The sequence below is a fragment of the Paramagnetospirillum sp. genome (genome assembly GCF_058402745.1).
In genome coordinates this window covers 167,356-223,204 of sequence record NZ_JBZVFI010000015.1, presented here as the reverse complement: position 1 = coordinate 223,204, position 55,849 = coordinate 167,356, and the positions used below count along the sequence as shown (strand labels likewise).

Below are 55,849 nucleotides of genomic sequence, written 5' to 3'. Positions count from 1 at the left end.
ATAGACCTCACCGGCATCGGTGGGGATGTCGTTCCACAGCGGATTGCCGTGGACGAAATCGCGGTACAGGCGGCGATAGATCTCCGGATCGGTGGCCTCCAACAAGGCATCGGCCACTTCGGCGCTGCTGGGCCAGATATCGCTCAACATCACCTGCCGGCCGTCTTTGTCCGTTCCCAGTGGCTCGCGGGTCAGGTCGATGGTGACACGGCCGGCCAGGGCAAAGGCCACCACCAGCGGCGGGCTCATCAGGAAATTGGCCTTCAAGGCGAGATGGATGCGGGCCTCGAAATTGCGGTTGCCGGACAGCACGGCGGCACAGACCAGGTCGTCCGCGACGATGGCTCGCTCCAGTTCCGGCATCAGTGGCCCTGAATTGCCGATACAGGTGGTGCAGCCATACGCGACGACCCGGAAGCCCAATGTCTCCAGGTCCCCCAGCAGTCCGGCCTTGTCCAGGTATTCGGTGACCACCCGCGACCCCGGGGCCAGCGAGGTCTTGACCCGCGGCCCCACCCTCAGCCCCCGCGCCACCGCCTTGCGGGCCAGCAGGCCTGCCGCCAGCATGACGCCGGGATTGGAGGTGTTGGTGCATGAGGTGATGGCGGCGATCAGCACATCGCCATGGCCGATATCGGCGGCGGCGGTGCTCTCGACCAAATGGCGCCGCTCCAATGTCTCGGCCGGTCGGCCGTAGCCGTCCTCTTGCGCGGGGGCCGAGAACAGTCTGGCAAAGACCCGCCCCATATCCGGCAGGTTCAGGCGATCCTGCGGTCGCTTGGGGCCGGCGATGGAGGGTTGTACCGAGCCCAGGTCGAAATCGATGATCTCGCTGTAGTCGATGTCGCCGGCCATGGGCATCCCGAACAGCCCCTGCGCGGTGAAGTAGGCGCGGAACGCCTCGATCTCCGCTTCGGTACGGCCGGTGGCGGCCATATATTTGACGGTTTCCCCGTCCACCGGGAAGAAGCCCATGGTGGCGCCGTATTCCGGCGCCATGTTGGCGATGGTGGCGCGGTCGGGAACCGCCAGAGAGCGGGTCCCTTCGCCGAAGAACTCGACGAACTTGCCCACCACCTTGGCGCGGCGCAGACGTTCGGTAAGGAACAGCACCAGATCGGTGGCGGTGGCGCCTTCGGGCAGGAGTCCGCGCAGATGCACACCGACCACGTCGGGGGTGAGGAACACCAGGGGCTGGCCCAGCATTCCGGCTTCCGCCTCGATGCCGCCGACGCCCCAGCCGACCACGCCCAGGGCGTTGATCATGGTCGTGTGGGAATCGGTGCCGACCAATGTGTCGGGATAGGTGATGCCGTTCCGTTCGAGTACACCGCGCGCCAGGAATTCCAGATTGACCTGATGGACGATGCCGATGCCCGGCGGCACCACCCGGAAGGTGTCGAAGGCCTGCATCCCCCATTTGATGAAGCGATAGCGCTCGGCATTGCGCTGGAACTCCCGGCGCATGTTGAGGCCCAGTGAATCCGCCTCGCCGTAATGGTCCACCTGGACGGAATGGTCGACCACCAGATCGACCGGAACAAGCGGCTCGATCATCTTCGGGTTCTTGCCGAAGGCCTGGGCCACGCCGCGCATGGCCGCCAGATCGCACAGCAGCGGCACGCCGGTGAAGTCCTGCAGCACGATGCGGGCGACAACGAAGGGGATTTCCTGCGTGCGCGGCGCATTGGGGCGCCAATTGGCCAATTGGCGGACATGCTCTTCGCTGATTCTGTTGCCGTCGCAGTTGCGCAGCAGGGATTCCAAAATGATCCGGATGGACACGGGCAGGCGCTTCACCGGACCATCGGTCACGGCATCCAGGGCGGCCAGGGCGTAATAGCGGGATGACGTTTCTTGGCCGGGCGAAAGTTCGCGTAACGCGCAGAATGGATCTGGGAGCATGATGGTCTCCGTCGAGGTCACACTGGAGAGGAGCAGCGCATGAGCGCCACTCGGCCGGAAAAGGATTCCTTCGGCGTCATCCAGGTGCCCGAGTCTCACATATGGGGTGCCCAGACCCAGCGTTCGTTGGAATATTTCGCCATATCCGTCGAGCGCATGCCGCCCGAGCTGATATCGGCGCTGGCGCGGGTCAAGGGCGCCTGCGCCAAGGTCAACGCCGATCTCGGCCTGCTGCCCGCCCGCAAGGCGGACGCCGTCATCGCCGCGGTGCAGGAAGTCCTGAGCGGCCGGCATGGGCGGGAATTCCCCCTGTCGGTCTGGCAGACCGGCTCGGGGACCCAGACCAACATGAACATGAACGAGGTGCTGGCCAATCGCGCATCGGAAATCCTGGGGGGTGAACGCGGTCTGAACCGCTGCGTCCACCCCAACGACGACGTCAATCTGGGGCAGTCGTCAAACGACGTCTTTCCCACCGCCATGCACATTGCAGCAGCCTGCGCCGTGGCCGGCGGGCTTCTGCCCTCGCTCGCCGCGCTTCGTGCCATGCTGGCCGGGCTGGCGGACGAATTCGCCGCCATCGTCAAGATCGGCCGCACCCACCTTCAGGATGCCACTCCCCTGACCCTGGGGCAGGAGTTTTCCGGCTACGCGGCCCAGTTGGACCATGCCGAGGCCGTCCTGCTCGCCACCCTGCCGTCGCTCTATCCGCTGGCCATAGGCGGCACCGCCGTGGGGACCGGGCTCAACACCCATCCCGAATTCGGCGCCCGCGTCGCGGCGGAATTGGCCGCCGACCTTGGCCTGCCCTTCGTCTCCGCCGCCAATAAATTCGCCGCCCTGGCCGCCCATGACGGCTTGGTGGCGATGCACGGCGCCGTCAAGACCCTGGCGACGGCGCTGATGAAGATCGCCAACGACATCCGCTGGCTGTCCTCGGGGCCGCGCTGCGGGTTGGGCGAGATCAGCCTGCCGGAAAACGAGCCCGGCAGCTCGATCATGCCGGGCAAGGTCAACCCCACCCAGTGCGAGGCCCTGACCATGGCCTGCTGCCAGGTGATGGGCAACGATGTGGCCATCACCCTGGGCGGTGCTTTGGGCAACTTCGAGCTGAACGTCTTCAAGCCGCTGATCGCCCATAATGTTCTTCAGAGTGTCCGCCTGATGGCCGACGGCATGGCCGGCTTCGAACGCCATTGCGTGCGCGGCATTACCGCCAATCGGGACCGCATCAGGCAATTGCTGGAGCAATCGCTGATGCTGGTGACGGCGCTGGCGCCCCAGATCGGTTATGACCGGGCCGCCGAGATCGCCAAGCGTGCCCATGCCGAGGGATCGACCCTGCGGCAGACTGCCCTGGCGAGCGGTTACGTGACGGCGGAGCAGTTCGACACAGTGATGGAACGCGTCATGACGGTCTGAGGCCGTCCGTCAGTCCTCGGTCAGGGTCATCAGGATGTCCGCGTACCAGACGCAGTTCAGGCCCAGGGCTTCGTCGAGGACCATGTCGCGCGTTCCCACGTCGAGCCGGGCGGAATGCACGCCCAGCAGCATCCAGGGCAATTCGGCCTGTCGGGGATTGGGATGGGGAATGCGCATGACCACCGGTGCCCCGCTGGTGCCGCGATGGGTCCTGGCATCGGTCAGGAAATACCCCATGCCCTGAAAGCGCAGCCCGAATGACGAGGCGATGATTGCTTGGCGCACCACCGGCATATGGTGCAGCACGTCGTGAAAGCCCAAGGGGAAACCCACCACCAGTAATGCTTCGCCGACCTCCACCTGATCGAAGCGGTCGAGAAGGTGGTCGGGGGTAAACGCTTTGAAAACCATGCCGGGCGGAAGGGCTTCGCGGTTCAGTTCGATTACGGCGACGTCGATAGTCCCTGCCCAATCGCCCCTTTGACGCCAAACTCCGCGACCATCCCGATAGAGCGGAATGGAAAAACCGGTCGATTCGGCAAGGTTGTCGGGATCGATGTGGAGCTCGATCTCGATCCGGTCGGGAGCGTGGCGGTTGGCCTCGTCATAAAGCACATGTCGGCTGGTCACCAGGAACAGCCGGCCGGCCCGCTCGAAAAAGAAGCCGCTGGCGTTGGTCAGGCGGTATTGCCCGTCGAAGGTGATGATCTGGGCGGCGGTGAGGAGAATGGGCTCGATCATGCTCGGTCTCCGACGCCGGGAAGCAGCCGGTCATATTCATCCCTGACCACTCCATAGCACTCGCAGCAGCGCCGTTCGAGTCCGGGGCGGTCGAGAACCGTGATGTGACCCCGGCGGTAGCTGATCAGCCCGGCCTGCTGCAGCCTGCCGGCGGCCTCGGTGACGCCTTCGCGGCGGACGCCCAGCATGTTGGCGATCAATTCCTGGGTCATGACCAACTCGTTGGATTGCAGGCGGTCCAGGCTGAGGAGCAGCCAGCGGCACAATTGCTGATCCAGGGAATGGTGACGATTGCACACGGCGGTCTGGGCCATCTGGGTGATCAGCGCCTGGGTGTAGCGCAGCAGCAGATGTTGGACGGTCCCCGCTCGCTCGAACTCGCGCATCATCAACTCGGCCCTGAGACGCAAGCCAAGGCCGGCGCTCTGGACCACCGCCCAACTGGGGGTGGTCTTGCCGCCCATGAACAGCGAAATGCCGACAATGCCTTCGGACCCGACGACGGCGATCTCCGCCGAGGAGCCGTCCGCCGTCACGTATAGCAGCGAGACGATGGACGTCAGGGGAAAATGGACATGGGACATTTGGCCGCCGGGCTCGTACAGCACCGTTCCCAAGGGCATTTCTACCGGTTCCAGATGGGGGCGCCAGCGCGCCAGTTCCGCTTCCGGCAAGGTCGCCAATAGCCGATTCCGAGCAAGATCCAAAGGAGGGGCGGTCATGACGGCAGGACCTCGCATGGGTGCGCCGGCGTACAGACAGGCGATCCGGCCAGGGTGCACAATTCTACTTAAAGGTATCGCCGCCGTTTCTGCGGCAGGAGCAGTTCCATGAACCCTATCACCTTTTTTGTCGCGGCGACCACCGCAGCGGCCGGAGCGGCCTTCGCCGCCCTAGGCAGTCTCAACCCCGCCATCGCCCTGTGGATCACGGCCGCGATCATCTCGCAATCCCTGAAGATGGCCAACACCTGGGAGAAATTCGTGGTGCTGCGCGCCGGAAGGTTGCAGGGTGTGAAGGGCGCCGGCCTGTTCATGATCATTCCAATCCTGGACAGCGTGGTGGCCATCATCGACGAACGCATCCAGACCACCGCCTTCAATGCCGAACAGGCCCTGACCAAGGACACGGTTCCGGTCAACGTCGATGCCATCATCTTCTGGCACGTCCATGACGCCGAGAAGGCCGCTTTGGCGATCACCAACTTTCAGCAGGCCATCGATCGGGTGGCGCAAACCTCGCTGCGCGAGATGATCGGGTCATCCATGCTGTCGACATTGCTGTCCGACCGCAAGGCCGCCGACCAGCACTTGTGCGAGGAAATTGGACAGAAGACCGCCGAATGGGGCGTCACCGTCACCTCGGTGGAGATTCGCGACGTCGCCATTCCCGAGGCGCTGCAAGATGCCATGTCCCGTCAGGCCCAGGCCGAACGGGAGAAACAGGCCCGCATCATTCTGGGCGCGGCCGAAGCGGAGATCGCCGGCAAGTTCGTCGAGGCCGCCAAGATCTACGCCGATCATCCCGCCGCCCTGCAACTGCGCGCCATGAACATCATCTACGAGACCACCAAGGAGCGCGGCACGACCATTCTGATCCCCAGTTCCATGGTGGACAGTATGAATCCTGCGACGACCCTGCCTCTCGCCATGTCCCTCAAGGCCGAGGAGAAGGCGCGGCCGATGCAGTTCCACGCCTGATCCGCGCGCCTTTCGCGCCGCGGAGCTCACAGGAGACAAAAATGACCGACCTACAGCCGCACGCACCGTTCAATCTGAAGGACTGGATGGTTCCCCCGGTGATCGTTCCGATCGCCCTCTTCCTTCTCATCGCGATCTGGGTCGCCGTCCGACCCTATGTGGGATAAGGAGCAATCATAATGTCCGCCAACACAATGATCTTCCCCGTGAACGGGGGAATCTCCGGAATGAACTGTCTGGCCATATTCCTCAATGGCTCGGGCCTCTCGGGAGATTGGCATTTCGCTCGCGGAAGCCGCTTCGACCAGACATCCGTCGCCATCGACTTCGACCATCCAGAGGACATGGCCCTGGCGAGAAGGCGCTATCAACACCCGCCGCCCCAGGCCATCGCCCTGATCAACGGGCTGTAGAGATCACGAAGGATCGATATCGTGGGACACGGCATTGAGACAGGGGAAGAACTGAAAAAGGGAGTGGTCGGCGTGTTCCGCATTCTGGACAGTTGGAAACTGAGCGCGTCGGAAGTACGGGGGATTCTTGGCTTCCCCTTTGGAACCCAGCTTGCTGAATGGCGGGCGGGTGATCTCTCCAGCATGCCGCTGGATGTGGTGAGCCGCCTTCGTCATATCGGTTCGATCTATAGGCTTCTACTGGGGGCTCCGCTCGAGGGCGGTGCTTGGCTGCGCCGGCCTGTCACCCAGTTCGGCAACCAGACGTCGCTGGAGCGCATGGCCTCTGGCGATATAGTCGACCTGATTGCCGTTCACGATTATCTGAAGGCCCATTATGGCACGGGTAGGTTGAAGGCCTATCGGGTGGCCCGTGGCCGCCAGTGAATGCCATCACCCGATGGAGATATCGCTGTGGAGGAAATCACCCCATTTCAACTCAGCCGCGCTTATGCCGCCGGATGGAGTGCGGGAAGGGCCTATCGGGCGGATGACGAAACCGAACTGAACGTCGTCGCCGACCGGGAGAATCCTTTCGACGGACCGGCTATCCGAGCGCGCTGGACTGAAGGCTTCATGGCGGGAGCCTCGCACGACGTAACGCGCTCCCGTGGACTTGGCCGCAAATATTTCGGCTGAAGCGGGAGAGGAAACATAAAAGTTCTGAGGTATCCGTCAAGAAGTGGAAATGCCATGCAATACGAAATTACCCTAAGTGGCCGTAGTGGGGCGGAAAATGAAGAGAGCGCAAGGGAGCTCGTGCGCCTCCTGGCAGCCTCGCTCAAGCAAGAGAATGTCAGCTATAACCTCGATATCTGGGATACTCAAAAGAACGTCGCGGTGATGTCTATCCACGGGCGGGGAAACCAAACTCCCCAGATTGTGACGCGCTCCACCGACGGCTAAGGCATCGGTTCCCAATAGCCGGCAGATTCCCAGTTCATTGGCAAGAGTGTCCCCGGACTGAAAAATGACCCAGCCGGACGGAGAGTCTCGGCGATTCTTCTGCCGGTGTCCGGTTCCCCAAGAGGAGTATGATGTCAGTTTTCATTGTAGCGCTGTCTTCAAGTCTTCACCTAAGCTCTGTTGACAAAGGGGATTCTCAAGCTCGCCCGGACGTGATTCAACACTGGTCTTTGCGGAGACCGTGGCATGCGTGGCGATCTGATGGACGGGGAATGGGGGCTCATCGGGGAGTTGTTGCCCGCCGAACGGGGGCGCGGTTGCCGCCCTTCCCATGACAATCGGCGCTTCATCAACGGCATGCTTTACGTGCTGCGGGTCTGGTGCCCGTGGCGCGACATGCACGAGCGTTACGGCAAATGGAATTCGGTCTATGTCCGGTTCCGCCGCTGGGCCGAGCAAGGCGTGTGGGACGCCCTGTTGGAAACTCTGGTCGATCTCGGCCTGACCGACGATTGGCAGCACATGATCGACAGCACCATTGTCCGAGGGCACAGCCAAGCCGCTGGCGCAAAAGGGGGACTCATAAGGAAGGTTTTGGTCGAAGCCGCGGCGGCTTTACGAGCAAAATCCACGCCCGCGCGGACGGTCAGGGACGCCCTCTTGGCTTCAAGCTGACCGGCGGCGAAGTCTCGGATTATCAGGCGGTCGAAGACCTGATGGCATTGCCGCCCGCCACCCCGCGCATGCTGCTGGCCGACAAGGGCTATGACGGCGATGCAGTGCGCGAGAACCTGCTTTTCCACGGCATCCTGCCGGTGATCCCGCCAAGGGCCAATCGTTCTCAGCCAATTGCATGCGATTTCCTGCGATACAAAGACCGTAACCGCATCGAACGCATGTTCAACCGCCTCAAGCAGTTCCGCCGCATCGCCACTCGCTACGACAAAACCGCCAAATCCTTCCTCGGCTTCCTGCATCTTGCCGCTGCCAAGCTCTGGCTACCGGCCTTTGTCAACAGGGCCTAGAGCGGCGTGCGTTTAATCTGAAACATACCCGGCTTCCCTGAGGTAGTTCCAGCATTCGTCTGGGGTGTAGAGATCGCAGATATTGCCGACGGCCTTCCAGAGGTCGTCGATGGTGCGCGCGCCGATCCGTCGGAGATGAGCCTTGAGTTTGGCAAAGGCCATCTCGATTGGGTTTAGGTCTGGGCTGTATGGGGGTAGGAACAGGAACCAGGCGCCTCTCTCCTTGAGGATGGCCTTGGCCTTCTCGCTTTTATGGCTGGAGAGGTTGTCGAGGATGACGACGTCGCCCGGCTGGAGCGTCGGGGCCAGTTGGGTCTCGACGTAGACCTCGAAGGTTTGTCGGTTCATGGGGCCGTTTATGATCCAGGGTGCCGTCAGACCGTCACAGCGCAAGGCGGCGATGAAGGTTTGGGTTCCCCAGTGGCCGAATGGCGCGCGGGCCTTGAACCGTTGCCCTCGCGGTGCCCGTCCCCGCAACCGGGTCATCTTGGTGGTGGTGGCGGTCTCGTCGATGAACGCCAGCCGGTGAGGCTCCTGGCACATCCGGGGCTGGCGGTGGCTCAGCCAGGTCCGGCGCTCCGCCACCACATCATCGCGACCGGCTTCGGTGGCCAGCAGCGTTTTTTTTGACGCTGAAGCCTTGCCCGATCAGAAACCGCGAGAGTGACGCCGGGTGGGCCGTGACGCCGCATTCGGCCTTCAGCTTGGCCGCCAGTTCCGGCATCGTGATGTCGCCTTGCGCCTCCACCCAGCCGGTCAGAAGAGCGGCAAAGGCCGCCAGCTTACCACCGCCCGGCGGACGGCCTTGCCGCAAGGGCTCCAACGAACCCGTCGCCGCCATCCGTTGTGCAAGACGGACGCTGGTCGCGGCGCTCACTCCAAAATGCCGAGCCGCCGCTCGCCGCGATTCGCCGTGTTCGATCTTACCGTAAACACGGACCCGAAGATCTGATGATAGCCATTTGCCCATGATCCACCTCCAATGAGGTTGAATCACTTTTTCGCCTACAAGGGAATCCCCTGCGATTCAGATTTCAGGTCCGATGCTCTAAGCTCTGACCATCGTCGATGGGATTTCGGGCCGAAGCCGCACAGATGCCGCACACGCGTCACAACCCGTTGAATGTCCTCATCCTCTCAGCGAATCATAATCCTGGGGTCGGGGGTTCAAGTCCCTCTCCCGCTACCATCGAGACAGTCCTTGCGACTGACATAGGCCTCCCCAGGGCGCAAGCCCTTGGGGAGGCTTAGTGTTTCCAGGATGGCCCACTGGAAGCGCAAGCTGGGCCGATCTCATCGCCGCGGGCGTCACCATTTTTGGTTCTTCGCCGAATTCCGGGATAAGTGCCGCATAGGGGCGGACAACGGCCCCTTCTGACAAACTGGTAGTCGCCAAACCAAACAGACTGCCAGGGGGTACCGTTGTCCGAGGGGGATGCTACGGCATGGCTCGGTGGCTGGGAAGGCTACCGGTTGGAAAAGACCGAGCGCGTCGCGGGCAACAAGCCCGCGGTTTGGGTCACGCTGGCGAGCCTGCCGGGCCTGCCGATGATCTGCGAGGGCTGCGGCGAAGCGGTCGCGCAGGTCCACGAGAGCACCATGCGCACGGTGCGCGACCTGCCCCATCCTGGATGCCGAGACATGGCTGTTGGTGCCGCGCCGTCGGCTTGCCTGTCCGCGCTGCGGCCCCAGGCTGGAGCGGTTGGCCTGGCTGGGCCGGTATTCCCGGTTGACCGCGCGGCTGGCCGAGAGCGTGGCGAAGCTGTGCCAGGTCCTGCCGGTGAAGCGGGGGGCGGTGTTCTTCGGCTTGGCTTGGACGACCGTCACGGCCATCGACAAGAAATATCTGGCGCAGACCCTGGGGCCGGTCGATCTGGCCGGCTTCCGCGAGATCGCCAAGGACGAGGACTGGGTGCGGCTTGATGAATTGCTGGCAGCCAATGAACCCCTGATGACGGCCTACGTGCTGAAGGACGAGCTTAAGGAGCTACTATGGCGCCACACCGACCCCGAAGCCGCCAAACGAGCTTGGCAAGCCTGGAAGGATCGCGCCTTGGCTGCCGCCATCAAGCCCCTCGTCACCTTCGTAAGGCCGTCGCCTTGCTGCGGTCAACCCTCGCGGCTGGTCCTGTGGGCACGATGGAGAAGAGATGGTGGGCGATGTAGGGATTGAACCTACGACCCCACCCGTGTGAAGGGTGTGCTCTCCCGCTGAGCTAATCGCCCATCTCTTCGGCCGGAGGTTTCCCTCCGAAATCCCCGGACGGAGCGGACCGTCGGGGAGGGCCGCTTTATATGGCGCCCTGCCGGACCTGTCAAGCGGGCATTCACGCCGTTTCGCGGTCGATGACGCGAATGGTCTCGGGTGGCTGGTAGCTTTCCAGCAGGGCGAGCAGGGTGTCGGGGTCGTGGTGAACCGCGGTCATCCGGCGGTGGCGGGGCTTGACGAAGCCTTCGTCGGCCATGTGGTCGAGAAAGGCGTGCAGGCGATCGAAATAGCCCGCCACGTCCAGGAAGCCCAGCGGCTTGGCGTGCAGGCCCAACTGGCCCCAGGTCCAGATCTCGAACAGCTCCTCCAGCGTGCCGATGCCGCCGGGCAGGGCGATGAAGGCGTCGGACAGCTCGGCCATGGTGGCCTTGCGCTCGTGCATGCTGGCCACCACCCTGAGTTCCGTCAGCTCGGGGTGGCCCACCTCCCATTTCAGCATGGATTCGGGGATGACGCCGATCACCTTTCCGCCCGCCTCCAGGGCGGCATCGGCCAGGATGCCCATCAGGCCCACGTTGCCGCCGCCATAGACCAGGGTCAGGCCGCGCCCGGCCAGCAGGCGGCCCAGCCGGGCCGCCGCCTCGGCATAGGCCGGGTTGGCGCCGGAATTGGAACCGCAGAAGACGCAGACCCGCTTCATGTCAGCCTCCTTCGGCCAGAATCTTGGCGAAGGCGCGCACCGCCGCCTCGGGGCCTTCCGCGTGGTTCCACACGCCCCCCGACACCGCCAGGAAATCGGCGCCCGCCGCCACCAGGGGGCGGCAGTTCTCCACCGTGATGCCGCCGATGGCGACGCAGGGCACGGTGAACAGGCCGTGCCACCATTCCAGGATCTCGATACCGGCGCGGGTGGGGGCGTCCTTGGTTTCGGTGGGGAAGAAGGCGCCGAACGCCACGTAATCGGCCCCGGCTTCGCCGGCCTCCATGGCCAGATGGCGGGAATCGTGGCAGGTGACGCCGACGATGCCCTCGGGGCCCACCGCCTGGCGGGCCGCCTTGTACGAGGCGTCGCTCTGGCCCACATGGACGCCATCGCACCCCGTTTCGAAGGCCAGGTCGGGACGGTCGTTCAACAGCACCGCCACGCCGCGCCGCTGGGCGGGGGGGCGCAGCACGTCCACCACGCGGGCGATGGCATCGTCGTCCAGGCCCTTCAGGCGGATCTGCAGGCAGGCGACGTCGCCGGCATCCAGGGCGGCCTCCAGGGTCCTGACCCATTCGAAGGGCTTTTCGATGACGGGCGGGGTGATCAGGTAGAGACGGCAGGAATCGGCGGAAATGGCGGGCCTCGCTTGAGCGGCTGGGTTGCGGATGGTCTGGATGCACCATGGCACCGCGCCGATTATGGCGCAACTGCCCTGATCTGCCCCGAAAGAATCACAATTCGTCCCTTATTCCGCCATGGGCGGGAGCGACCTTATTCCTACCGAACGCGCCATGACGGCCGTCGGAAACGAGATAGAGAAAAGGAAGCCTCCCATGCGTGCCACCCGTTTCCTCGCCACCGCCCTCGTCGCCGCCTCGCTGTTCCCCGTGGCGGCCCTGGCCCAGGGCAGCACGTCGACCACCACCACGCCGCCCGCCGCCGCCGCCGCCAAGGTGGAAAAGGGCAAGAGCGACGCCGCCCACGCCAAGAAGGACGCCAAGGACCACGGCAACAAGGCCGCCACCGCCGCCACTCCCGCGACGCCGGCGACTCCCGCCACTCCCGCCACTCCCGCCACTCCGGCGACCGCCAAGTAGTCGTCTTCAAATGACGACGGCCCCCTTCCCGGCGCGAGGAAGGGGGCCGTCGGTGTTTGTGGTTCAGCCCAGCGCGGAGAGCAGGCTGCCGGCATTGCCGGCCAGGCCGCCGCTGGCCGTCGAGCCGCCGCCCAGATAGTCGAGCAGGCTGGAGCCCCGGCCCAGCAGCGAGCCCAGTACCGTCACCTGCGAGGAAATGGCGCCCCTGGTGCCCAGATAGGGCCGGATGGCGTCGTCCATGCCCTTGGCGGCCTGGGCCACCAGCGACTGCACCGCCGCCGGGTCCTTGCCCAGCGCCTGGGCCAGCACGGACTGGTCGATGGACAGCGTGCCGTCCTTTTCCACCGAGATGCCGATATCGGCCAGGGTCGAGACGTCGCCGCCGGTGGAATAGCCGGCCATGGCGGCGTCGCCGATGCGCTTGAACATGCCGGCGGCGAGATTGGCGTTGGCCGCCAGTTCGCCCTTGTCGCCGGTCATCTCGACGATGGCCTGCTGCAGCCCGTTGAAGGATTTCATCATCTTCTGGACGGTGTCGGTCAGCGAGGATTTCGGCACGCTCTGCGATCCGGTTTCGGAGAAGGTGGCCGTGGTGCCGAAGGCCACCGGGACGTCGGTATTGGCCGGCCAGCTGAAATCGGTGCCGTCGATGGTGTAGATGGCGTCCATGGCCTCGGCGGTCATGGTGAGCGGCGAGGTGTCGGGCCGCGACGGATCGAACTCCAGCTCGCTCAGGCCCGACAGGGCGAAGGCCCTGGTCGCGCCGGTGTCCTTGCCGCTGATCTCCAGCTCGAAGCCGCCGCCCGATTCCACCACCCGGGCGGAAAGGCCGATGGCGGCGTCGTTGATGGATTGGGCGATGTCGTTGAGGGAGCCTCCGGCAATGGCGATCTCCACCGGCTCGCCCGTGGCGTTGAAGGCCCCGGTCTCGCTGTCCAGCTCGCCCAGCAGCACCTGGAGGGTGCCGGTGCCCAGCGACACCGAATCGGGATCGCCGAACAGCGAGGATACCAGGGTCTGGGACTGGGCCAGTTGGCTCACCTCCACCTGGACGGAACCGGCGCTTCCCCCTTCGGCGGCATGGGCGGCCACCGACTGCAATTCGCCGTCCACCTGGGCGCCCAGGGTGGCGAGGCGGGTATAGCCCAGCATGGCCTGGCCGCTCTGGGCCGAACCCAGCGACAGGGAATAGGCCTCGTCGCGGCCCAGGCTGAGGGGGCTGGCCGCCGGATTGGCGGAGGTCGCGCTGCCGTCCGCCTTCTGGGTCGGGTTGGCGTACTGCTTCAACAGGCCGGCAAGGGCGGTCGGCAGGGCGGAAACGGCGTTGGTGCTCATGGCCTTGTGCTCCGGGGCGCGGGCGGCGCCCACTGCGAGGTGAATCCTTGCACAATGCTCAAGCAATGGCCGTGCCATTCTATATTATATTGATATTGCTGTGCTTATGTTGCACGGCGAGGTTCTGAAGGCGGCAAAGTTTGCCGATGTGGCTCTGATTGGGTTCAACTCCACCGTCATGGCCGGGACGATGCCCGGCCATGACGGTGAGGCTGGGCGGGGCGATCCGCTCTGTCCTCTTGGTGTCCTTGGTGTCCTTGGTGTCTTGGTGGTTGAAGAGGCTTTTCCGTATCCCCATTCCGGTGGAGCCATCTCAAACCAAGCCTGGGCAAGGCAAGAGACCAGTGCTGGCCGAATTGAACCGGACACCCGTGGCACAAGGCCGTGCATGACGTCTCAGGGAGATGATGTGAGGTGCCGCCAGTGGCGCAGCAGCATGTCCAGCTTGGCCAGCACCAGCTTGGCCTCGGCGATTTCCAGGTCGAGGAAGGCCTCCACCGAGCGTCCCGCCAGCATGGCCCGGCGGGCGCCGGAGACCAGCCGGGCGCCGGCTGCGAGGCGCAGGCCGCTCAAGGAGGCGCCCACCATCACCGGCTGGCCGATATGGCAGGCCAGGGCGGCGAGGCGGCGGTCCCGCTCCCGCGCCTTCGCCGGCAGCAGGGCGGAGACGTCGCGGTTGAGCCAGACGTGGAGCCGGCGCAGATCCTCCATGCCCAGCGGGGCCTTGGCCTTGGGCGGCGTGGCGGTGAAGGTGAGGATGGTGGCCAGCCCGTCCCAGCTTTCCGGCGCGTCCCGTTCGGGGGCGGGGCAGGGCAGCAGCCGCAAGCGGGGCGCGGCCCCGATGGCGGCGCGGATGGAGGCCAGGAAGCGTTCCAGGATGCGGCGCGCCTCGGGCGGCGGCACGGCGTGGAAGGCGGCCATCTCCCACAGCGCCGCCCACCAGCGCATCAACAGGCCGATATTGGCGTCGCCCCCCATGGGCCGGCACCAGGTCTCCCAGGCATCGGGCCAGCAATGGCGCTCGGTATAGGCGTTGTAGCCCTCGGGCAGGGCGGCCTGGCCCAGCAGCACCCGTCCGCCGATGGCGGGCGGCACCAGCAGCGCGCCGGCGAAGGGCGGGCCGGTGAAGAATTTCGAACCGGTGACGATGACCATGAAGCCTTGGCCCAGGTAATGGGCGACGCTTTCCCGGGACAGACGCAGCTGCGAGGCGTCCACCACCACGTCCAGGGAACCGGCGAAGCGCCGCGCCAGATCGATGGTGAAATCGGCACCCGGGGCCACCAGTCCGGTCTTGGAGGTGTCGAGCAGGTGGAGCAGCACCCGGCGGCCCCGCGCCACCTCGCGCTCCACCAGGGCTTGGGCCGCCCGGTTGATCTCGGCCACGGCCAGGGGCGAGCCGGCATCGTCGCGCACCTGCAGGATGGCCAGCTCCACCCGGGCGGCGGTGGCCGCGTCCACGGGAGCGTCCACGGCGACGTGGTGGCCCATGGCGGTGGTGGCGTTGTAATGGCGGCCCGAGGCCGCCTGCAGCACGTTGCTGGCCGTCTCCCTGGGGGCGATCACGATGCTGGTCAGCGGCCTCGGGTCGGCGGCCAGGGCCAGATGCAGGGCGTAGAACTCGGCGTCGGTGCCCGATGGGGTCAGGATGGCCTCGGTGCCCGCCACGGCGCCGCACTGACGGGGAACCTCGCTCCGCACCTCCTCCATGGCGGCGGCGTATTCCTGGTCCAGGCGTCCGACCCGGGCGGCATCGGCCAGACGGCGGCGCAGGCCCTCCACATGGGCGAAGGCGCCGTCCGACACCGAGGTGGCGGTGGTGGACGCGAAGGTGATGGCCCACGGCCGGGGCTTGGGCGAGCAGCCGTAGCGGTTCAGCCCGCTGTCGGGATCGACCCGCAGCCGCTCGTCGCCGCCGGTGGTGAGCAACAGGTCGGTGGGGCCGTCCAGGTCCATGATCAGGACGTCTTGGACTGCTTGATCCGCCGCAGCATGTCCTGGAAGGCCTTGAAGATGCGGCGCATCTGCGGGGCCTTGTAGGGGAAGATGTCGGGCGGGTCCATGGCGTGGACGATCATGGCGGTGTCGGCCTCGAACACCAGCAGGTCGCCGTCCGGCGTTTCGGCGCAGTCCATGGCGAAGTAGTCCAGCCCGATGCGCTCGGCCATGGCGGCGAAGGCGTCGGCGTGGCGGGCGGCGAAGTCCTCGTCGAAGGTGGCGAAGGCGCGGGCCTCCTCGGCGCGCTTTTCGGCGCTTTCACGCATGTCGGCGTTGAGGTAGTGGATCATCCAGTGGCTGGACACCGCCATGTGGCAGACGAAGGGCTTCCCGTCGATCAGGGCGATGCGGTACTTGCGGAACAGGCCGTCCGCTCCCCGGTAATCCACGAAGCTGGACAGGTAATAGGCCTCGGCGGGATGGGCCGCCAGATACAGCGCGATGGTCGAGGGATCGTCCAGCTTGGCCAGCCCCTTGCCCGCATGGGAATCCACCGGCCGGGCGATCACCGGGAAGCTGCCATCGGGCAGCAGGTTGGACAGGGCGACCTCGCCCCGGCCGAGACGCGCCAGCTCTTCCGGATCGGCGCGGGTGGTGGCGGGGATGCGGATGCCGGGCGCTCCGGCCAGCAGGGTGCTGACCCCGTCGCGGGACAGCTGCAGCACCTTGCGCGGATCGTTGAGCACCGGCGGGCAGGGCCACAGGTCGGCGAAGGCGGCGATGCGCTCGAGAATTTCGCGGTTGGCCTCGGACTCGCCGACGATGACCATGGCCATGTCGTGGCCGGGCACCCGTTCCGGCAGGTCGACGCCCGGCACCACGAACAGCAGGTCGAGGCGGATGTCCGAGTCTTCCAGCAGGAACTGGATGGGCACGTTGGACATCAGGTTGCCCGGCGCCGCGAAGGCCAGCAGCCTGATCCCGTCCTCGCCCTCGGCGCCGGTCCGTTCGCGGTAGACCTGATCCTGGACCAGGGCTCGGCCCTGGTAGGTCATGCCCGCCTCTTCATGCCCCAGCAGGAAATGAATGGTGGCGAGATCGAGCAGGGCGGCGGAATCGGTCGGGTCGGCCTCGCTCTGCTTCAGCAGCTGGATGGCCGACGGCACCATGTTCTCGCCATGGAAGGCCATGGTGGTCAGCCGGGCCATGCCCATGGAGCGGGGGGGCCAAGGTCTGTCCTGTCCTGCGGTCACGGGGATTCCTTGGGCTATGGGACGTACCAGACTAGCCTGAAATGGTTAATCATTGCTTCGCTGACACGGCCAGGACCGCATCGACCATGCGGTCGACGTCGTCTTCCCGGGTGCGGTGGTTGACGATGGCGGCGCGGATGGCCAGCGTCCCGTCGATGGTGGTGGTGGAGGGCGCCGCGATGCCGGCCTCCTGCAACGCGGCGACGATGGCCGCCGAATCGGCGCCGGGTCGGTGGAAGCAGACGATGTCGAGCGCCACCGGGGCCAGCAGTTCCAGGGCGGGCTCGGCCTCGACGCGGGCGGCGAGGTGGCGGGCCACCCGGCAGCAGCGGGCCATGGCGGCCCCCAGCGCGTCCATGCCGTGGGCCTTGAGCGTCACCCAGGTCTTCAGCGCCCGGAAGCCCCGCGACAAATCGGGGCCGAAATCGCAGGGCCAGGGCGAGCCGGCGGCCAGCCCCCGCGTCTCGCGCCGCAAATAGGCGGCCGACGAGGCGAAGGCCGCATGGTGCGCCTCGCCGTCCCTGACCAGCAGGTAGCCGGAATCGTAGGGCACCTGCCCCCATTTGTGGAAGTCGAAGGCCAGGGAATCCGAGCGCCCGATGCCGGCCAGCAGCGGGGCCAGCTCGGGCGACATCATGCCCAGCGCCCCGAAGGCGCCGTCCACGTGGAACCACAAGTCCTCCCCGGCGGCGAAATCGGCCAGGGCGTCCAGGTCGTCGACGGCGCCCACATCCACCGTTCCGGCGCTGCCGACCACCATGAACGGCCGCCGCCCGGCGGCCCGGTCGGCCGCCACCGCCTGGCGCAGCGCGACCAGGTCGAGGCGGTGGGCGGCATCGGTGGGCAGCAGGCGCAGGGATTGGGCCCCCATTCCGCTCATCTCGAAGGTCTGGGGAATGGAGCCGTGGGCCGCCCGCGAGGCGTAGGCGGTGAGCCCTTCGGCGCCCGACAGCCCGGTCCGGCGGATGCCGATGCCCAGCGCCTTGGTCCGCGCCACCAGCAGGGCGAGGAAATTGGCCATGGAGGTTCCGGTGACGAACAGGCCGCTGGCGCCTTCGGGATAGCCGAAAAGATGACGCATCCAGCGCAGGATCTGGCGTTCCACCTCCATGGGGGCATGGTCGCGGCCACCCAGATTGGCGTTCAGCCCGCCGGCCAGCATCTCGGCCAGCATGCCTTCCACCGTGCCGGCGCCGTGGACCCAGCCCATGAAGCCGGGATGGACGTTGCCGGGGCCGAAGGGCTCGACCAGGGCGCGGAACTCGGAATCGATGGCGGCGAGGTCCTGGCCGGCCTTGGGCGGCGGGGCGTCGAAGGCGGCCCGCACCTCGACGGGCATGGGGCGCCACACCGGACGCCGGCGCACGTCCCGGATGAAGTCCAGGCTCTCGTCCAGCATGCGGTGGGCCTGGGCGCGCAAGTTCTCCCAATCGGCGGGGTCGAGGCCGGGATCGAGGGCGTCTTCCATGGCCGCCAGGGTGGAATCGGGATGCCCGGCCATCATCAGATGTCCGGCCCGCCCCAGCACCACCGACCGGCCCCGGGGCAGGCGCGCCGCCAGGGCGTGCCCCATATCCGGCGGGGCCATGCGGTCCTGGCCGCCGATGATCACCACGGCGGGGCAGTCGACTTTCGCGGCGGCCTCGTCTCCCCCCTCATAGGCGTCGCAGGCGGCGAGGTCGGCATGCAGCACGCCGGGCGCGGCTTCGGCCAGCAGGGCGGCGGTCTCGGTGATCAGCACCGGCGAGGCGGGGGGCTCCTTGGGGTAGCCCCATTTGGCGATCAGGGCGCCGGCCGCCGGCGGATCGTCGCGGGCCATGTCCAGCAGGGCCGGGTTGACCGGCATGGATGCTGCGGCACCCAGCAGCAACAGGGAACGCACCCGGCCGGGATGGCGGGCGGCGAGATCCAGCGTGGCCAGCGCCCCCATGGAATGGCCGGCCAGGACGGCTCTCTCCACCCCGGCGGCGCTCAGGAACGCCGCCAGCCAGTCGGCCAGGGCGGCGATGGTGGCGAGGGCCGGTCCCTCCGAATTCCCATGCCCGGGCAGGTCGGGCGCCAGCACGCGCCTGCCCCGGGCGGCCAGTCCCTCGGCGATGCCGTTCCAGGCGAGATGGCTGCCGCCGGCGCCATGCACCAGCACCACCACCGGGTCGGAATCCATGCCCGAGGCGACGGCAAAGACGCGCCTGCCCTGCACCGTGATGTCCATCCGCCTCTCCCTCCTGCCAGGGAGCCACTTTAGGAAGGCTGGCGAAAGGCGGCAAGGCCGCTATAGTTTCCGGCCGGAACCAGCGGGAGAAGCGACGTGCGTGCCAGCGACAGCCTGATCGACCATATCTTCAAGACGGTGCGGACCATCGCCGTGGTGGGGTTCAGCAACAATCCGTCGCGGCCCAGCCATTACGTCGCCGCCTGTCTCCAGCAGCATGGCTACCGCGTCGTGCCGGTCAATCCCGGCCTGGACGGGCAGGAATTCCTGGGCGAGACGGTCTATGCGGATCTGAAATCCATCCCCTTTCCGGTGGACATGGTGGACATCTTCCGCAATTCCGAGGCCGCCGGCCCCATCACCGACGAGGCCATCGCCATCGGCGCCAAGGTGGTCTGGATGCAGTTGGACGTGATCAACGAGGACGCGGCCAGGCGCGCCGAGGCTGCGGGACTGGCGGTGGTGATGGACCGCTGCCCCAAGATGGAACTGGGCCGGCGGGGCTAGATATCCGCGGCCGCCATGTTGTCGGTGACGATGCGCGACGGCGGGAAGATGACGGTCACCGTGGTGCCCCGTCCCGGCTCGCTGTCCAGGTCGAGCGTTCCGCCATGGGCGCCGACCAGGGCCTTGGTGAGCGGCAGGCCGAGGCCGCTGCCCTCGTACTTGCGCGACAGCCTTGTGTCGGCCTGGACGAAGGGCTCCATCACCCGCTGCATCTCGTCCGGCGTCATGCCGATACCGGAATCGGTCACGGTGATGGTGAAGCCGGCCGGGGTGACGCGGGCGCCGATGGTGACCTTGCCGCCCTCGTCGGTGAATTTCACCGCGTTGGACCCCAGGTTGAGGATGATCTGGCGCAGCCGCCGTTCGTCGGCCAGCAGCAGCGGCAGCGAGGGGGGAAGGTCCTCGGCGAGGTTGATGCCGGCATTGTCGGCGCGGCGGCCCAGCAGCCGGATGGCGGCGCGGATCATGTCCGGCACGTGCACCGCCGTCTCCAGCAGGTCGGTCATGCCGGCCTCGGCCTTGGACATGTCCAGGATGTCGTTGATCAGTTCCAGCAGATGCTGGCCGCTTTCGTGGATGTCGTCCACGTAGGTGCGGTAGCTGGCCGGCTCCAGGGGGCCGAAGATCTCGTGCTTCATCATCTCGGAAAAGCCGATGATGGCATTGAGCGGCGTACGCAGCTCGTGGCTGATATTGGCCAGGAAGGTGTTCTTGGCCCGGTTCCCGCGTTCTGCCTCCTCCTTGGCGTCGCGCAGCGTCTGCTCGGTGCGCTTCCTGAAGGTGACGTCGGTGAAGCTGAGGATCAGCCCGCCGCCGGGCATGGAGGAGGAGCGCACCTCCATGATGATGCCGTTGGAAGCGAAATGCTCGAACACCATCTCCGGCCGTTCGCGGATGCTTTCCGCCAGATCGGCGGTCAGCTGGGCGCTCTGCTTGCCGGGGGGCGTGTCGTTGGCGGCCAGCAGCGCCATGAACAGCGAGATGTCGATGGTGCCGGGCGTGATCTCGGCCTTGGGCAGGCCCAGCATGCGGATGGCCGATTCGTTCAGGGCGACCAGGGCGTCGTCGGCGGCGAACACCGCCACGCCCTGGGGCATGTTGTCGATGATGGCCTGCAGCCGGTCGGCCTGCTGGCGCAGGCGGCGCTGGCTGTCGATCAGGGCGCGTTCGTTCTTTCTGCGCTCGCTGATGTCGCGGATCACGCCGATGAAGGTCAGCATGTCGCCCTGGTGCATCTCGGCGATGGCCAGTTCCATGGGAAAGCGGGTGCCGTCGCGGCGCAGCCCTTCCACCTCGCGGCCCGCCGAGCCGATCTTGCGGATGCCGGTCTTCAGATAGGCGCGGATATAGCCGTCATGGGCGGCATGGTGGGGATCGGGCATCAGCATGTTGACGTTGCGCCCCACCACCTGCTCGGCCGGCCAGCCGAACAGGCGCTCGGCCGCCGGATTGAAGCTCAAGACCGTGCCGGTCTCGTCGATGGTGACGATGCCGTCCACCACGGTGTCCATCACGCCCTTCAGCCAGGACACGGTGCCTTCCAGGGAAATCTGCGCCTGCTTGCGGGGCGTGATGTCGCGCAGGATGCGCAACTGGCCGCCTTCCTGGGTCGCGTATGCCGTAACGCTGATCCACTGCCCGTCGCGGAACTTGTCCTCGCTGGCGGTGGCGTCGGTCAGGCCGCCACCCGACATCTTGCGGCCCAGCCAGCCCTCGTCCTTGTTCTCCCGCCGGGCCAGCTCGGCCATCAGCTCGCCGAAGCCGGCGCCGGGGACGATCAGATCCCTGATGGGGGCCAGCAGCTGGCGATACCGCTCGTTGCAGGTGATCAGGCGGTTGGCCGAATCAAAAAGGGCGACGCCGTCCCGGCTGTTGCCCAGCGCCTCGACCAGCAGGCGCTGGGCATCCAGCGCCGCCTGCCCATCCGCCGGGGGGCGGGCACGGCGACGGCCGAGGACGAACAGCGTCGCCGCCGCTCCCACGGCCATGCCGGCCAAGGCCGCCTCGACCCCCGCGAACGGCATGCTCCCCTCCTATTCGTCGTAGGAGGCGAGGCAGGTGAAGGGGACGTCCAGTTCCTTGAGCCGCTGCTTGCCGGGCAGGAAGGCCAGGTCGATGATCGAGGCCGCGCCGGTGACGTGGGCGCCGATCTTGCGCAGCAGCTCGACGCCGGCCGCCATGGTGCCGCCGGTGGCCAGCAGATCGTCCAGGATCACCACCCGCTGCCCCTCGGCGATGGCGTCTTCCTGAATCTCGATGGTGTCGGTGCCGTATTCCAGCGCGTAGTCGTGACGGATGGTCTTGCCCGGCAGCTTGCCCTTCTTGCGCAGCATGACGAAGCCGCAGCCCAGCTTCAGCGCCAGCGGGGCCGCCACCAGGAAGCCGCGCGACTCGATGCCGGCCAGCACGTCGGGCTGGAACTTGATGATGTCGCGGGCCAGGCGGCCCATGGCCACCTGCCAGGCGTCGGGATGGGCCAGCAGGGTGGAGATGTCGTAGAACAGGATGCCCGGCTTGGGGAAGTCGGGAACGCCCCTGATATGATCCTTGATGTTCATGACGGCACTCGGTGTTGCGGTTGCGGGATTATGGTAGACCCAGCCTTGATCCGGGTCAAAGTAACAACGGCAGAAGGGTCTTTTCCACCGCTTCCAGCGGAATGGCCTCCATGGCCTCGCCGCCGAAATCCTGGGCGCGCAGGACGGCCGCCCGGCGGGTGTGGGGTGCGAACTTGTCGGCGGCCGTGGGGCCGAACAGCGAGACCAGCGGAATGTCGGCGGCACCCAGCATGTGGCCGGTGCCGCTGTCGTTGGCCACCGCCGCCGCCAGCCGGCGGCCCAGCGCGATGGTGAGCATGGGGGTGAGCTTCGGCGTGTCCTGCAGCGGCAGCAAGGCCTGGGGCAGGGCGGCCCGGATGGTGGCGGCCCAATCCTCGGCCTCGGCGGGGCCCAGCAGGAACACCGGGACCGCGTCCCGCAATCGGCCGGCAAGGGCGATGTAGCGCTCCAGCGGCCAGCACTTCCAGCGTCCGCCCGCACCGGGGGCCAGCCCCACGTAGCGCGGGCCGGGGGGCAGCAGGCGATCGGCCTCGGCCTCGATGGCGGGGTCGCGGGGCAGGGGGAAATCGGCCTGGACCGGATGGCCCGCCGCCGCCTCGACCAGCTGCATCAACTGACGGATCATGGAGGCGGGCCGGGCGGTGTCGGCCGGCTTGCCGTCCGAGACCAGGAAGCCGGCACTGGCCGAGATGAAGCGGCCATGGCGGATGCGCCTGAGGATCAGGGTGGTCAGGCCGCGCCGCTGGGTATCGATGATCAGGTCGAACGACCGGTCGGGCAGGGGGCGGCGGCCCACCAGCTCCATGGGGCGCTCGCCGATGCGGGTGAAGGGCAGGATCTCGTCGATCAGGCCGGTGACCAGGGGGGCCAGGAGGTCCTCGAACACCGTCGGCCCCTTGCCCGACATCCAGGTGACGCGGGCATGGGGGAAGGCGGCGCGCAGGGCGCGGAGGAACGGCAGCTTGATCAGCCCGTCGCCGACGGCGTCCAGGCCGACATAGACCAAGATGGTGTTACACGGAGAGGCTGGCATGTTCCCCTCCCATGTCATCCCGAGCGCAAGCGAGGGATCTCCGCCTGGACTGCCCTTGCCGGGTTGGACCCGCCGGAGCAGGCGGAGATTCCTCCTCCCGATGGTTGTCGGAATGACAAAAAAGGTCAGGCATCGCGGATGAGGGCACGGTTGCCTTCGACGGTGACGCGGCCCTCGGCCAGCAGGCGGAGCGCCTCGGGATAGGCCTTGTGCTCCTGCTCCAGCACGCGGGCGGCCAGCGTATCCTCGTCGTCTTGGGCCAGAACGGGAACCGCCTTCTGCACCAGGATGGGGCCGTCGTCCAGTTCCGGCGTCACCAGATGGACGGTGCAGCCGTGCAGCTTGACCCCCGCCTCGATGGCGCGGCGGTGGGTGTGCAGGCCCTTGAACGAGGGCAGCAAGGCGGGGTGGATGTTGATCATCCTGCCGCGCCAGCCTTCGGCGAAGGGCGTCGACAGCAGGCGCATGAAGCCGGCCAGGCAGACGATCTCGATGCCGGCGGCCCTAAGTGCCTTGTCCATCTCGGCATCGAAGGCCTCGCGGCTCGGGAATCCCTTGTGCGGGATGGTCAGCGTCGGCACTCCGGCCTTTTCGGCGCGCTCCAGGGCGTAGACGCCGGGCACGTTGGAGATCACCAGACCGATCTCGGCCGGGAAGGAGGGATCGGCGCAGGCGTCGAGCAGGGCCTGGAGATTGCTGCCCCGGCCCGAGACCAGGACGCCGACCTTCTTCTTCTTGATGCTCATCATCCTCGATCCTTGACCGTCATCCTGAGCGTCGCGAAGGATCTTTCAGGCTATGGCGCGTGAAAGATCCCTCGGCTTCGCCTCGGGATGACAAGCGGGCGCTAGATCCAATCGCCCTGGTTCAGCACCTGGGACTGGGCCTCGTCACCCTTGCGGGCACGGATGCGACCGATGCGCACCACGGTCTCACCGTGCTCGCCCAGAATACGGGCGGCCTCATCGGCCTTGGCGGCGGAGACCACCACCACCATGCCGATGCCGCAATTGAAGGTGCGGGCCATTTCATGGGCGACCACGCCCCCTTCCTTGGCCAGCCACTTGAACACGGGCGGCAGGGCCCAGGCGGAGCCGTCGATCTCGGCGACCACGGTTTCGGGCAGGACGCGCGGCACGTTCTCGATCAGGCCGCCGCCGGTGATGTGGGCCATGGCCTTGACGGTGCCGGCCCTGATGGCGGCCAGGGTGCTCTTGACGTAGATGCGGGTGGGTTCCAGCAGGGCCTCGCCCAGCTTGCGGCCCGGGGCGAAGGGGGCGTCGCCGTCATAGGACAGGCCGCCCCGCTCGACGATGCGGCGCACCAGGGAATAGCCGTTGGAATGCACGCCCGACGAGGCGAGGCCCAGCAGCACGTCGCCCTCGGCCACGTCTTCCCTGGGCAGCAGGGCGTCGCGCTCGGCGGCGCCAACCGAGAAGCCGGCCAGATCGTAATCGCCGTCGGAATACATGCCGGGCATCTCGGCCGTCTCGCCGCCCACCAGGGCGCAGCCGGCCTGACGGCAGCCCTCGGCGATGCCCGACACGATGGCGGTGCCCGCCTTGACGTCCAGCTTGCCGGTGGCGAAATAGTCGAGGAAGAACAGCGGCTCGGCGCCCTGGACCACCAGGTCGTTGACGCACATGGCCACCAGGTCGATGCCCACGGTGTCGTGCTTGCCCGCCTCGATGGCGACGCGCAGCTTGGTGCCGACGCCGTCGGTGGACGACACCAGGATCGGGTCCTTGAACCCGGCGGCCTTGAGGTCGAACAGCGCGCCGAAGCCGCCGAGGCCGGCGGCGCCCCCCGAGCGGGCGGTGGACTTGGCGAGCGGCTTGATGGCCTCGACCAGGGCTTCACCGGCGTCGATGTCGACGCCCGCGTCGCGGTAGGTCAGACCGGTGCTTTTGTCTTGCGCGGGAATGGGCTTCCTCGTGGGCATGGGTGTGGTATGGTCTCGGCGAAAATCGAGTGGGCCAAAATACTTCATCCCGGACGGTTTGCAATGTCTTCTCGCGGTCTCCGGCTCGTCTGGCTGGTCCTTGCTGTTCTGATGACGGTTCCCGGCGCGGCCCGGGCCGCGGACGCCTTCGCCGTGCGCGGCATCGAGGTGGACGTCACCGCTCAGGCCGTGGCGGCGGCCAAGGAACAGGCCATCGCCGAGGCCGAGAAGGTGGGCTTCAGGCGCCTGCTCGAACGCCTGACCATGCCCGCCGACCACGGCCGCCTGCCCCATGCCGACGCGCTGCAATACGTGCGCGACGTGGCCATCGAGCACGAGCGGTCCTCGGCGGTGCGCTACATCGCCTCGCTCACGGTCCGCTACAATCCGCAGGCGGTGAAGAAGCTGCTGCGCGAGTCCGGCATCAAGTACGCCGAGCCGCGCCCCCGTCCGGTGGTGATCGTGCCGGTGTTCCGCCCCATCGGCGCCGGCCGCGCCCTGCTGTGGGACGATCCCAATCCGTGGCGGGCGGCATGGCTGGCCCAAGGCAGCGGCGGGCTGGTGCCGCTGGCGGTGCCCACCGGCGACATCACCGACGTCCAGTCGGTTCCGGTGGAGAAGGCGCTGGCCGGCGATTCCGAGGCGTTGGGCGGTCTCGGCGCCCGTTTCCGCACGCCCGACGTGCTGGTGATGACCGCCATGGTCAACGGCGCCACCAATGCCGTCGAGGTGACCGCCACCGGCATGCCCGGGGTGGCCAAGCCCTTCGACACCCGATCCTACCCCATCGGCGAGTCCGGTCTGGAGGCGGCGCTGCGCCATGCCGCCGCCGAAGCCGCCCAGATTCTGGACAGCGCCTACAAGCAATCGAATCTGCTGTCCTTCGACCGGGCGGCGTCCATGGCGGTGATGGCGCCGCTCAGGGGGCTGGAGGACTGGCTGGCGGTGCGCGAAAGGCTGGGCCGGGTCACCCTGGTGCGCCGCTGGGAAGTCGTCTCGCTGTCGCGGGAGGAGGCGGCCCTGACGCTGCACACGGTGGGCGAGCCCGAACAGGTGAAGTCCACCCTGGCCGCCGCCGGGCTGCTTCTCGATTGGAACGACGGCTTCTGGGTGATGCGGCTCAGGGGGGTGCCATGAGCATGAGTTCGGGTCAGCGGCTGCGTTTCTGGCTGGTGGGCGGCGCCGCCTTCCTGGTGCTGCTCTACATGCTGCGGGGCGTGATGCTGCCCTTCGTGGCCGGCATGGCGGTGGCCTATTTCCTCGATCCCCTGGCCGACCGCATGGAGCGGGCCGGGCTGTCGCGCACCCTGGCCACGGCGATCATCTGCCTGGTGTTCTTCGGGCTGATGGGAATGGGCCTCACCCTGCTGGCCCCGGTGATCCAGAGCCAGGTGGTCACCTTCGTCCAGAAGGTTCCCACCTATGCCCAGGCCCTGCATCATCGCGCCATGCCGCTGCTGGAGGAGGTCTATCTCCACCTGTCGCCCGAGGATCTGGACAAGCTGCGCGCCTCGGCCGGGGCCTATGCCGGCACGGCGGTGGAATGGGGCCTGGGCGTGGTGAAGGGCGTGCTGTCGGGCGGCATCGCCGCCATGAGCATCCTGTCGCTGCTGTTCATCACCCCGGTGGTGACCTTCTACCTGCTGCGCGACTGGGATCACATGATCGCCAAGGTCGATCATTGGCTGCCCCGTCACCACGCCGAGACCATCCGCCACGAACTGCGCGAGATCGACCGCACCATCGCCGGCTTCGTGCGCGGCCAGGCCATGGTGTGCATGATTTTGGCGGTATTCTACGGCGTCGGGCTGACGCTCACCGGCCTCGACCTCGGGCTGATGATCGGGCTGGGCACCGGGCTGGGAGCCTTCGTTCCCTATGTGGGCATGCTGATCGGCCTGATCGCCAGCGTCGGCCTCGCCCTGGCCCAGGGGGGCGAGTGGCACCTGCTGGCCGGGGTCGGCGTGGTGTTCCTGATCGGCAACGTCCTGGAAGGCAACTTCCTGACCCCCAAGCTGGTGGGCGACCGGGTGGGGCTGCATCCGGTGTGGATCATCTTCTCGCTGCTGGCCGGCGGCGCCCTGTTCGGCTTCGTCGGCATCCTGCTGGCGGTGCCCGCCGCCTCGGTGATCGGCGTGCTGGTCCGCTTCGCCCTGCAGAACTACATGCGTAGTTCGCTCTATGACGGCGTCGAGGACGATTACAGCAAGTCATGAGCGACGCCCAGCTTCCCCTGGCGTTCGGGCATGTGCCCTCGCTGGCCGCCGAGGACTTCCTGGTGGCCTCCTGCAACGCCGAGGCCCATGCCTGGGTGACCTCCCCCGGGTGCTGGCCCGGCCCCGCCGGCATTCTGGCCGGGCCGCCCGGCAGCGGCAAGACCCATCTGGCCCATCTCTTCGCCCATGACGGTGGCGGCAGGCTGGTTTCGGCCGCCGATCTGACGGCCGAGGCGACGCGTCCCCTGCTGGACTCGGTGCCGGTGCTGGCGGTGGAGGATTGCGACCGGTGTCTCCGGGACGAGGTGGCGCTGTTCCACCTGATCAACCAGGGCCGCGAGCTGGGCCGCCGTCTGCTGCTCACCGCCCGCACTCCCCCCGCCGCCTGGGGGGTGGGGCTGCCCGACCTGCGCTCGCGTCTGCTGGCCATGCCGGTGGCGGCCATCGGGGCGCCCGACGATTCCCTGCTCGCCGCCCTGCTGGTCAAGCTGTTCGATGATCGCCAGTTGCGCATCGGCGAGGATGTGGTTCACTTCCTGGTGGGCCGCATGGAGCGCAGCTTCGCCGCCTGCGCCCGCGTGGTGGAGCGCCTGGACCGCGCCGCCCTGGCCGGACGGCGCGCCGTCACCGTGCCGCTGGCCCGGCGCATTCTGGAGGGTGAGGATCATGGATCTGGGACTGAAGGGCCGTAGCGCCATCGTCTGCGGCGCATCGCGTGGCCTGGGCCGCGCCTGCGCCGAATCCCTGGCCCGCGAGGGCGCGAACGTGGTGATGGCGGCGCGCCGCCCCGACGTGCTGGAGCAGGCCGCCAAGGAGATCCGCGCCCGGACCGGGGCGGCCGTCAAGACGGTGCCGGTGGACGTCACCACGCCCGAGGGGCGGGCCGTGCTGCTGTCCATCCTGCCCGATCCCGACATCCTGGTGACCAATGCCGGCGGTCCGCCGCCGGGCGATTTCCGCGACTGGGACCGCGCCCAGTGGATCAAGGCGCTGGACGCCAACATGCTGACCCCCATCGAGCTGATCAAGGCGACGGTGGATGCCATGATCGCGCGGAAGTTCGGCCGCATCGTCAACATCACCTCGGCGGCGGTGAAGGCGCCCATCGACATCCTGGGCCTGTCCAACGGGGCGAGGGCGGGGCTGACCGGCTTCGTCGCCGGTCTGGCGCGCCAGACCGTGCGCCACAACGTCACCATCAACAACCTGCTGCCCGGCCCCTTCGACACCGACCGCCTGCGGGTCACCATGGAGGGGCAGGCGGCCAAGCGCGGCCTTTCCGTGGACCAACTGCTGGACGAGCGGCGCCAGGCCAATCCCTCCGGGCGCTTCGGCGATCCGGCCGAGTTCGGCGACGCCTGCGCCTTCCTGTGCTCGGCCCGGGCCGGCTACATCACCGGCCAGAACCTGCTGATCGACGGCGGCGCCTTTCCGGGGACGCTTTAGGAACGGCGCACCGCCGATTTCAGGAATTCGGCCAGGCCTTGAATCGGGCCGGGGGCGTTGAAAACCAGATGGTGGCTGGCGATCATCCTTTCGGAGATTTCCTTCCGATAGGCGGGGTCGGTCGCCAGACGGGCCGCGAGGTTCACATAGGTGTCGTCGTCCCCGGCGACGAGTTCATCCAGGCCGCCGCTGCGCAGGATGCCGGCCGAGACATTGCCGCGCAGGAGTTTCCCCACCCCGGCCACCACCGGTGTGCCGCAGGCCACGGCTTCGAAGGTCGTATAGCCGCCCGACCAGTCCATGCTGTCCAGCGACAGATCGGCGCTCTTCATCAGGCCAAGGAACTGCGCCGAATTGACCGATGGCAGGATGCGGATGTGCTGGCTGGAATCCAGGCCGTATTCGGCGAAAGACCGCTCCATCCGCTTGCGGAAAACGTCCGTGAAGATGCCGAACTTGTCGATGAAGTCGATGGTGCAAGGCCCCACCGCCTTGACGATCCGTGGGAAGAGATGGTCTCGGCGGGGCAGCATCTTGTAGAGGCTTTGGGCGCAGAACAGGCGCGGTCCCTTGCGATCCGGCTCGGGCTCCGGGGGAATGGCCTCGTCGGTCTTGGGGGCGTCCATGCTGAAGCCGGTCAGGGGCAGGCGAACAAGCTTTTCCGTGTAATGATCCTCCGCACCATCGGGTTCCGTCAGTTCGCCGCTCAGGAAGTAGTCCATGCTCGGCATGCCGGTGGTGACCGGATGCGCGGTGGAAGCGCACTGGACCGGCGCCAGCCGAAGCATGGCCAGCCGGTCGATGACGGGATTCAGCCCGATATCGGGATAGATCAGCACGTCCAGTTCCGCTTCGGTAATCATTCGGATGATTTCGGGGGAAGGAGCGTGGGCATCCACGAAATGCTCGACCTGGGTTGAAAGCATCGTCGTCGCCTGGTCCCAGGTCGCGCCGGTATGGAAGGCGAAGACTTCGAACTCGTCCCGGTTGAGGCCGGTGATCCAAGAGGCCGTCAGTCGCCACACCACATGGAAGGAATAGCTGTGCGAGACGAAACCGACACGGATTCTCGGCCGGGCCGGGCGGGGCGGGACCGGGGTGGAGAAGCCGTGGAAGGCCTGGGCCACCTTGGTCTGGGCGCCGCGCAGCAAGGCCATGAGATCGCGGTCGTTCTCGGCCTGGTAGGCCAGATAGAAAGTGTCCAGCTCCAGGATTCCCGCGTGGGCCGGCAACTCGGCGGCCGGCAGGGCGTGGATTTCATCGGCGACCGCCTGCAACTTCTCGGTGAAGCGCTGGCGCCATCGGATGACCTGCTCTTCACTCTCGTACTGATTCGGCAGGATCAGGGCATTCCACCAGCGCGCCTCGATGCTGTCTCCCTTTTCCAGGAAGGTGGTGGCTTCGAGCGTGCGCCCCTGACGGGCCAGGAGCTTGCCGAGGTTGAGATTGACTTCGGCGGCGCCGGGGAAGCGCTTGAGGAGGTCGCGGTATTGCCGTTCCGCTTCGTCGAGCCGGTCGAGGACGCGCAGGGCGATGGCCCGGTTGTTGGCGGCGACGGGGTCGGCGGGGTTGAGGGCGAGCAGGCGCTCGAAGCAGTCCAGCGCCTCCTGGCCCTGGCCGCAGGCGTAATGCAGCAGGCCGAGATCGTTGATGGCGGCGGCGAAATTGGGTTGGGCCACCAACACCGCCTTGAACGCGTTCATGGCGCCTTCCGCGTCGCCGGTGTCCCGGAGCGCCCGGCCGAGCAGGTGGCGGCTCGGCACCCGCCCGGGTTCGCGCGCCAGAAGGTCCTGGAGGAGGGGGAGCGCCTCGGCGGCGCGGCCGGTCTCGAGCAGCAGCCGTGCCAGGTTGTCGGTGGCGTCGCCGAGGCCGGGGGCCAGGGCCAGGGCGCGCCGGAACGCCTTTTCCGCATGGCCCTTGTGGCCGCTGGCCGCCTGGGCCGAGCCCAGGGCGTTCAGCGCCATGGGATTGTCGCCGTGCTTGCGGACCAGACGGTTCAGCACCTCGGCGGCCTCCGCCGGCTTGCCGCCCGACAGCAGGGCGATGCCGAGATAGTATTGGGGCTCGGGGGCGTTGGGAGTCCGGGCGCAAAGGGTCCGGAACTGGCGGGCCGCCTCGTCCCAGCGGCCCTGCTGCAGGGCGCCCATGCCCTGGCGGAAGATCAACTGAAGGTCTGCGGACATGGAACGGAAGCCCTGCTGCCGGGAAAACGCGGAGATGGTTATAGAGCCGTTTCCCCGGCGGGAGAAGCCGTCTCCAGGTCCTTGGGGCGGATGAACGACAGCAGCCGTCCGCGCCCGGCCTCCAACTCGCCCCAATGGCCGATGTCGAGCCCGATGACGGCCAGGGCGCCGGTGGGGAACTTGGCGGCCAGTTCGGCCAGCAGCGCCGGGTCGCCGTGATGATCGGCCAGGGCTTCGGCCAGACGGCCGATGCCGGGGTTGTGGCCGACCAGCAGCACCGAATCCATGTGCTCGTCCATCCGGCGCAGGCGGTCGAGCAGCCTGGACTTGCCCGCCTCGTACAATTCCGCCTCGATGGCCACCGGCACGCCCTCCAGGTGGGGTTCGATCAGTTCCCAGGTGGCCACCGTGCGCGCCGCCGCCGAAACCAGGGCGATTCCCGGGCGAATTCCCCGCTCCGCCATGTGGCGGCCCATGCGCCGGGCGTCTTTGCGGCCCCGTCCGTTCAGGGGGCGGTCGAAATCCTCGGCCGCCGGATCGTCCCAGCTGGATTTGGCGTGGCGCAGCAGAAAGAGTTTTCTCATATCCGTAACCGCCTCGGTCATGACAGGACTTCGATCAGGATATATAAATGAACGGGGGCGCACCACGCCTCGTCCAATGGAGAACCGCCGTGACTCATGCGCAGGCCGTCGACATCCCGGTTATTGACATGGAATCCAAGGAACGCTTCATCAATCGGGAGTTGTCGTGGCTGGCCTTCAACGGCCGGGTGATCGAGGAGGCGTTCAATCCCCATCATCCGTTGCTGGAGCGGCTGCGCTTCCTGTCCATCTCGGCCGCCAACCTGGACGAGTTCTACATGGTGCGGGTCGCCGGCCTGAAAGGTCAGGTGGACGCGGGCGTGATGACCACCAGCCAGGACGGCCTGACACCGGCCCAGCAATTGGCGGCCATCAATTCCGAGGCGGCCCGGCTGCTGGACGCCCAGAAGAAGTGCTGGCGCGAGCTGAAGGTGGAATTGCGACAGGCGGGCATCGCCGTCATCGACCGGTCCGAGCTGTCCAAGGCCGACATGAAGTGGCTGGAAGGCCGCTTCATGGAGCATGTCTTCCCGGTGCTGACGCCGCTGGCCATCGATCCCGCCCATCCTTTCCCCTTCCTGCCCAACGGCGGCATGGCTCTGGTGCTGCACCTCTACAAGCTGGACGACGGCGAGGTGCTGCGCGCCCTGCTGCCGCTGCCCAGCCAGATCGAGCGCTTCACCCGCCTGCCCGGCGATGGCATCCGCTTCCTGCCGCTGGAAGAGTTCGTCCTGCTGTTCCTCGACCAGCTGTTCCCCGGCTTCCGCATGGAATCCTTCGGCCATTTCCGGGTGATCCGCGATACCGAGATGGATATCGACGAAGAGGCCGAGGATCTGGTCCGCGTGTTCGAGTCGGCGTTGAAGCGCCGCCGGCGCGGCCATGTCATCCGCCTGTCGTTCAGCGCCGGCATCTCCCAGGACCTCAAGGACCTGGCCACCGCCGAGATGCACGCCGACCAGGAGGACGTATTCGAGATCGACGGCCTGCTGGGGCTGGTGGACACCAAGCGCCTGATCGTCGACGAGCGCCCCGACCTGCTGTTCCCGCCCTACCACGCCCGCTTCCCGGAACGCATCCGCGATTTCGGCGGCGATTGCTTCGCCGCCATCCGCAAGAAGGACATCGTGGTCCACCACCCGTTCGAGAGCTTCGACGTGGTGGTGCAGTTCATCCGCCAGGCGGCGGCCGATCCGGCGGTGGTGGCCATCAAGCAGACGCTGTACCGCACCAGCGCCGATTCCCCCATCGTCAAGGCGCTGGTCGAGGCGGCCGAGGCCGGCAAGTCGGTCACCGCCATGGTGGAGCTGAAGGCCCGCTTCGACGAGGAGGCCAACATCCGCTGGGCCCGCGATCTGGAACGCGCCGGCGCCCAGGTGGTGTTCGGCTTCCTGGAGCTCAAGACCCACGCCAAGATTTCCCTGGTGGTGCGCCGCGAGGGCGGCACCCTGGTGTCCTACGTCCATTTCGGCACCGGCAACTACCACCCCATCACCGCCAAGGTCTATACCGACCTGTCGTTCTTCACCTGCGACCCGGCGCTGTGCCGGGACGCCGCCAAGACCTTCAACTACATGACCGGCTACGCCAAGCCCGACGGCATGGAAAGCCTGGCCATCGCGCCCATCTTCCTGCGCAAGAAGGTGCTGTCGCTGATCGAGGCGGAGATCGCCAACGTCAAGGAGGGCAAGCCCGGCGCCATCTGGGCCAAGATGAACTCGCTGGTCTGTCCCCAGCTGATCGACGCGCTGTACCGCGCCTCGCAGGCCGGCGTGAAGGTGGATCTGGTGATCCGGGGCATCTGCTGCCTCAGGCCGGGCGTGCCCGGCCTGTCCGAGAACATCCGGGTGAAAAGCATCGTCGGCCGCTTCCTCGAGCATTCCCGCGTCATCTGCTTCGGCAACGGCCACCGCCTGCCGTCGCGCCACGCCAAGATTTTCATTTCCTCGGCCGACTGGATGCCGCGCAACATGGACTGGCGGGTGGAATCCTTCGTGCCCATCGAGAATCCCACCGTGCACCGCCAGATTCTCGACCAGATCATGGTGGCCAACCTCAAGGATCAGGCCCAGACCTGGATTCTGCGTCCCGACGGCGTCTACGAGCGCTTCAAGGCCGAGGAGGGCGCGTTCAACGCCCACACCTACTTCATGACCAATCCCTCGCTGTCGGGACGCGGCAGCGCGGGCGAACGCGGGCGGAAGTCGAAACACCTGCAGCTTGCCTAGACGAAGATGAAGATCAAGCTCCGCCAGGAACCCATCGGCATCGTCGATATCGGGTCCAACTCCATCCGCCTGTGCGTCTACGACCTGGCGCAGCGGGTGCCGGTGCCGCTGTTCAATGAAAAGGCGGTGTGCGGCCTGGGCCAGGGGGTGGGCAGCTCCGGCCGCCTGTCGCCCGAGGGGGTGGAGGCCGCCCTGGTGGCGGTGGGGCGCTTCGTCACCCTGTGCCGGGCCATGGAGGTGGCGCGGCTCGACGTGCTGGCCACGGCCGCCGTGCGCGACGCCGCCGACGGCCCCGATTTCGTGCGCGAGATCGAGCGCCGCTTCGACGTGGAGGTCAAGGTGCTGTCCGGCGGGCAGGAGGCCAAGATGGCCGCCATGGGCGTGCTGTGCGGCACTCCCGACGCCAACGGCATCGTCGCCGATCTGGGGGGCGGCTCGCTGGAACTGGTGACCGTCCAGGACCAGAATTTCGGCCTGCACGTCACCATGCCGCTGGGATTGCTGCGCCTCACCGAGGCATCGGGCGACGACAAGGCCAAGGCCGCCGACATCGTCGACGGCCACCTGAAGAACATCCCCTGGCTGGGCGAGGGGCGGGGGCGCAACCTCTACGCCGTGGGCGGCGCCTGGCGGTCCATCGCGCGCATCTGCATCGCCCAGACCCAGCATCCGCTGACCGTGCTCGACAATTTCTCCCTCGACGCCCGCGAGGCGCTGTCCATCCTGGAACTGGTCTCCACCCAGAGCCGCAAGTCGCTGGAGAAGATTCCCGGCGTTTCCAAGAAGCGCACCAACGGCCTGCCCATGGCGGCGCTGATCCTGGCCCGGGTGATTCGCGCCATCGGCCCGTCGCGGCTGGTGTTCTCCATCTACGGCATGCGCGAAGGCCAGTTCCTCAAGCGGCTGCCCGACAAGCTGAAGCACGAGGACCCGCTGCTGTCGGTGTGCCGCCACATGGCCTTGCTGAACTCGCGCTTTCCCGAGCACGGCGACGAACTGCTGGCCTGGATGGCCCCGCTGTTCCCCAACGAGAGCACGCGGGAAAGCCAGCTGCGCCACGCCGCCTGTCTGGTGTCGGACATCTTCTGGAACGAGCATCCCGACTACCGCGCCGAGCAGGCCTTCCTGCGCATCCTGCGCCTGCCCTTCATGGGGGTCGGCCATCGTCACCGGGCCGCCATCGCCTTCGCGGTGTTCTGCCGCTACCAGGGCAACGAGGATTCGCCCGAGGTGGCGCGCTTCATCCAGCTGCTGGACGAAGGCGCCTTCCGCCGCGCCCGGGTGGTGGGCCTGGCGCTCCGCCTCGCCCATACCCTGTCGGGCGGCGCCCCCAACCTGCTGCGCCAGACCCGGCTGTTCGTCGAGGACAAGTACCTGATCCTGGAAGTTCCCGCCGATAACCCGGCCTTCACCTTCGAGGGCGACCGCTCCTTCGACCGGCTGGCCAGGGCCCTGGACTGCGAGGCCCTGATCTTCCGGCGGGTGAAGTGAGTTCGCGGGGTGTCATCCCGAGCGAAGTCGAGGGATCTTCGCCTGGCAGGACGGTGCCATTTCTGAAACGTCGCGCCGGAACGAGATTCCTCCTCCCCATGGTCGTCGGAATGACAGGCTCAATGCCATGACCCATATCTACATCGACGGAGACGCCTGTCCGGTGAAGGACGAGGTGTTCAAGGTGGCGGGGCGCTACGGCCTGGCCGTCACCGTGGTGGGCAACGCCTGGCTGCGGCTGCCCCAGGACCCGCTGATCACCATGATCGTGGTGCCCGAAGGCCCCGACGCCGCCGACGACCGCATCGCCGAGCTGATCGAGGCGGGCGACGTCTGCGTCACCAACGACATTCCCCTGGGCTCGCGCTGCCTGATCAAGCGGGCCCTGGTGCTGCGTCCCAACGGCAAGCCCATGACCGAGAATTCCATCGGCGACGCCCTGGCGACGCGCGACCTGATGAACACGCTGCGCGAGATCGGCACCATGACCGGCGGTCCCGCTCCGTTCACGAAGCAGGACCGCTCGCGCTTTCTCTCCGCGCTCGACACCATGGTGCATCAGGCGCGGCGGATCTCCGTCTGATCCGGCTACTTCACCTCGATCACGCTGATGCTGAAGTGGTTGACGCAGGGAGTCTGCGGCGTGAACACCACTTCCACCGGCAGGACCCGGCCTTCCGCCTTGCAGGTCTGGATGGTGGCGCCGGTCAGGGAGACATGGGTGCCCTGCATGTTGGGGCCGCCCATCCACCAGTTGTTGTTGGCGCCGAAATGCCCCTGGCCGACCAGCACGTCCTGGCAGGTGATCTTCTTGTCGCCCACCGTCATCTTCAGCGTGCCCTTGACGGCGAAGTTCAGCTTGTCGGGAAAGGTGCCCTTGCTGTCGCAGACCAGGGTCTGGCCGCTGCCCACCTGGGCCTTGAACCAGTCGGCCACCTGCGTGGTGCCGTGGCGGCCGGCCTTGACCACGATCTGGGCCTCGGCGCCGGGCTTGCTGACCTTGGAGCTGGTCCCGCCATAGGGCTGGCCGCTGGAGACGGAATGGGCGGTTTCGGTGAAGTCGAACTGGGTCACCCCGGCGATGGCGAAGAACACGTCGTTGTCGTGCTGGGTGGTGGCCTGGGACGGCAGGGTGGCGGCCATCAGGATGGCGGAGCCGAGCAGAGCTTTCTTGAACATCATGTTTCGAGCCTCCATGCGAAATCGATCTGCATAATCGATAGCGATTTCCATCGTATTACCTACGAATACGAGCGCACAGACTCAACATGTGACTTTTTAGAGTTTTATTTTAGACAAATATATCTTTTACGTGTGGGTTAGCCGGGCAGCGCGGCGACCGCCAGGGCGAGATTCATCGCCTCGGTCGGACGCTTATCCTGCAGGAGAGCCTCCAGCAGCCCCATCTGGCCATGAGCCCAGACGCCCTGTTGCGCCGCCAGCACGGGGGTGCGCACCGCCTCGCCCTGATAGGACCGGCGGCAGGCATCGGCATCGGCGGAGTTGTGGGCGCGGCAGGGGAGCGGCCGGGCGGCGTGGATGCCGCACAATCCGTCGTCTTCCAGCAGCGGACAGCGGATACGCGCCGCCCACCATTGCCGCTGGTCCAGGCCGGCGCCCTTGGCCGCCGCGTCGCGGGCGCGGGCGGCGATGGCGGCCCGCGCCTCGGGCGGCTTGGCGGCGATGGCTTCGGCCACCAGGTCCAGCTCGGCCGCCGAGATGGCGACGATCTGGTGGCAGCACCAGGCGCAGCCGGCGGCGCAGGCCTGGCCCTTCAATTGCTCGTCCAGGTTCAGGGCCTGACGGACGCGGTCAAAAAAGGCATCGGTGGCGGCGATGGCGGCGCGGGCGGCCTCGGCCATGCCCTTGCCCTGGGTCAAGGCATCGGTCGCGGCCCGGGCGGCCTCGCGTCTGGCGTCGGAATAGCCGAGGCCGGCCAAGTCAGTCGGCCATCGCCGGTTCGGCGCAGGCGTCCACCGGTTCGATGGGCACGGTGCGCAGCCGGCGGCCATCGGTGCAGAAGCCCAGGCCCAGGCGGCCGTGCTTCAGCTTCAGCGCGTCCTCGCCGAACAGCTCCCGGCGCCAGCCGTGCAGGGCGGGAACGTCGGCATCGTCGTCGGCGGCGATGGCGTCGATGTCGGCGGAATTGGCGATCAGCTTGCCGGCCACTCCGTGCTCGTCGCACTTCATCTTCAGGAGCACCTTCAAGAGCTCCACCACCGGGCCGAGACCCTTGGGCACCTCCACCCGGTCGCCGGGCTTGGGGCATTCGGATTCGGGCAGCGACATGCCGCGCTTGACGGCGTCGAGGATGGCCAGGCCCATCTTGCCCTCCACCAGGCCCTTGCCGATGCCGCGCGTGCGGCCCAGCTCGGCGGTGTCGGTGGGATGGTGGGCGGCGATCTCGGTCAGGGTCTCGTCACGCAGGATGCGCTGGCGGGGCAGGTCGCGTTCCTGCGCCTCGCGCTCGCGCCAGGCCGCCAGTTCCTTCAGGACGCCGAGGAAACGGGGCGAGGTGGAGCGGGGCTTCAGGCGCCGCCAGGCGTTCTCCGGGTCCACCCGGTAGGTGCCGGGCTCGGTGAGCAGGGCCATCTCCTCGGCCAGCCACTCGATGCGGCCGTTCCTCTCCAGCTTGCGCACCAGCTTCTCGTAAGCGACGCGCAGATGGGTGACGTCGGCCAGGGCGTACTGGATCTGCTTTTCCGACAGGGGCCGCATGGACCAGTCGGTGAAGCGCATGGATTTGTCGATGCGGGCCTTGGCCAATTGCGAGGCCAGGGTCTCGTAGCCCACCGCGTCGCCGAAGCCGCAGACCATGGCGGCGATCTGGGTGTCGAAGATGGGGGTGGGAATGGCGTCGGCCAGATGCAGGAATATCTCCACGTCCTGGCGGGCGGCGTGGAACACCTTCAGGACATTGGTGTCGGCCATCAGCTCGAACAGCGGCGCCAGGTCCATGCCCGGGGCCAGGGGGTCGATGGCGCGCGCCTCGTCGGGTCCGGCGACCTGCACCAGGCAAAGCTGCGGCCAGTACGTCTTCTCCCGCATGAATTCGGTGTCGACGGTGACGAACGGGGCGGATTTCAGTCGGCGGCAGAAAGCCGCAAGCGACTCGGTGTCGGAGATCATCGGCATGGCTGCCACAGATACACCCTGGCGGCCGTTCCGGCAAGCGGGCGGCTTCAGGCGGCGGCGTGTCCCGAGCGTTTGCGGTCCAGGGTCTCGCGGGTGGTACGGATCAGATCGCGCAATTCCTCGCGGCTCATGCCGGAAAGGGTGGTCTCGCGCAGGGGATTGGGCACCGGAACGCGGGCCGAGGGCGGCGAGCCGGGCCGCATGCCCCGCGACCGCCGGTCGGGGCCCACATAGCTGTCGGTGATCACGAAGCTGCGGCGCTTGCGGGTCAGCTCGGTGATGCGCTCGGCCACCTTCACCGGATCGACCGGCTTCTCCAGGATGGCGTCGGGGCCGCAATCGAGCAGGCGGGCCAGATGCTCGGTCTGGGCCAGCGAGGTCATCAACACCGTCACCGCGAAGGCGTTCTCGGTCCCCACTCCCCGGCGCATGTCGCGGACCAGGGCGCAGGCCGCTTCCGGATCGGAATCGGCGTCCACCACCAGGAGATCGATCATCCCGGGCTCGTCCAGGGGATCCGTCCGGTCCGAGACGTGCAGCGTCCGGCAGCCCAGCACCCCAAGGGTGCGGGCGACCACGTCGCGGCTGCGGGAATCGAGATTGCGCAGAAGGGCGCGCATACCGATGGCGTTGTGGGGGGCGTCGTGCGTCATGGCTCACCATCCTGGCAAGTTTCGACGACCTTCTGGCCGCCGGCTGCCCGTCCACGCTCCGGTCGGGCTGCAGGAACGAGTTTGCCGCCCTACTCGTAAATATTGGGTTATCCCGCCTTGACAAAATATGGCCCGGGATGCCTTCTTCCCGCTTTGAATTGGCGCATCGCGTACGAGGGTTTCATGCACGTCTATCGGTCACACACCTGCGGTCAGTTGAAGGCGGCGGATGCCGGCATCCAGGCGCGTCTGTCCGGCTGGGTCCATCGCAAGCGCGACCACGGCAATCTGCTGTTCGTCGATCTGCGCGACCATTACGGCCTGACCCAGTGCGTCATCGACGTGTCCAGCCCGGTCTTCGCCACCCTGGAAAAGGCCCGGCCCGAAAGCGTCATCACCGTCACCGGCAAGGTGGTCAAGCGCTCGGCCGAGACCGTCAATCCCCGCCTGCCCACCGGCGAGATCGAGCTGCAGGTGGCCGAGGTGCAGATCCAGTCCATCGCCGACGTGCTGCCCATCCAGGTGGCCGGCGACCAGGAATACCCCGAGGACATGCGCCTCAAGTACCGCTTCCTCGACCTGCGCCGCGACGACGTGCACGCCAACATGATGCTGCGCTCCAAGGTCATCGCCTATCTGCGCCAGGCCATGATCGGCCAGGGCTTCACCGAGTTCCAGACCCCGATCCTGACGGCCAGCAGCCCGGAAGGCGCCCGCGACTATCTGGTGCCGAGCCGCCTGCACCCCGGCAAGTTCTACGCCCTGCCCCAGGCGCCGCAGCAGTTCAAGCAGCTGCTCATGGTCGCCGGCTTCGACCGCTACTTCCAGATCGCGCCCTGCTTCCGTGACGAGGCCGGCCGCGCCGACCGTTCGCCGGGCGAGTTCTACCAGCTCGACTTCGAGATGAGCTACGTCACCCAGGACGACGTCTTCGCCGCCATCGAGCCGGTGCTGGAAGGCGTGTTCAAGGAATTCGGCAAGGGCCGCGCCGTGACCCCCGCGCCCTTCCCCCGCATCACCTATGCCGATGCCATGCTGAAATACGGCTCGGACAAGCCGGACCTGCGCAACCCCATCATCATCGCCGACGTCACCGAGCCCTTCCGTGGCTCGGGCTTCGGCCTGTTCGCCAAGCTGGTGGACAAGGGCAACGTGGTGCGCGCCATCCCGGCCCCCGGCGCCGCCGGCCAGCCGCGTTCGTGGTTCGACAAGCTCAACGACTGGGCGCGCGAGAACGGCGCCGGTGGCCTGGGCTACATCCAGTTCGCCGCCGATGGTCCGAAAGGGCCGATCGCCAAGAACCTGGAGCCCGCCCGGGTCGAGGCCATCAAGGAAGCCGCCAACCTCAAGGACGGTGACGCGGTGTTCTTCGCCTGCGACAAGGAACTGCCCGCCGCCAAGTTCGCCGGAAGCGTCCGCACCAAGATCGGCAACGAGCTGGACCTTCTGGAAAAGGACGTCTTCAAGTTCTGCTGGACCGTGGACTTCCCCATGTACGAGCTGAACGAGGAGACCGGGCAGGTGGAGTTCTCCCACAACCCGTTCTCCATGCCCCAGGGCGAGATGGACGCGCTCCTCAACCAGGACCCGCTGACCATCAAGGCCTACCAGTACGACATCGTCTGCAACGGCGTGGAACTGTCGTCGGGCGCCATCCGTAACCACCGCCCCGACATCATGTACAAGGCCTTCGAGATCGCCGGCTATTCCGCCGCCCACGTGGAAGAGCATTTCGGCGGCATGCTCAACGCCTTCAAGTTCGGCGCCCCCCCCCACGGCGGCTCGGCCCCCGGCGTCGATCGCATCGTCATGCTGCTGGCCGACCAGCCCAACATCCGCGAGATCATCCTGTTCCCCATGAACCAGCAGGCCCAGGACCTCCTGATGCAGGCCCCCGCCGAGGTCACCATGGAACGCCTGCGCGAGCTCCACCTCAAGGTGGACCTGCCCAAGCCGAAGAAAGAGGTCAAGGAGGGCTGAACACCCTCCGCCCCTGTCACCCTGAGGCGCCGCCGAAGGGTCTTTCAGGCGATAACATTTGCCGCCCCAGGGCGGAGTGGGGAAGGGGGCCTTTGCGGCCCCCTTTTTCATGGGCTCCGCCCATGCCCGCCAAAGGGCGCGGCCCTTTGGGAACCCGTTGGCTCGTCATGCCCGGACTTGATCCGGGCATCCACGTCTAGTCGTTGAGACCACTGTTTCATGAGGTGTTCAGGCGAAGCAGCGCGGATTGCTGGGACAAGCCCGGCCATGACGGAATAGGCTATCGTAGCCGTATTCTGGAAGTCCCTGTCCGTGTGTTGCTCGCCATGCTGGATGGCAATCCGAGGATCGTCGAGGAGACACACTGGTGTAGGGCTATCTAGAGGTCGTGATGGGGGACGATACAATGGTAGATCTTCACCATATTTTATTGCAGACCCAAGAGGTCGATGATGTGGAGACATTGCTGTTCTGTCGGGATCTCAGAGCAGTAATGACCTGCTTGCATCAGGGGATGCCCGTTATCGGGCCTTGGATGGAAGCCAGGGTAAAGCAGATGCTGCGCGATTGGCTGCCATCAGGATGGTGTATTTCTGGTCCCTCCCAGATATTTAGGCGTGGGCGTGAGGGCGTTCGCTCAAGAAGTTGGGATGTCGTTGTCCATAAATTTCCGGCAGTAGAGTGCGATCTGCCTCCTCCAGCTTCTGCTTATGACGGTTACCCCTTGTTGCCGGTTGAGCTAGTTGCCGCGGTGATTGATACAAAGACAAATTTTAATAACCCTAGCTCGTACGCTAGGCAGCCTATATTCAACTTGATGAATGACGCAACGGAGGGGCAGCTTGATTTTCTGGGGGATGAAGTTTTGAAGATAATTTTCGCAGCATCATCATTACGTAGTGCGGCCTCAATTTTTGAGTCAGGAAAGTCTGCCGGATTATTGTCAATTTCGTTGGGACGCTATCGTGCGGGCCCAGTTGCGGATGGCCTACAAAGGAAAACGGAATGGCGGCTGGAGCGGCTCAATGACGGCCGTTCTCCGCTTCAGGTTTTGAAGGCGGCGTTGATGGCGCGTGTCCAAGCTGCTTGAAGGGTATGTCTAAGAGCTGATTCGGTCCTAAATCTGGGCTTCCAAAGAGCCGCGCCCTTTGGCGGGTTTGGGCGGAGCCCAAGAGACTCCGAAGGAGTCCTTAAACTCCCCAATCAGCCGTGCGTGAAAGATCCTTCGCGGTGCTCAGGATGACAGCCTGGGTCAGGCGCTCATCTTCACCGGCGGCTGGGTTTGCCAGCTGAGTTTGGCCAGGGCGTTCTCGGCGATGCGGACCTGGTCGGCGTCGGGGTTGTACCGGCGTTCGAATTCGACGCGGGATTCCCAGCGGGCGAGCATGTCCTTGGGGTGGTCGGGGCGGGCCGGTTCGCCGGTCAGCGCGCCGATGGTCTCGTCGTAGCGGGGGTGGAGCTCGGTGGGGAAGCCGATCATCTGGAACTCGTCCCAGGACAGGGTACCCTCCATGTAAAGCTCGTGGGTGACGTCGGCGAATTCCCGGGGCGAGATGTTGCGCAGGTCGAAGCGCGGCTCGGGCGGGGCCGAGGGCGGCGGCAGGGCGAGCGGCGGTTCGGCGGGCTTTTCGGCGGCGGCCTGTTTCTCGACCGTATTGCCCAGACGCGGCTCCAGGCGCGGTGCCTCGGGCGGCGGGCGGTCGGAGAACAGGCGCAGCAGGGTCGATCCGATGTTCATGGCGTCTTGACGGCGGGTTGCAGGGTGGTGTGGCGGAAGGGTTCCAGTTCGGGGGCGGCCAGCAGCGAGTGGAACTGTTCGGCCGACAGGGTGCCTTCGGCGAACAGTTCGCCCACCAGGGCGGCCACTTCCCGGGCGTCGGGATGGGCGGGCGGCGCGGCGGGCGGCATCAGCGGCGACGCGCCCGTGACGAGGGACGAGACGTCGGGGGACCTGAGCAGGGTTTCCATCCAGTCGGGCGCAAATTCGAATGTCATTCGCCACCTCCTCCAAAAACCGCGATCCGAACCCGATATTGAAGATGCAGGCGGCGTGCCAGGATGGGACGGCGGAAAACCGGGATCGGGCGGGGGCGGCGGAAGGCGCGGCGGGAAAAAGCTGCCGGGAGGGCGGGGAAAATTCTGCCGGGTCCGGTCTGTTCTGGTGGGCGGACGCGGGCGGTGTATAATGATCGCGGGATTTCCCGTCGGAGGATTGGATGAAGCGTCGTATCGGGGTGGTGTCGGGGTGCCTGGCCGCCGTTTTGGCGGTCGCCGGGGCCGAGGCGGCCGTGGCCGTCGATCTGGCCTCCCACCGCGCCACCTATCGCATGGGATTGTCGGCATCCCGCTCGGGCAGCGGCATGGCCAACGCCAACGGCGCCTGGACCTACCAGTTCATCGACGCCTGCGACGGCTGGATCACCGAATTCCGGCTGGTGATCACCTATGCCTATTCCGAGGGGGGGCAGGTGGCGACCACCACCGACTTCCTGGGCTGGGAATCCAAGGACGGCCTCAACTACCGCTTCCGGGTGCGCCAGTCGCGCGAGGGGCAGGTGACCGAGGAGGTGGAGGGCTCGGCCCGGCTCAACGGCCCGGGGCAGGGCGGCACCGCCCGCTACACCCGTCCCGAGGAACGGAGCATCAAGCTGCCCAAGGGAACGCTGTTTCCCACCGCCCACACCATCCGGCTGATCGAGACCGCCAACAAGGGCGGCCGCATCCTGGCGCGGCCGCTGTTCGACGGACAGGGCGAGGAAGGCGCGCTGGAGACCAGCGCCCAGATCGGCCGGGCCATGGCGCCGCAGCCCGCCGCCGGGGGCAGCCCGCTGCTCAATTCGCCGGCCTGGCCCATGCGCATGGCGTTCTTCCCCATGGGCAGCACCGATCCCCTGCCGGAATTCGAGATGTCGCTCAACTATCACGCCAACGGCGTGGCCGAGGATATCGAGCAGATCTTCAAGACCTTCAGCCTGAGGGGGCGTCTCGAGGCCATCGAGATCCTGCCCCGAACGAAGTGTTAACCATGGTCGCCTAAACTGTCGCGCGAGCGAATGCGCTCGGGTTGTGTCCGGGCCCAGAAGGGGCCTCGCGAAAGGAGAATCCGCTTGACCACGTCCCAGCCCGCCGAGCCCGGCGTCGAGATCGCGCGCCTAGGCGCCCTTGCCGCCGACTTCCGCCGCCGCCTGGAATTCGATCCGGGCATCATCTATCCCGCCCATGCCGAATGCCTGTGGCAGCTGGGCAATCTGCAGATCGCCGCGGGCGAGGTGGATGCCGGCCTGCTGGCGGTCTCGGAATCGCTGGCGCTTTACCGCGCCCTGGCCCAGGCCCAGCCCGCGTCCTATGCGGTGCAACTGGCCTCGCTGCTCAATTCCCAGTCCAACCTGCTGGCCGAGGCCGCCCATCTGGACGAGGCCCAGGCGGTGGGGGCCGATGCCGTTCTGCATGCCCGTCAGGCCATGGAAGGCCGCCCCGATCAGGCCCGCTTCGTCCTGGTCTCGTCGCTGATCAATCTGGCCGGGCTCAAGATGCGCCGTGGCGACACCACCGGAACGGTGGACGAACTAGCCCAGGCCGTGGACGTCTTCCGGGCCGGCGGCGAGGCCGGCCAGCAATTCCTGGGCTCCATGGTCGAGGCGCTGCACCGCGCCGCCATGGCCTTCAGCGAAATCGGATTGTGGCCCGAGGCCCTCGACACCCGCCGGCTGCTGATCGACCTGTTCGGCGAGACGCCGCCCGCCGCCGTGATTCAGCTGCTGGTGCTGACCCTGCAGCAGGCGTCGGTGGCCATGGCCGGGGCCGGACAGCCCGACAGGGCCCTGGCCCATGCCTCGGAGGCGGTCGATCTCGCCCGCATGCTGTTCAAGGCCGATGGGGCCGCCCATCGCCTCGCCCTGGCCCAGGCCATGGGAAACCTGGCCGGACGGTGCCACGACGCCGGGCGGTTCAAGGAGGGCCTCGACCGCTCGCTGGAAGCCGTCGATCTGTTCCACGAGGTGGTGGGAACCGACCCGGTGCATGCGGTGCCGTCGCTGATCGTCACCCTGGACAGCATGGCAGCCATCCTGACGGCCCTGGAACTGCCGGAGCAGGCGGCCACCGTGCGCGAGCAGCGGGGGCAATTGCAGGAAACCCTGGACCTCATCGCGCCCAGGTCCGAGGTTCCGGCCTAGGGCGGGCGGGACGCCCGCGCTCCAGGAGAGACGTCGTTTCCGAGGGCGGGCGGGACGCCCGCGCTCCAGGGATGAATTTCGGCGGGGGGATGCGGGCGGGACGCCCGCGCTCCAAGAGGGGGACGTCGTTTCGGCGCGCGAGCCCCACGAGGGGGACGTCGATTCGGCGCGCGAGCCCCACGAGGGAGGCGTCGTTTCGGAGCGCGGGCGTCTCGCCCGCAGACCCTCACGCGAAGCGGAAGCCGTTGCCGCCCTGGCGCTTGACCACGTACATGGCGGCGTCGGCCAGGCGCAGCATCTCCGCCGGCGTCTCGGTATCGTCCGGATTGACGGCGATGCCGATGGAGCAGGTCAGCGGACCGGGCAGATCCTCCTCGGCGGCCGCCTTGGCGGCGATGTTGTCCTTCACCACGCCGCACAGCCGCATCAGGCTTTGCTTGTCGCGGATGTTCTTCAGGATGGCCACGAACTCGTCGCCGCCGGCCCGCGCCACCGTGTCGCTGGAGCGCATGGAGCAGACCAGCGCGTTGGCGGCGGCGCGGATATAGCGGTCGCCGGCCTCGTGGCCCCTGGTGTCGTTGACATGCTTCAGGCGGTCGAGATCGACCACCATCACCGCGTATTTCTCGCCGTGGCGGGTGGAGAAGCGGTGAACCTCGTCCAGGCGGTCGAAGAACAGGTGACGGTTGGCCAGCCCGGTCAGCGGATCGTAGAGCGCGCGCTGCCGCAGGCGCATTTCCTTGTACTTGCGGTAGATGGCATATTGGATGGCCCGATGCAGGTCGCTTTCGGCGAAGCGTCCCTTCACCACGTAATCGTCGGCGCCGTGGCGCAGCGCCTCGAGCATGGTGTCGCGGTCGTCCAGCGCGCTGATGACGATCACCGGAGTCTCGACGCAGCCGAAATCGATGCGGGTCAGCACGTCCTTGGCGTTGCCGCCCTTGACCATGTAATCCAGCAGGCAGATGTCGAAGCGGCCGGAACTCAAAAGCTCGATGGCGCCCTGGCAATCGACCGCCCGTTCAAGCTCCAGCGCGTCGCCGTAAAGGCTGCGCAGCACGTGGTCGCAGTAGGTGAAGTGAACCAGATCGTCCTCGACCACCAGCACGCGGAACGGTGACTTGGCGCACACGTCCTCGGGGTCTTGAAAGGCAAGGGTATCGGAATGGCCGACCAGCATATGCACGATCCCCCGGAAGACGCAGGGGCTGCAGGGTGAAGATCCCCGAATAACCATAATCTAGCACTACCCCAGGTCGTCATCCAGGGGGGGCTTGGTCCCGGGTGGGCATACTGAAGTCGATGGGAACTATCGCGAACTATAGGTGCTGGTAATTCGGCGCGAAGTCTGGGTGATGATCTCGACATCCGAAAATGCGACATTGCCCGGAGAGGCTTTCAACCGGCGGCACATTTCCACCAGTCCATCGATGGTTTCGGTGGCGTGTCCAAGTTGCTTGGCGACCCGGTTCGACAATTCCATGGTCACCTGTTCCAGCTTCAGCAGGCTGCGATAGGTGCTCTCGGGGGTCATCTTGCCTTCGCGGGCGCTGACGGTCAGCGCGTTGCATTCCCAGTCCATGGTGGCGCCCAGACGCTTGATGCGCTCGATGCCGATGGCGACGATGGAATCATGCTTCATGCGGTCGTAGCGGTCGCGGGGCAGGTTGGTGCCACGGGCCCGCACCGGATTGGGAACCTGGAACTGGGTGGCCGAGGTGGCGCCGGGGCGCGGCGCGGCGCGGCGGTCGGGGCCGATGTAGTCGTGGGTCACCACGAAGGGCTTGCGCCGCTCGACCAGGACCTTGAGGCGGCTCATCAGCTGGTCGGGGGCGAAGGGAATCAGCAGCAGGTCGTCGGGGCCGCAATCGATGGCGGAGCGGACCCTGGGCTCCTCGCGCGAGGCCAGCAGCATGACCGTCAGGATGAAGGGGTCGCGGCCCAGGCCGCCCGAGCGCAACTCGCGCATGATGAAGGTGGAATCGTTGGCCTCGATCTCCTGATTGAGGACCAGGAAGTCGTGGTCGCCTTCCTTGCAGGCCTGATGGGCGGCCAGGAAGGTGGAGGCCTCGACGATATCGCGGATGCCGACATTGTTGAGCGCCAGCCGGATGCCCTGGCGGATGGGAAGGCTCGGCTCGCACACCAGAGCCTTGACCTTCGATAGATCGACATTGGCCGGAGCCGGCGCCAGAGGCATTGCTGGAACTGCTTGTGACATCTGGCCGGGCGGTCTCTGGTTCTTATTTACGTAGGCGAGACTGTTTTTAATGCAAGGTTTCGTCAAAAAGCAATACGGCAGGATAGTAGCGGAGCGCAATCCAGGAATGAGGGAATTCCGTTAACAATCCATTCTTCGTCCGTTGGCAAAGCTTTCACGGCAAAGCCTGATTGCGGCCCTGTGACTTTTCTTCGTAAAGACCATCAAGGGCCACTCCGTAAATCTCCCGAATTTGATGGCGGCGAATCTTGAGTGTTGGTGTCAACATGCCGTTTTCTATGTCGAAGGACATATCCGCAATGAGAAAACGCCGAATCTTCTCGATGGGGGAGAGTTGGCGATTGACGCGGTCGATGACAAGGGAGATCGCTTTCCGCAGGTCTTCGCCCGCCATCAGATCCCCGAGCGGCGCGGTCATGCCGCGGGAATCGGCCCAGGACTGCACCCAGTCGCGGTCGGGGACGATCAGGGCGACCAGATGGGGGCGGCGGTCGCCGTGGACCATGGCCTGGGCGATTTCCGGCTCGAGGGTCAGGAAGCTCTCGATGCGCTGGGGGGCCACGTTGTCGCCGCCGGAATTGACGATGATGTCCTTCTTGCGGTCGGTGATGCGCAGGGTGCCGTCGGCGTTGATCTCGCCGATATCGCCGGTGTGCAGCCAGCCCTCGGGATCGATGGCCTGGGCGGTGGCGGCCGAATCGCGCCAATAGCCCCGCATCACCAGTTCGCCACGGACCAGGATTTCCCCGTCGGCGGCGATTTTCAGCTCCACGCCCAGCATGGGCGGGCCGACGGTTTCGATCCGGTTGCGGCCGGGGCGGTTGACGGCGATGACCGGCGCCGATTCCGTCTGGCCGTAGCCCTGCAGGATGCGCACGCCGAGCGCCAGGAAGAACATGCCCACCTCGTAGGGCAGGGGGGCGCCGCCCGAGACGAAGGCCTTGAGCCGGCCGCCGAAGCGGGCGCGGACCTTGTCGCGCACCAGCCGCTCCAGCACCCAATCGGCCAGGCGGTCGAACGGGCCGAGGCGCCGGCCCTCGATGCGTCTGGCGCCCAGGTCCAGCGCCGTCATGAACAGGCGGCGGCGCAGGGGGCTGACCCGGGCCAGCCCCTTGAGAATCCTGGTCCGCATGGTCTCGTACAGGCGGGGCACCGCCGTCATGATGGTGGGCGACACCTCGGCCATGTTGGAGGCCAGATGCTCGATACCCTCGGCGTAACGGATTTCGGCGCCGATGGAGATGGGGAAGTACAGGCCCGCCGTATGCTCGTAGGCATGGGACAGCGGCAGGAAGGACAGGAACACCTCGTTCTCCAGCCCCAGCTCGCGCAGCACGTCGGCGGCTCCCATGCAATTGCACAGGATGGCGCCGTGGGACAGCATCACCCCCTTGGGCACGCCGCCGGTGCCCGAGGTGTAGATCAGGCAGGCGATGCCGTCGCGCGTCAGGCCGGCGACCGTGTCCCGGATCGATTCCGCTCCGCTTCGGCCCAGCTCCAGCACCGAATCCCAGGCATGCACGTCCACGCCGGGCGACTGGGCCAGACTCAGGGGTTCCATGGCGATGATGGCCGGCGCCCGGTCCGAGCGGGCGGCGGCGGGCAGCACCCGCTCGGCCAGCTGGCGGGTGGAGACGATCACCAGGCGGGCGCCGGAATTCTCCAGGATGTGCAGATGGTCGGCGACGGTGTTGGTGGTGTAGGCCGGCACGCTGATGCCGCCGGCCGCCATGATGGCCAGATCGGCCATGGCCCATTCGGGGCGGTTCTCGGCCACCAGCATGACCCGGTCGCCGGGTTCCAGTCCCAGGGCGCGCAGGCCGGCGGCCAGCGCCAGGACGCGTCCGGCCGTTTCCGCCCAGGACAGCGCCTGCCAGGTCCCGGCGGCCTTATGGCCGAGGAAGGGGCGGGAGCCGAGGCGGTCGGCCTGGCCCAGGAACATGGCCGGCAGGCTGGTCTGCGCGGCGAAGTCAACTTCCATGCGTCGAAACTCCCTGTTCGCGCCGTGGCCGCCTCCTTATATTGTGTCGCAGCAAGGAGACAGCGCATGACCTTTGTAGCATCGGCCAACGATCTCGGCACCCTTCCCGAATGGGATCTTTCCGATCTTTACCCCGCGCCGGATTCGCCGGAGCTGGAGTCCGACCTGCAGGCCGCCGCCTCGGCGTCCCTGGCCTTCGAGGCCGCCTATGCCGGCAAGCTGGCCGCGCTGCCGGGCGCCGAGCTGGGCAGGGCCATCGCCGAGTACGAGCGCATCGGCCAGATCATCTACCGCGCCATGTCCTACGCCCAGCTGCTCTATTCCGGCGACGTCTCGGATTCCGAGCGCGGCCGCTTCTACCAGGGCATGCAGGAGCGGGTGACCGACATCTCCACCCACACCCTGTTCTTCACCCTGGAGATCAACCGCCTCGACGATTCCGTGCTGGCGGAGAAGCTCAAGGCTCCCGAGGCGGCCCATTACGCCCCCTGGCTGCGCGACCTGCGCGTCTTCCGGCCGCACCAGCTGTCGGACGAGGCCGAGAAGATGCTGCACGAGCTGCACGTGGTCGGCACGGCGGCCTGGAACCGGCTGTTCGACGAAACCATGGCCCGGCTGCGCTTTCCCCTGGGCGGCGAGGAGGTGACCTCGGCCGAGGTGCTCAACTGCCTGAGCGACAAGGACGGCGCCCGGCGCAGGGAGGCCGCCAAGTCCCTGGGCAAGGTGCTGGGCGACAACGCGCCGCTGTTCGCGCTGATCACCAACACCCTGGCCAAGGAAAAGGAGATCGAGGACAAGTGGCGCAACTACGCCCGGCCCCAGTCCTACCGCAACCTGTCCAATCAGGTCGAGGATCAGGTGGTGGACGCCCTGGTCTCGGCGGTGAAGGGCTGCTTCCCGCAGCTGTCCCACCGCTACTACGCCCTGAAGGCCAAGTGGTTCGGCGTCGACAGGATGGATTACTGGGACCGCAACGCGCCGCTTCCCGACGACGATGACCGCAAGTATACCTGGGAACAGGCCCGGGACACGGTGCTGGGCGCCTATGGGGCCTTCTCGCCCGACATGGCGGCGCTGGGCAAGCGCTTCTTCGACAACAACTGGATCGACGCCCCGGTGCGTCCCGGCAAGTCGCCCGGCGCCTTCGCCCATCCCACCGTGCCGGCGGTGCATCCCTATCTGCTGGTCAACTACCAGGGCAAGGCCAGGGACGTGATGACGCTCGCCCACGAACTGGGCCACGGCGTGCATCAGGTGCTGGCCGGCGTGCAGGGCGGGCTGATGTCCGACACGCCGCTGACGCTCGCCGAGACCGCCTCGGTGTTCGGCGAGATGCTGACCTTCCGCGCCATGCTCGAGAGGGAATCGTCGCCCAAGAGCCGCCGCATCATGCTGGCCTCCAAGGTGGAGGACATGATCAATACCGTGGTTCGCCAGGTGGCGTTCTACGAGTTCGAATCCCTGCTGCATGACGAGCGGCGCCGGGGCGAGCTGTCACCCGACCGCATCGGCGAGCTGTGGATGAGCGTGCAGGCCGACAGCCTGGGCCCGGCCTTCCGCTTCGACGACGAGTACCGGCATTTCTGGACCTACATCCCCCATTTCGTCCATTCGCCGTTCTACGTCTACGCCTACGCCTTCGGCGACTGCCTGGTGAACTCGCTGTACTCGGTCTACGCCAGGGGCGGCATCGCCGATTTCCCCGCCAAGTATCTGGACATGCTGCGGGCCGGCGGCACGCTGCGGCACCAGGATCTGCTGGCGCCCTTCGGCCTGGACGCCGGCGACCCGCAATTCTGGCGCCAGGGCCTGGACGTGGTCATCGGCTTCATCGACGAGCTGGAGGCCATGTAGGAGCGGGTCAGCGCCCCGCCGCCAGCAGCGGGGCGCATTGCTCGGCGGCCACCCGGCAGGGCTCGATGGCGTTGATCACCGTGGCGGCGGCGAAGCTGTCGGTGTAGATGCGCACGGGCAGCAGGGAGTCGGGGTCGAGATGGACGACGTACTCGGCCCCCGACCACATCTTCTGGAAGCGCGGCTTGAACCCCGCCACCGGACGCAGCACCATGGACAGCTCGATGGTGTCGTATCCCCGGCCGCGGATGTCGATGTGCCGGGGACCCTTGACCGCCACGTCGAAGTCGTAGGCGCGGCGGCCGTCATAACCCGCCACCCGGAAACTCGCCGGTCCCGTTCCAGCCATGGCCTGCTGGGCCTTGCGGCCCACCACCGCCACGTTGGTCAGGGGATCGCCGACGCCCCTGCGGGCCTCGGCCGGCACGGCGGGGGCGGGTTCGTCGTCCTCGGGCGGCGGGGCGAACACCGCCAGCACCTCGTCGAGCACGGTGACGGCCTCGCCGCCGCTGTAGTGGACCCGCAGCATCTGCTCCTGGTAGCGGCCCCTGAAGCGGGTCTGGTAATGCTCGGAATCCAGCTCGCCGGCCCCTTTTTCCGTCCCGCCGCCCTCGGCGGCGAAACGCAGGCGCAGGAGCTTGTCGAACAGGCCGACGGTGCGGATGGTCATGCCGGTGCGTACCGCGCCCGCCTGGTCATCGCGGGTGACTGCCATGTCGCCGGCATGAAAGCCGCCCCACATGATTTCGTAGCGCCAGCCCAGAGGGTCGGCGGCGGCCGGGGCCGCCGCCCCGAGGGCGGAGGCGATGAGGGTCGCGATTACCACCCGCCTGGGCATGGCTCCTCCTGGAAACAGCGGCCAGGATGGCGCCAATCGCCCTTCCGGCTCCTTGATCAAGGTCATGCGCCCTCCGTGGGAGACCCCTAGTGTAAAATAGGTCCAAACGACTGATTTTCAATCCAGATCGGGCTTGGCAAACCGCCGCTCAGAAGGCATTGTTCTCGGCAAAATGTACGGCAAACGCAGTAACAGCCAACAACAGGAGAAGCCATGTCTCTGACCATTGGTGTTCCCAGGGAAACGTTCCCCAACGAAAAGCGGGTGGCAACGGTTCCCGACGTCGTCGAGAAGCTGATCAAGCTGGGTTTCTCGGTGGTGGTCGAGACGGGGGCGGGTGCGCTCGCCAATTTCGATGATGACTCCTATGTGGCGGCGGGCGCCACCATCGCCAAGAGCCCCGCCGAGCTTTGGGATTCGTCCAACCTGGTGTTCAAGGTCCGCGCCCCCTCCATGGACGAGGTGGCGCTGATCAAGGAAGGCACCACCCTGATCGGCTTCATCTGGCCCGCCCAGAACCCCGACCTGATGGAAGCCCTGAAGGCCCGCAAGATCACCGTGCTGGCCATGGATTGCGTGCCGCGCCAGCTCTCGCGCGCCCAGAAGATGGATGCGCTCTCCTCCATGGCCAACATCGCCGGCTACCGCGCGGTGATCGAGGCCGCCAACCAGTTCGGCCGCTTCTTCACCGGCCAGATCACCGCCGCCGGCAAGGTTCCGCCGGCCAAGGTGTTCGTGGCCGGCGCCGGCGTGGCCGGCCTGGCCGCCATCGGCACCTCGGTGGGCCTGGGCGCCGTGGTGCGCGCCAACGACACCCGCGCCGAGGTGGCCGATCAGGTCAAGTCCATGGGCGCCGAGTTCGTCAAGGTGGATTACGAGGAAGAGGGCTCGGGCGGCGGCGGCTACGCCAAGGTCATGAGCGAGGGCTTCCAGGCCGCCCAGCGCGAGATGTACGCGAGCCAGGCGCGTGAGGTGGACATCATCATCACCACCGCCCTGATCCCCGGCAAGCCGGCGCCCCGCCTGATCACCGCCGACATGGTCAAGTCCATGAAGGCCGGCAGCGTCATCGTCGACATGGCCGCCGAGCAGGGCGGCAATTGCGAGCTGACCGTTCCGGGCGAGGTGGTGGTGCGCCACGGCGTGACCATCGTCGGCTATGCCGACCTGCCGAGCCGCCTGTCCAAGCAGGCCTCGACGCTGTACGCCACCAACCTGCTGCGCCTGACCGAGGAACTGTGCAAGGGCAAGGACGGCACCATCGACGTCAACATGGAGGATGACGCCATCCGCGGCCTCACCGTCATCAAGGACGGCGAGATCACCTGGCCGCCGCCGCCCCTGGTGCTGCCGGCCCCGCCGGCGCCCAAGGCCGCCGCCGCCGCCGCTCCGGCCCCGGCCAAGAAGTCCGGCCACGGCCACGGCGCGGGCGAGCCCATGAGCATCAAGTCCCTGGCCATCACCTTCGGCATCGGCGCGCTGGTCTTCTGGTTCGTGGGGGCCAACGCCCCGGCGGCCTTCCTGGGCCATTTCACCGTGTTCGTGCTGGCCTGCTTCGTGGGCTACATGGTCGTCTGGAACGTCACCCCCGCGCTGCATACCCCGCTGATGAGCGTCACCAACGCCATCTCGTCGATCATCGTCATCGGCGCCCTGGTCCAGATCTCGCCTCCCCTGGACGAGGGCGTGTCGCGGCCGGGCTTCTGGATCGGCCTGCTGGCGGTGATCAGCATCATTCTCACCTCGATCAACATGTTCGGCGGCTTCGCGGTCACCAAGCGCATGTTGGCGATGTTCCGCAAGTAAGGGGGGCACCATGTCCGCAAGTCTCGCCACCGTTTCCTATATCGGTGCCACCATCCTGTTCATCCTCTCGCTCGGCGGCCTCTCCAATCCCGAGACGTCGCGCCGGGGCAACGTCTTCGGCATGATCGGCATGGCGCTGGCCGTAATCGCCACGGTGTTCGGTCCCCAGGTCACCTGGGGCGGCGTGCCGTGGATCATCATCGCCATGGCCATCGGCGGCTCGGTCGGCCTGTACGCCGCCCGCACCGTGCAGATGACCCAGATGCCCGAACTGGTCGCCCTGATGCACTCGCTGGTCGGCCTCGCCGCCTGTCTCGTCGGTTTCGCCAGCTACTTCGACACCGCTCACACCTTCGTGGGCGTGGAGAAGACCATCCATGACGCCGAAATCTATGTGGGCATCCTGATCGGCGCCGTCACCTTCTCGGGCTCGCTGATCGCCTTCGGCAAGCTGTCGGCCAAGATCGACGGCAAGCCGCTGCTGCTGCCCGCCCGCCATCTGATCAACCTGGCCGGCCTGCTGGTGGTGATCTGGGTGGGCAAGGGCTTCCTCAACGCCGAGACCGCCGGCGGCGGCTTCTTCGCCCTGTTCGTCATGACCCTGATCGCCCTGGCCTTCGGCGTCCACATGGTGATGGCCATCGGCGGCGCCGACATGCCCGTCGTGGTCTCCATGCTGAACAGCTATTCCGGCTGGGCGGCGGCGGCCACCGGCTTCATGCTGAACAACGACCTGCTGATCGTCACCGGCGCCCTGGTGGGCTCCTCGGGCGCGATCCTGTCCTATATCATGTGCCGGGCCATGAACCGCAACTTCATCAGCGTCATCGCCGGCGGCTTCGGCACCGGCGGCGGCTCGGTGGCGGCGGCGGCCGACGGCCAGCCGGCGGGCGAGGTCGTCCCGGTCAGCGCCGCCGAGACCGCCGAACTGCTGAAGGACGCCAAGAGCGTGATCATCGTTCCCGGCTACGGCATGGCGGTGGCCCAGGCCCAGCACACGGTCTACGAGATCACCAAGCACCTGCGGGAGAAGGGGATCAACATCCGCTTCGGCATCCACCCGGTGGCGGGCCGCATGCCTGGCCACATGAACGTGCTGCTGGCCGAGGCCAAGGTGCCCTACGACATCGTCATGGAGATGGACGAGATCAACGACGACTTCCCCGAGACGGACGTCGCCATGGTCATCGGCGCCAACGACATCGTCAATCCGGCGGCGCAGGACGATCCCAACTCCCCCATCGCCGGCATGCCGGTGCTGGAGGTGTGGAAGGCCAAGACCTCCATCGTCATGAAGCGTTCCATGGCGTCCGGTTATGCCGGCGTCGACAATCCGCTGTTCTACAAGGAGAACAACCGGATGCTGTTCGGCGACGCCAAGAAGATGCTGGACGAGGTGCTGACCGCGTTGAAGGCGTAATACCAAGATGCGCTGATCGGAACCGATCAGCGCATCGCCCTCAATCGCCGGGCGCCGCCCGTGGCGGCTTGGCTCCCGCCGCATAAGCGGCGCGGCCCCTCGGGCCTGGCCAAACTGCAATGAGTCGGGCTCATCGCAGTTTGGTATAGGCCTTCACGGTCATAGCCTGAACGGGCGGCGGCCTTCCGAAAGGGAGGCCGCCGCTTTGCTTTCGGACATATGCGAATGGCTTAGAGTTAGAAGAATTCTAAATACATCTTCCAAACCCACATTAAAGTTGTGAGTATGGTTGCCGTGTTCGCAGCCCGGGCACCGCCGGATGGAGAGAGAGAGCCGGCGGAGCAGGGGGAAGTCCTCCGGGGGGCGGCCACGCTCAGAAGATCCATATCAGGGGTACCATGCCATGATCAGACGCATGACGCTTTCGCTCGCCCTTTTCCTGGGACTTGGAGCCGTCCCGGCCCTGGCGGCGTCCGAACCCATCCAGCCCATCGTACCGGCCAAGGTCAAGGATGCCGGGATGGTCGAACTGGGCAAGAAGCTCTATTTCGATCCGCGCCTGTCCAAGTCCGGGTTCATCTCGTGCAATTCCTGCCACAACCTGTCCATGGGCGGCACCGACAACCTGAAGACCTCCATCGGCCACAACTGGCAGAAGGGGCCGATCAACGCCCCCACGGTGCTGAACTCCAGCCTG

Annotated in this window: 52 protein-coding genes, 1 tRNA gene and 1 pseudogene (2 of these 54 running past the window's edge); 26 read left to right on the top strand and 28 right to left on the bottom strand. The window is 66.7% G+C overall.

Going from position 1 to position 55,849, the window contains the following annotated elements; genetic code table 11:
- Positions 1-1,905, bottom strand: partial view of an aconitate hydratase AcnA gene (gene acnA, locus ACV4UZ_RS13040; RefSeq protein WP_491601245.1) — the 5' portion only. Its footprint begins 807 nt before the window's first position; the window shows 1,905 of its 2,712 coding nt (coding positions 1-1,905); the start codon lies at positions 1,903-1,905; its stop codon lies off the left edge, out of view.
- A 39-nt stretch (positions 1,906-1,944) separates the two neighbouring features.
- Here acnA and fumC point away from each other — a divergent pair, with 39 nt between their 5' ends.
- Entirely contained in the window at positions 1,945-3,327 is a 1,383-nt protein-coding gene (gene fumC / locus ACV4UZ_RS13035; protein WP_491601244.1) for a class II fumarate hydratase, read from the top strand.
- A 9-nt stretch (positions 3,328-3,336) separates the two neighbouring features.
- Here fumC and ACV4UZ_RS13030 read toward each other — a convergent pair whose 3' ends face one another.
- Positions 3,337-4,068: a S1 family peptidase gene (locus ACV4UZ_RS13030; protein WP_491601243.1), complete on the bottom strand. Its 732-nt coding sequence runs from the start codon at positions 4,066-4,068 to the stop codon at positions 3,337-3,339.
- Positions 4,065-4,751, bottom strand: coding sequence for a Crp/Fnr family transcriptional regulator (locus ACV4UZ_RS13025; RefSeq protein WP_491601242.1), 687 nt, complete (start codon positions 4,749-4,751; stop codon positions 4,065-4,067). Before ACV4UZ_RS13025 ends, ACV4UZ_RS13030 begins: the two co-directional genes overlap by 4 nt.
- A gap of 147 nt (positions 4,752-4,898) precedes the next feature.
- Here ACV4UZ_RS13025 and ACV4UZ_RS13020 point away from each other — a divergent pair, with 147 nt between their 5' ends.
- The 7 genes and pseudogenes from ACV4UZ_RS13020 to ACV4UZ_RS12990 form a co-directional block, all read left to right on the top strand.
- A complete protein-coding gene (locus ACV4UZ_RS13020; RefSeq protein WP_491601241.1) occupies positions 4,899-5,768 on the top strand; it encodes a slipin family protein in 870 nt (289 codons plus the stop codon).
- A 41-nt stretch (positions 5,769-5,809) separates the two neighbouring features.
- Positions 5,810-5,935, top strand: a complete 126-nt coding sequence (locus tag ACV4UZ_RS13015; RefSeq protein WP_491601240.1) for a hypothetical protein — start codon at positions 5,810-5,812, stop codon at positions 5,933-5,935.
- A gap of 60 nt (positions 5,936-5,995) precedes the next feature.
- The gene (locus tag ACV4UZ_RS13010) at positions 5,996-6,181 is read left to right on the top strand and encodes a hypothetical protein (RefSeq protein WP_491601239.1); all 186 of its coding nucleotides are present in this window, start codon (positions 5,996-5,998) and stop codon (positions 6,179-6,181) included.
- 21 nt (positions 6,182-6,202) lie between these two features.
- On the top strand, positions 6,203-6,607 hold the full coding sequence (locus ACV4UZ_RS13005) for an antitoxin Xre/MbcA/ParS toxin-binding domain-containing protein (RefSeq protein WP_491601238.1): 405 nt from the start codon (positions 6,203-6,205) through the stop codon (positions 6,605-6,607).
- Positions 6,608-6,634: 27 nt separating this feature from the next.
- On the top strand, positions 6,635-6,859 hold the full coding sequence (locus ACV4UZ_RS13000) for a hypothetical protein (RefSeq protein ID WP_491601237.1): 225 nt from the start codon (positions 6,635-6,637) through the stop codon (positions 6,857-6,859).
- Between the two features lie 54 nt (positions 6,860-6,913).
- The gene (locus tag ACV4UZ_RS12995) at positions 6,914-7,126 is read left to right on the top strand and encodes a hypothetical protein (protein WP_491601236.1); all 213 of its coding nucleotides are present in this window, start codon (positions 6,914-6,916) and stop codon (positions 7,124-7,126) included.
- 270 nt (positions 7,127-7,396) lie between these two features.
- A pseudogene (locus ACV4UZ_RS12990) lies at positions 7,397-8,151 on the top strand (IS5 family transposase); the annotation flags it as partial.
- A gap of 12 nt (positions 8,152-8,163) precedes the next feature.
- Here the strand turns inward: ACV4UZ_RS12990 and ACV4UZ_RS12985 are convergent.
- A protein-coding gene (locus ACV4UZ_RS12985; RefSeq protein WP_491599710.1) for an IS630 family transposase occupies positions 8,164-9,121 on the bottom strand; the annotation gives its coding sequence in 2 pieces (ribosomal slippage) (positions 8,164-8,791 and positions 8,790-9,121; 960 coding nt in all).
- 732 nt (positions 9,122-9,853) lie between these two features.
- On the opposite strand from ACV4UZ_RS12985, the gene ACV4UZ_RS12980 reads away from it, so the two are divergent.
- Complete coding sequence (locus ACV4UZ_RS12980) at positions 9,854-10,324, top strand: transposase family protein (RefSeq protein WP_491601235.1); 471 nt, start codon at positions 9,854-9,856, stop codon at positions 10,322-10,324.
- On the opposite strand, the gene ACV4UZ_RS12975 is transcribed toward ACV4UZ_RS12980, so the two are convergent.
- The 3 genes from ACV4UZ_RS12975 to thiE all read right to left on the bottom strand — a co-directional run bounded on the left by ACV4UZ_RS12975 (position 10,303) and on the right by thiE (position 11,700).
- Positions 10,303-10,377, bottom strand: a tRNA-Val gene (locus ACV4UZ_RS12975). The genes ACV4UZ_RS12980 and ACV4UZ_RS12975 overlap by 22 nt on opposite strands.
- A 101-nt stretch (positions 10,378-10,478) precedes the next feature.
- Positions 10,479-11,060, bottom strand: a complete 582-nt coding sequence (locus ACV4UZ_RS12970; RefSeq protein WP_491601234.1) for an LOG family protein — start codon at positions 11,058-11,060, stop codon at positions 10,479-10,481.
- Position 11,061: 1 nt separating this feature from the next.
- Positions 11,062-11,700: a thiamine phosphate synthase gene (thiE, locus tag ACV4UZ_RS12965; protein ID WP_491601335.1), complete on the bottom strand. Its 639-nt coding sequence runs from the start codon at positions 11,698-11,700 to the stop codon at positions 11,062-11,064.
- A gap of 199 nt (positions 11,701-11,899) precedes the next feature.
- Here thiE and ACV4UZ_RS12960 point away from each other — a divergent pair, with 199 nt between their 5' ends.
- Positions 11,900-12,163, top strand: coding sequence for a hypothetical protein (locus ACV4UZ_RS12960; protein WP_491601233.1), 264 nt, complete (start codon positions 11,900-11,902; stop codon positions 12,161-12,163).
- 63 nt (positions 12,164-12,226) lie between these two features.
- Here the strand turns inward: ACV4UZ_RS12960 and fliD are convergent, their stop codons facing one another.
- The 4 genes from fliD to ACV4UZ_RS12940 form a co-directional block, all read right to left on the bottom strand.
- Positions 12,227-13,498: a flagellar filament capping protein FliD gene (gene fliD / locus ACV4UZ_RS12955; RefSeq protein ID WP_491601232.1), complete on the bottom strand. Its 1,272-nt coding sequence runs from the start codon at positions 13,496-13,498 to the stop codon at positions 12,227-12,229.
- Between the two features lie 396 nt (positions 13,499-13,894).
- Positions 13,895-15,454 (bottom strand): hypothetical protein, encoded by a 1,560-nt coding sequence (locus tag ACV4UZ_RS12950; RefSeq protein ID WP_491601231.1) that lies wholly within the window; start codon positions 15,452-15,454, stop codon positions 13,895-13,897.
- Between the two features lie 2 nt (positions 15,455-15,456).
- Positions 15,457-16,689, bottom strand: coding sequence for an ATP-grasp domain-containing protein (locus ACV4UZ_RS12945; protein WP_491601230.1), 1,233 nt, complete (start codon positions 16,687-16,689; stop codon positions 15,457-15,459).
- Positions 16,690-16,738: 49 nt separating this feature from the next.
- Positions 16,739-18,901: an alpha/beta fold hydrolase gene (locus ACV4UZ_RS12940; protein WP_491601229.1), complete on the bottom strand. Its 2,163-nt coding sequence runs from the start codon at positions 18,899-18,901 to the stop codon at positions 16,739-16,741.
- 96 nt (positions 18,902-18,997) lie between these two features.
- Between ACV4UZ_RS12940 and ACV4UZ_RS12935 the strand changes: the two genes are divergently transcribed.
- Positions 18,998-19,408 (top strand): CoA-binding protein, encoded by a 411-nt coding sequence (locus ACV4UZ_RS12935; protein WP_491601228.1) that lies wholly within the window; start codon positions 18,998-19,000, stop codon positions 19,406-19,408.
- On the opposite strand, the gene ACV4UZ_RS12930 is transcribed toward ACV4UZ_RS12935, so the two are convergent.
- From ACV4UZ_RS12930 to purM, 5 genes are all read right to left on the bottom strand, one after another.
- Positions 19,405-21,432: a sensor histidine kinase gene (locus tag ACV4UZ_RS12930; RefSeq protein WP_491601227.1), complete on the bottom strand. Its 2,028-nt coding sequence runs from the start codon at positions 21,430-21,432 to the stop codon at positions 19,405-19,407. The two genes, ACV4UZ_RS12935 and ACV4UZ_RS12930, sit on opposite strands and share 4 nt — an antisense overlap.
- A 9-nt stretch (positions 21,433-21,441) precedes the next feature.
- Positions 21,442-21,966: an adenine phosphoribosyltransferase gene (locus ACV4UZ_RS12925; protein ID WP_491601226.1), complete on the bottom strand. Its 525-nt coding sequence runs from the start codon at positions 21,964-21,966 to the stop codon at positions 21,442-21,444.
- A gap of 55 nt (positions 21,967-22,021) precedes the next feature.
- The gene (locus tag ACV4UZ_RS12920) at positions 22,022-22,999 is read right to left on the bottom strand and encodes a glycosyltransferase family 9 protein (RefSeq protein ID WP_491601225.1); all 978 of its coding nucleotides are present in this window, start codon (positions 22,997-22,999) and stop codon (positions 22,022-22,024) included.
- Positions 23,000-23,124: 125 nt separating this feature from the next.
- Positions 23,125-23,745, bottom strand: coding sequence for a phosphoribosylglycinamide formyltransferase (gene purN / locus ACV4UZ_RS12915; protein WP_491601224.1), 621 nt, complete (start codon positions 23,743-23,745; stop codon positions 23,125-23,127).
- A 101-nt stretch (positions 23,746-23,846) separates the two neighbouring features.
- Positions 23,847-24,941, bottom strand: coding sequence for a phosphoribosylformylglycinamidine cyclo-ligase (purM, locus tag ACV4UZ_RS12910; protein WP_491601223.1), 1,095 nt, complete (start codon positions 24,939-24,941; stop codon positions 23,847-23,849).
- 111 nt (positions 24,942-25,052) lie between these two features.
- On the opposite strand from purM, the gene ACV4UZ_RS12905 reads away from it, so the two are divergent.
- The 4 genes from ACV4UZ_RS12905 to ACV4UZ_RS12890 are packed head-to-tail and all read left to right on the top strand — an operon-like array spanning position 25,053 to position 28,603.
- Positions 25,053-26,078 (top strand): DUF2066 domain-containing protein, encoded by a 1,026-nt coding sequence (locus ACV4UZ_RS12905; RefSeq protein ID WP_491601222.1) that lies wholly within the window; start codon positions 25,053-25,055, stop codon positions 26,076-26,078.
- Between the two features lie 2 nt (positions 26,079-26,080).
- Positions 26,081-27,157, top strand: a complete 1,077-nt coding sequence (locus ACV4UZ_RS12900) for an AI-2E family transporter (RefSeq protein WP_491601334.1) — start codon at positions 26,081-26,083, stop codon at positions 27,155-27,157.
- Positions 27,154-27,849 carry an HdaA/DnaA family protein gene (locus ACV4UZ_RS12895; RefSeq protein WP_491601221.1) on the top strand — a complete coding sequence of 232 codons (696 nt, stop codon included), beginning with the start codon at positions 27,154-27,156 and terminating at the stop codon, positions 27,847-27,849. The genes ACV4UZ_RS12900 and ACV4UZ_RS12895 overlap by 4 nt, the downstream gene beginning before the upstream one ends.
- Complete coding sequence (locus ACV4UZ_RS12890; RefSeq protein WP_491601220.1) at positions 27,824-28,603, top strand: SDR family oxidoreductase; 780 nt, start codon at positions 27,824-27,826, stop codon at positions 28,601-28,603. The genes ACV4UZ_RS12895 and ACV4UZ_RS12890 overlap by 26 nt, the downstream gene beginning before the upstream one ends.
- Here the strand turns inward: ACV4UZ_RS12890 and ACV4UZ_RS12885 are convergent.
- Complete coding sequence (locus ACV4UZ_RS12885) at positions 28,600-30,786, bottom strand: tetratricopeptide repeat protein (RefSeq protein ID WP_491601219.1); 2,187 nt, start codon at positions 30,784-30,786, stop codon at positions 28,600-28,602. The genes ACV4UZ_RS12890 and ACV4UZ_RS12885 overlap by 4 nt on opposite strands.
- Positions 30,787-30,824: 38 nt before the next feature.
- Positions 30,825-31,370: a SixA phosphatase family protein gene (locus ACV4UZ_RS12880; RefSeq protein ID WP_491601218.1), complete on the bottom strand. Its 546-nt coding sequence runs from the start codon at positions 31,368-31,370 to the stop codon at positions 30,825-30,827.
- A gap of 89 nt (positions 31,371-31,459) precedes the next feature.
- On the opposite strand from ACV4UZ_RS12880, the gene ACV4UZ_RS12875 reads away from it, so the two are divergent.
- From ACV4UZ_RS12875 to ACV4UZ_RS12865, 3 genes are all read left to right on the top strand, one after another.
- Positions 31,460-33,598 (top strand): RNA degradosome polyphosphate kinase, encoded by a 2,139-nt coding sequence (locus ACV4UZ_RS12875; protein ID WP_491601217.1) that lies wholly within the window; start codon positions 31,460-31,462, stop codon positions 33,596-33,598.
- 6 nt (positions 33,599-33,604) lie between these two features.
- Positions 33,605-35,089 (top strand): Ppx/GppA family phosphatase, encoded by a 1,485-nt coding sequence (locus tag ACV4UZ_RS12870; RefSeq protein ID WP_491601216.1) that lies wholly within the window; start codon positions 33,605-33,607, stop codon positions 35,087-35,089.
- Between the two features lie 127 nt (positions 35,090-35,216).
- Complete coding sequence (locus ACV4UZ_RS12865; RefSeq protein WP_491601215.1) at positions 35,217-35,672, top strand: YaiI/YqxD family protein; 456 nt, start codon at positions 35,217-35,219, stop codon at positions 35,670-35,672.
- Between the two features lie 5 nt (positions 35,673-35,677).
- Here ACV4UZ_RS12865 and ACV4UZ_RS12860 read toward each other — a convergent pair whose 3' ends face one another.
- From ACV4UZ_RS12860 to ACV4UZ_RS12845, 4 genes are all read right to left on the bottom strand, one after another.
- A complete protein-coding gene (locus tag ACV4UZ_RS12860) occupies positions 35,678-36,271 on the bottom strand; it encodes a hypothetical protein (RefSeq protein WP_491601214.1) in 594 nt (197 codons plus the stop codon).
- A gap of 137 nt (positions 36,272-36,408) precedes the next feature.
- Positions 36,409-37,029, bottom strand: coding sequence for a YkgJ family cysteine cluster protein (locus tag ACV4UZ_RS12855; protein ID WP_491601213.1), 621 nt, complete (start codon positions 37,027-37,029; stop codon positions 36,409-36,411).
- A gap of 1 nt (position 37,030) precedes the next feature.
- Positions 37,031-38,224: a ribonuclease D gene (gene rnd / locus ACV4UZ_RS12850; protein WP_491601212.1), complete on the bottom strand. Its 1,194-nt coding sequence runs from the start codon at positions 38,222-38,224 to the stop codon at positions 37,031-37,033.
- Between the two features lie 47 nt (positions 38,225-38,271).
- Positions 38,272-38,877, bottom strand: coding sequence for a hypothetical protein (locus tag ACV4UZ_RS12845; protein WP_491601211.1), 606 nt, complete (start codon positions 38,875-38,877; stop codon positions 38,272-38,274).
- Between the two features lie 183 nt (positions 38,878-39,060).
- Between ACV4UZ_RS12845 and aspS the strand changes: the two genes are divergently transcribed.
- The gene (aspS, locus tag ACV4UZ_RS12840; RefSeq protein WP_491601210.1) at positions 39,061-40,857 is read left to right on the top strand and encodes an aspartate--tRNA ligase; all 1,797 of its coding nucleotides are present in this window, start codon (positions 39,061-39,063) and stop codon (positions 40,855-40,857) included.
- Positions 40,858-41,263: 406 nt separating this feature from the next.
- Complete coding sequence (locus ACV4UZ_RS12835) at positions 41,264-41,947, top strand: hypothetical protein (protein WP_491601209.1); 684 nt, start codon at positions 41,264-41,266, stop codon at positions 41,945-41,947.
- A 162-nt stretch (positions 41,948-42,109) separates the two neighbouring features.
- On the opposite strand, the gene ACV4UZ_RS12830 is transcribed toward ACV4UZ_RS12835, so the two are convergent.
- Both ACV4UZ_RS12830 and ACV4UZ_RS12825 read right to left on the bottom strand, forming a co-directional pair.
- Complete coding sequence (locus ACV4UZ_RS12830; RefSeq protein ID WP_491601208.1) at positions 42,110-42,595, bottom strand: hypothetical protein; 486 nt, start codon at positions 42,593-42,595, stop codon at positions 42,110-42,112.
- On the bottom strand, positions 42,592-42,852 hold the full coding sequence (locus tag ACV4UZ_RS12825; protein ID WP_491601207.1) for a hypothetical protein: 261 nt from the start codon (positions 42,850-42,852) through the stop codon (positions 42,592-42,594). The genes ACV4UZ_RS12830 and ACV4UZ_RS12825 overlap by 4 nt, the downstream gene beginning before the upstream one ends.
- Positions 42,853-43,073: 221 nt before the next feature.
- Here ACV4UZ_RS12825 and ACV4UZ_RS12820 point away from each other — a divergent pair, with 221 nt between their 5' ends.
- Positions 43,074-43,880 (top strand): cell envelope integrity EipB family protein, encoded by an 807-nt coding sequence (locus ACV4UZ_RS12820; protein ID WP_491601206.1) that lies wholly within the window; start codon positions 43,074-43,076, stop codon positions 43,878-43,880.
- Positions 43,881-43,964: 84 nt separating this feature from the next.
- On the top strand, positions 43,965-45,032 hold the full coding sequence (locus tag ACV4UZ_RS12815) for a tetratricopeptide repeat protein (RefSeq protein WP_491601205.1): 1,068 nt from the start codon (positions 43,965-43,967) through the stop codon (positions 45,030-45,032).
- A 226-nt stretch (positions 45,033-45,258) separates the two neighbouring features.
- Here ACV4UZ_RS12815 and ACV4UZ_RS12810 read toward each other — a convergent pair whose 3' ends face one another.
- The 3 genes from ACV4UZ_RS12810 to ACV4UZ_RS12800 all read right to left on the bottom strand — a co-directional run bounded on the left by ACV4UZ_RS12810 (position 45,259) and on the right by ACV4UZ_RS12800 (position 49,234).
- On the bottom strand, positions 45,259-46,212 hold the full coding sequence (locus tag ACV4UZ_RS12810; protein ID WP_491601204.1) for a response regulator transcription factor: 954 nt from the start codon (positions 46,210-46,212) through the stop codon (positions 45,259-45,261).
- A gap of 129 nt (positions 46,213-46,341) precedes the next feature.
- Entirely contained in the window at positions 46,342-47,232 is an 891-nt protein-coding gene (locus ACV4UZ_RS12805; RefSeq protein ID WP_491601203.1) for a response regulator transcription factor, read from the bottom strand.
- Positions 47,233-47,407: 175 nt separating this feature from the next.
- The gene (locus ACV4UZ_RS12800; protein WP_491601202.1) at positions 47,408-49,234 is read right to left on the bottom strand and encodes an AMP-dependent synthetase/ligase; all 1,827 of its coding nucleotides are present in this window, start codon (positions 49,232-49,234) and stop codon (positions 47,408-47,410) included.
- Positions 49,235-49,300: 66 nt separating this feature from the next.
- On the opposite strand from ACV4UZ_RS12800, the gene ACV4UZ_RS12795 reads away from it, so the two are divergent.
- A complete protein-coding gene (locus ACV4UZ_RS12795) occupies positions 49,301-51,088 on the top strand; it encodes a M3 family oligoendopeptidase (RefSeq protein WP_491601201.1) in 1,788 nt (595 codons plus the stop codon).
- 7 nt (positions 51,089-51,095) lie between these two features.
- Here the strand turns inward: ACV4UZ_RS12795 and ACV4UZ_RS12790 are convergent, their stop codons facing one another.
- Positions 51,096-51,992 (bottom strand): DUF3108 domain-containing protein, encoded by an 897-nt coding sequence (locus ACV4UZ_RS12790; protein WP_491601200.1) that lies wholly within the window; start codon positions 51,990-51,992, stop codon positions 51,096-51,098.
- Between the two features lie 147 nt (positions 51,993-52,139).
- Here ACV4UZ_RS12790 and ACV4UZ_RS12785 point away from each other — a divergent pair, with 147 nt between their 5' ends.
- From ACV4UZ_RS12785 to ACV4UZ_RS12775, 3 genes are all read left to right on the top strand, one after another.
- Positions 52,140-53,732 (top strand): Re/Si-specific NAD(P)(+) transhydrogenase subunit alpha, encoded by a 1,593-nt coding sequence (locus tag ACV4UZ_RS12785; protein WP_491601199.1) that lies wholly within the window; start codon positions 52,140-52,142, stop codon positions 53,730-53,732.
- A 10-nt stretch (positions 53,733-53,742) separates the two neighbouring features.
- Positions 53,743-55,152 (top strand): Re/Si-specific NAD(P)(+) transhydrogenase subunit beta, encoded by a 1,410-nt coding sequence (gene pntB / locus ACV4UZ_RS12780; RefSeq protein WP_491601198.1) that lies wholly within the window; start codon positions 53,743-53,745, stop codon positions 55,150-55,152.
- Between the two features lie 403 nt (positions 55,153-55,555).
- Positions 55,556-55,849 carry the beginning of a cytochrome-c peroxidase gene (locus ACV4UZ_RS12775; RefSeq protein ID WP_491601197.1) on the top strand. It continues 702 nt past the right edge of the window, so the window shows 294 of its 996 coding nt (coding positions 1-294); the start codon lies at positions 55,556-55,558; the stop codon falls past the right edge of the window.

Coding starts and splice junctions, on each gene's coding strand:
- ACV4UZ_RS12950 (WP_491601231.1), bottom strand. CDS start 15,454: ATGGACCTGGACGGCCCCACCGACCTGTTGCTCACCACCGGCGGCGAC.
- ACV4UZ_RS12970 (WP_491601234.1), bottom strand. CDS start 11,060: ATGAAGCGGGTCTGCGTCTTCTGCGGTTCCAATTCCGGCGCCAACCCG.
- ACV4UZ_RS12905 (WP_491601222.1), top strand. CDS start 25,053: ATGACGGTTCCCGGCGCGGCCCGGGCCGCGGACGCCTTCGCCGTGCGC.
- ACV4UZ_RS13030 (WP_491601243.1), bottom strand. CDS start 4,068: ATGATCGAGCCCATTCTCCTCACCGCCGCCCAGATCATCACCTTCGAC.
- ACV4UZ_RS12885 (WP_491601219.1), bottom strand. CDS start 30,786: ATGTCCGCAGACCTTCAGTTGATCTTCCGCCAGGGCATGGGCGCCCTG.
- ACV4UZ_RS12900 (WP_491601334.1), top strand. CDS start 26,081: ATGAGTTCGGGTCAGCGGCTGCGTTTCTGGCTGGTGGGCGGCGCCGCC.
- aspS (WP_491601210.1), top strand. CDS start 39,061: ATGCACGTCTATCGGTCACACACCTGCGGTCAGTTGAAGGCGGCGGAT.
- ACV4UZ_RS12925 (WP_491601226.1), bottom strand. CDS start 21,966: ATGAACATCAAGGATCATATCAGGGGCGTTCCCGACTTCCCCAAGCCG.
- ACV4UZ_RS12860 (WP_491601214.1), bottom strand. CDS start 36,271: ATGATGTTCAAGAAAGCTCTGCTCGGCTCCGCCATCCTGATGGCCGCC.
- ACV4UZ_RS12930 (WP_491601227.1), bottom strand. CDS start 21,432: ATGCCGTTCGCGGGGGTCGAGGCGGCCTTGGCCGGCATGGCCGTGGGA.
- ACV4UZ_RS12845 (WP_491601211.1), bottom strand. CDS start 38,877: ATGACGCACGACGCCCCCCACAACGCCATCGGTATGCGCGCCCTTCTG.
- ACV4UZ_RS12870 (WP_491601216.1), top strand. CDS start 33,605: ATGAAGATCAAGCTCCGCCAGGAACCCATCGGCATCGTCGATATCGGG.
- ACV4UZ_RS12820 (WP_491601206.1), top strand. CDS start 43,074: ATGAAGCGTCGTATCGGGGTGGTGTCGGGGTGCCTGGCCGCCGTTTTG.
- purN (WP_491601224.1), bottom strand. CDS start 23,745: ATGAGCATCAAGAAGAAGAAGGTCGGCGTCCTGGTCTCGGGCCGGGGC.
- ACV4UZ_RS12795 (WP_491601201.1), top strand. CDS start 49,301: ATGACCTTTGTAGCATCGGCCAACGATCTCGGCACCCTTCCCGAATGG.
- ACV4UZ_RS12890 (WP_491601220.1), top strand. CDS start 27,824: ATGGATCTGGGACTGAAGGGCCGTAGCGCCATCGTCTGCGGCGCATCG.
- ACV4UZ_RS12940 (WP_491601229.1), bottom strand. CDS start 18,901: ATGGACATCACGGTGCAGGGCAGGCGCGTCTTTGCCGTCGCCTCGGGC.
- ACV4UZ_RS12805 (WP_491601203.1), bottom strand. CDS start 47,232: ATGCCTCTGGCGCCGGCTCCGGCCAATGTCGATCTATCGAAGGTCAAG.
- fumC (WP_491601244.1), top strand. CDS start 1,945: ATGAGCGCCACTCGGCCGGAAAAGGATTCCTTCGGCGTCATCCAGGTG.
- ACV4UZ_RS12785 (WP_491601199.1), top strand. CDS start 52,140: ATGTCTCTGACCATTGGTGTTCCCAGGGAAACGTTCCCCAACGAAAAG.
- ACV4UZ_RS12865 (WP_491601215.1), top strand. CDS start 35,217: ATGACCCATATCTACATCGACGGAGACGCCTGTCCGGTGAAGGACGAG.
- ACV4UZ_RS12810 (WP_491601204.1), bottom strand. CDS start 46,212: ATGCTGGTCGGCCATTCCGATACCCTTGCCTTTCAAGACCCCGAGGAC.
- purM (WP_491601223.1), bottom strand. CDS start 24,941: ATGCCCACGAGGAAGCCCATTCCCGCGCAAGACAAAAGCACCGGTCTG.
- ACV4UZ_RS12830 (WP_491601208.1), bottom strand. CDS start 42,595: ATGAACATCGGATCGACCCTGCTGCGCCTGTTCTCCGACCGCCCGCCG.
- ACV4UZ_RS12995 (WP_491601236.1), top strand. CDS start 6,914: ATGCAATACGAAATTACCCTAAGTGGCCGTAGTGGGGCGGAAAATGAA.
- ACV4UZ_RS13015 (WP_491601240.1), top strand. CDS start 5,810: ATGACCGACCTACAGCCGCACGCACCGTTCAATCTGAAGGACTGGATG.
- ACV4UZ_RS12825 (WP_491601207.1), bottom strand. CDS start 42,852: ATGACATTCGAATTTGCGCCCGACTGGATGGAAACCCTGCTCAGGTCC.
- ACV4UZ_RS12920 (WP_491601225.1), bottom strand. CDS start 22,999: ATGCCAGCCTCTCCGTGTAACACCATCTTGGTCTATGTCGGCCTGGAC.
- ACV4UZ_RS12880 (WP_491601218.1), bottom strand. CDS start 31,370: ATGAGAAAACTCTTTCTGCTGCGCCACGCCAAATCCAGCTGGGACGAT.
- ACV4UZ_RS12895 (WP_491601221.1), top strand. CDS start 27,154: ATGAGCGACGCCCAGCTTCCCCTGGCGTTCGGGCATGTGCCCTCGCTG.
- ACV4UZ_RS12790 (WP_491601200.1), bottom strand. CDS start 51,992: ATGACCTTGATCAAGGAGCCGGAAGGGCGATTGGCGCCATCCTGGCCG.
- ACV4UZ_RS13010 (WP_491601239.1), top strand. CDS start 5,996: ATGAACTGTCTGGCCATATTCCTCAATGGCTCGGGCCTCTCGGGAGAT.
- ACV4UZ_RS13020 (WP_491601241.1), top strand. CDS start 4,899: ATGAACCCTATCACCTTTTTTGTCGCGGCGACCACCGCAGCGGCCGGA.
- ACV4UZ_RS12960 (WP_491601233.1), top strand. CDS start 11,900: ATGCGTGCCACCCGTTTCCTCGCCACCGCCCTCGTCGCCGCCTCGCTG.
- rnd (WP_491601212.1), bottom strand. CDS start 38,224: ATGCCGATGATCTCCGACACCGAGTCGCTTGCGGCTTTCTGCCGCCGA.
- ACV4UZ_RS12835 (WP_491601209.1), top strand. CDS start 41,264: ATGGTAGATCTTCACCATATTTTATTGCAGACCCAAGAGGTCGATGAT.
- ACV4UZ_RS12800 (WP_491601202.1), bottom strand. CDS start 49,234: ATGGAAGTTGACTTCGCCGCGCAGACCAGCCTGCCGGCCATGTTCCTG.
- fliD (WP_491601232.1), bottom strand. CDS start 13,498: ATGAGCACCAACGCCGTTTCCGCCCTGCCGACCGCCCTTGCCGGCCTG.
- pntB (WP_491601198.1), top strand. CDS start 53,743: ATGTCCGCAAGTCTCGCCACCGTTTCCTATATCGGTGCCACCATCCTG.